Here is a 57,671-nt window from a genome sequence, read left to right on the forward strand (position 1 = left end):
GCGCTTCCTTCGTTTCCGACTCTATCAGATCTTTCCGATCCGATTTCCTCGGTGCTTTCCGGTCCCGGTCGCTTTCGCTTCCGTTCCCTTCTCGCTTTTCGAGCTTATCAGACCCTTTCGGCTCCGATTCACTCTCCGCTTTCCAGTCCTTTTCGGCTTTCACCGTCAAGGCCCTTCGGCGAGGTCAAACAGTATCAGGCTTTTTCGTTCCCTCCGACCGCTCCCTACGCGCAGCGCAGAGTGCGGTCCTCTGAGGTGAGGATCCGGCCTGATGGGTGCTGCCGACCCGCGGTGGAACCGCTCTGGGGTCAGGCAGGAACCCGACAGTACCTCTCCGTGTCACCGGACGCAAACCGTCGCCGGTGGTCCCTAGCCCGCGCCAAACGGTACGTCTCATGGAGAACCGGGACTTCCTATGACATAGGCTGCGGAAACACTATGCCGTCCAGGACAGGCAGGGACGGCGCAACACGCATCTCCGCCCTCGGGAGGCTCCCCATGACCACCGTGACGTCGCCGCTCGCCGGACGCGCCATCGGTCTCGCCAATGTGCCCGACCCCGTCTTCTCCGGCGCGATGGTCGGTCCCGGCACCGCCGTCGACCCCGTGCGCGAGCCCTCCGAGGCCGTCTCGCCCATCGACGGTGTCGTCGTCTCCCTTCACCCGCACGCGTACGTCGTGGTCGACCAGGAGGGTCACGGGGTGCTCGTCCACCTCGGTATCGACACCGTCCAGCTCAACGGGGAGGGCTTCGAGCTCCTCGTGAACAAGGGGGACACCGTGACGCGCGGCCAGGCCGTCGTGCGCTGGAACCCCGTCGCGGTCGAGGAGGCGGGCAAGTCCGCCATCTGTCCGGTCGTGGCCCTGGAGGCCACCACGGACGCGCTCTCCGAGGTCGTCGAGACCGGCGAGGTGAAGTCCGGCGACCAGCTCTTCGCCTGGAGCTGATCGACCGCTCATCCTGAGGGGTGAGCGCGCAGAGGACATTCGAAGCGGCGGCACGGCCGTCGCACGACTCGGAGACGGGTGAGATGGAGACAACGCTGCGAGGCGTCGGGGTCAGCCATGGGGTGGCGATCGGCCAGGTCCGGCATATGGGGACGGCGGTACTGGAGCCGCCGGCCAAGCAGATCCCGGCCGACGAGGCGGAGCGCGAGCAGGGGCGCGCCCGTCAGGCCGTGGAAGCCGTGGCCGCCGACCTGAACGCGCGGGGTCATCTGGCCGGCGGTGAGGCGCAGGCCGTGCTGGAGGCCCAGGCCATGATCGCTCAGGACCCGGAGCTGATCGCCGACGTGGACCGGCGGATCGCGGTCGGCAGTACGGCCGAACGCGGGATCTACGACGCGTTCTCGCACTACCGGGAGCTGCTCGCGGGCGCCGGTGAGTACATGGCGGGCCGGGTCGCCGACCTGGACGACGTGCGGAACCGGATCGTGGCGCGGCTGCTCGGGGTGCCGATGCCCGGGGTGCCGGACAGTGACGAGCCGTACGTCCTGATCGCGCGCGATCTGGCGCCGGCGGACACCGCGCTGCTCGATCCCTCGCTCGTGCTCGGGTTCGTGACCGAGGAGGGCGGGCCGACCAGCCACAGCGCGATCCTGGCGCGGGCTCTCGGGGTGCCGGCCGTGGTCGCGCTGCCGGGCGCGGTCGATCTGCCGGAGGGCACGGTCGTCGCGGTGGACGGTTCCACCGGCGAGATCTTCGTGCATCCGAGCGACGAGAAGCGGGCGGCGATGACGCGGGCCGCCGAGCAGCGCAAGGCCGCGCTCGCCGCGTCGACGGGTCCCGGGGCGACCTCGGACGGGCACAAGGTGCCGCTGCTCGCGAACGTGGGTGGTCCGGCGGACGTTCCGGCGGCGGTCGAGGCCGGGGCCGAGGGCGTCGGTCTGTTCCGTACCGAGTTCCTGTTCCTGGACGACAGCGCGAAGGCGCCGTCCGAGGAGAAGCAGATCGAGGCGTATCGCAAGGTACTGGATGCCTTCCCCGAGGGGCGGGTGGTCGTACGGGTGCTGGACGCGGGCGCGGACAAGCCGCTGGACTTCCTGACGCCGGCCGACGAGCCGAACCCGGCGCTGGGCGTGCGGGGTCTGCGGACGCTGCTCGACCATCCCGAGGTGCTGCGGACCCAGCTGACGGCGCTGGCGAAGGCCGCCGCCGGGCTGCCGGTGTATCTGGAGGTCATGGCGCCGATGGTGGCCGACCGTACGGACGCGAAGGCGTTCGCCGACGCGTGCCGTGAGGCGGGGCTGCGGGCGAAGTTCGGCGCGATGGTGGAGATTCCGTCCGCCGCGCTGCGGGCGCGGTCGATCCTTCAGGAGGTCGAGTTCCTGTCGCTGGGCACGAACGACCTGGCGCAGTACACCTTCGCCGCCGACCGTCAGGTGGGTGCGGTGTCGCGGCTGCAGGATCCGTGGCAGCCCGCGCTGCTCGACCTGGTGGCGCTGTCCGCGGAGGCCGCCAAGGCCGAGGGCAAGAGCTGTGGGGTGTGCGGTGAGGCGGCGTCGGATCCGCTGCTCGCCTGTGTGCTGACGGGTCTCGGGGTGACCTCCCTGTCGATGGGCGCCGCGTCGATCCCGTATGTGCGGGCGACGCTGGCGAAGTACACGCTGGCGCAGTGCGAGCGGGCCGCCGCCGCGGCGCGGGCGGCAGACACCGCGCACGACGCCCGGGTGGCCGCGCAGGCGGTGCTGTCCGGGGAGTGATCCCGGGCGGAGCGCAGGACTGAACGACGAGGCCGAAGGGGCTTCCCGCCGTGGACGGCGGGAAGCCCCTTCGGTGTCAGTGGGGGTGCGCGTGGGGGTGGTCGTCCGGGTCGAGGGGGAAGCCCGCGCGGTAGTCGGCGTGGGACTCGGGGGCGATGGGCTCGCCGGTGAGGGCGTCCGTGCAGTAGGCGTCGAAGACCTCGGCCTCGGTGAGGGGGTCGAGCCGGCCGTCGCGCAGACGCCAGCCGTGCAGCCGGTCGGGGGCGCCGGGCGTGGCGGTGCGCAGGACGAGGCCGCCGGGGGTGCCTCGGGCGATGCCGGCGGCGAGGACCGAGGTGAATTCGGCGGCCTCGGTGCGGTCGAGGAGAGCGGGGCCGGTGTCGTCGCGGGTGGCGTGCAGGACGGCGACGAGCTGGTCGTCCTCGGCGGGGACGCTGCACACGAGGTGGTGGGTGCCGGGGCCGGCCGCGTCGAGGAGGCGCAGGAGCAGCCGGCCGGCCCGGTCGTAGGAGGCGCGGCCGATGTCCTGGCCGCAGTCGGCGCAGGTGCCCGCCTCGCCGAGCAGCGTCGTGGCGTACTCCCAGGTGGCGTGGCGGACGGCGATGTCGATCAGGAGGGGGACGAGGGTGTCGAGGGGTTGTCCGGTGTAGGTGACGCCGGCTCCGGTGGCGGCGGTGTCGGCGGCGTAGCGGGCGCGGCTGGTGGGGTGGTCGGGATCGAGGCCGGTCGCGGCGCAGTAGTCGGCGTACTCCTCGGGGTCGAAGAGGACGACGGTGGTGTGCCCGCCGGTGGTGGCGAGGGACTTCAGGAGTGCTTCGGCATGGGCGAGGTACCCGGGGTGGTCGTCGAAGGGGAAGGTCGTGTACCGGCGCATGGCGGCGAAGTCCTCTCCGTCCGCGAGGAGGGCGAGGGTGCTCGTGGTGTCGCGGCGCAGGGCGCGCCGGAGTGTCGCGGTGGTGTGGGTGCCGGTGTGGTTCCGACGGGTCATGTCTCCCCCTGAGCGCTGTCGATTCAGTGCTCACTCACCGTAACCTTCGCCACTGACAGTGACGGTGCGGGCGGGTCGACGGCGTCGACGCGGTCGCGGATCAGCCGGTACTGGGCCGCTCCCGCCGCGATGAGGGCGAGGCCGAGGACCGGCCAGGCGAGGGCGCCGACGCTCATCACCCCGGTGACGACCAGGGGGCCCGCGAAGCGCTGGCCGGACTGGGCGAGGCCGTGGACGCCGACGTAGGCGCCCTGGGCCTCGGCGGGCGCGAGGGCGACGGAGAGTTCCCAGGAGGAGGTGGCGTGGATGATCTCGGCGAAGGTCAAGGCCGTGACCGCTACGGAGAGGGCCGTGATGGCGACGGCGGGTCCGCCGGTGGCGGAGGCGGCGAGCGCGAGGGTGCCGAGGAGGAAGAGGCCGGTCAGGGGGATGACGAGGCGTCGGGCGGCGCGGGTGGTGGCGCCGAAGCGGGCGAGCGGGACCTGGAAGAGGACGACGAGGACGGTGTTGAGGACGAGGAGGAGCGGGGCGAGTCCGACGGGCGCGGTGGTGGCGTGGATGAGCCAGAGCGGGATGGCGACCTGGAGGATCGTGTCGTCGAGGTAGAGGGCGGCGTCGGTGGCGACGTAGCCGAGGAAGGTGCGGTCGCGCCAGGGGTTGGCGGGCTTCGTCACCGGGGTGTCGCCGCCGGAGCCGGTGGAGCCGGCCGAGCCGTCGGGACTGTCGGGGCTCTTGGGGCTCTTGGGGCTCTTGGAACCGGTCGAGCCGGTCGAGCCGGTGACGACGCGGGCCGGGGCGGGGGGTTCGGCGCAGCGCAGGGTGAGGGCGGCGATGACGGCGTAGCTGACGACGTTGCCGATGAGGAGGAGTCCGTAGACGCGGGTGCTGCCGGTGGCGAGCGCGGCGGCGGCGCCGAGGCCGCCGATGGACCAGCCGATGTTGACGGTGGTGCGCTGGATGGCCTGGTAGCGGACCCGCTCGGAGCCGGCGAGGCGGGCGGCGAAGAGCTTGACGAGGACGCTGCCGGCGCGGTCCGGGAGGGCGCCGAGGGCGGAGAAGAGGGTGAGGAGGAGGAAGTCGTCGGTGGTGAGGAGGGCCAGCAGGGCGACGGCGCGCAGGAGTTGTGCGGCGGCGATGAGGCGGACGAGGGGGAAGCGGTCGGCGAGGCGGCCGGCCAGCGGGGCGCCGGCGACTCCGACGCCTCCGGAGATCGTCATGAGGAGGCCGACCTGGCCGAGCCCGAGGCCGGAGACGTAGGTGAAGTAGAGGGCGGTGCAGCCGGCCCAGAGGCCGGTGCCGGTCTTGTCGACGATGCTGACGACGAGCATGCGGCGGCCATCGCGGCCGCCGGGTACGCGGTCGAGAGCGGTGCGGTGCCATGCGGTCGGGCGGCTCACTCGGTTCCCCCTTGACACGAGTTATGTATTGATACAGAGTTCAGTACGTGGCAACACAATATGCGATCACAGGGACGACGGCCAAGGGGATCGCCGCGTCCATCGAGCGCGGCGTGGCCGAGGGCGCGCTCGCACCGGGAGACGCGCTGCCTCCCGTACGGCGGCTCGCCGACGAACTCGGCGTCAGTCCGGGCACGGTGGCGACGGCGTACAAGGAACTGCGCGGGCGTGGACTGGTCGTCACCCGCGGCCGGGGCGGCACGGTGGTGGCGGAGGCGCCCTCGGTGGCGTCCCGGCGGCCGCTGCGCGTACCGCCCGGCCTGGTGGACCTGGCCAGCGGCCTGCCCGATCCCGCCTTCCTGCCGGTGCTGCGCCCGCCCGCCGAGTGGCGCCCGGTCTTCGGCTCGCACCGGGCCGAGCCCCGGCTCACCCGGCTGGAGGAGCTGACCCGGGACTGGTTCGCACGGGACGGCGTCCCGGCGGAGCGGGTCACCTTCGCGCACGGGGCGCTCGACTGCATCGCCCGGCTGCTCTCCGTCGAGCTGCGCCCCGGGGACGCGGTGGCGGTGGAGGACCCCGGGTTCCACCATCTCCTGGACCTCGTACCGGCCTTGGGGCTGCGGACGGTCCCGGTCGCCGTGGACGGGGAGGGCATCACCCCCGACGCGCTGCGGACGGCGCTGCGGGCCGGGGTACGGGCCCTGGTGTGCACCCCGCGCGCGCAGAACCCGACCGGGGCGGCCTTCTCCCCCGCGCGACGCGACGAACTGGTGGCGCTGCTGCGGGAGTTCCCCGAGGTCCTGGTCGTCGAGGACGATTACACCGTGGAGATCGAGGGGCCGGCGGCGGCCACCCTCGCCTCGGCCGGTCTGGAACGCTGGGCGCAGGTGCGCACCGTCTCCAAGCGGCTGGGGGTCGACCTGCGGTGGGCGGGGGTGGCCGGTGATCCGGTGACCATCGCCCGGCACGACGGGCGGATGCTGATGACCTCCGGCTGGGTCAGCCACATCCTCCAGGAGACGGTGGCCGGGCTGCTCGCCGATCCGGACGTGGCGCGGCTGGTGGCGGCGGGCGAGGCCGCGTACACGGAGCGACGGGATGCCCTGACCGGCGCGCTGGACGCGTACGGCATCCGCTCAGCCGGCGGGAGCGGCGTCAATGTGTGGGTGCCGGTGCGCGACGAATCGGCGGTCGTGAACGGGCTGCGGACGCACGGCTGGTGGGTGGCGGCCGGCGCGCGGTTCCGGATCGCCGCGCCCACCGGCGTACGGATCACGACGGCGACCCTGCTGCCGGACGACGCCCGGCGGCTGGCGGCGGACTTCGCGGAGGTGCTGGGGGACGCGCAGGCGACGTACGGGGGCTGACGCCCGGACGGCCCGGACGGCGGCGGACGACATCGGCGGCCTGGTCAGCACCGAGGGCCCGCGCGGATCGCGCGGGCCCTCGGTGCGTACGGACGCCGGGTCAGCCGGTCTTGCGGGTGCGGGCCAGCTCCTCGTAGAAGTCCAGCAGGCCGAGGTTGTCGACCGAGCCCGGGTTGACGGCCTTGGCCATCGGGGTGCCCTGGAGGAGGCGCTTGACCGGGACCTCGATGCGCTTGCCCGTGAGGGTGTGCGGGATGCCGGGGACCTCGATGACGGTGTCGGGGACGTGGCGCGGGGAGAGCTCGGCGCGGATGGTGGTCTTGATCCGGCCGATCAGTTCCTCGTCGAGGGTGGCGCCTTCGGCGAGGTGGACGAAGAGCGGCATCCAGTAGCCGCCGTTCGGCTCCTCCAGGCCGATGACGAGGGACTCGCGGATCTCGGGAAGGCGCTCGACCGCCTCGTAGATATCGGCGCTTCCCATCCGGACGCCCTGGCGGTTCAGGGTGGAGTCGGAGCGGCCGTGGATGACGACCGAGCCGCGCTCGGTGAGGGTGATCCAGTCGCCGTGCCGCCACACGCCGGGGAACATCTCGAAGTAGCTGTCGTGGTAGCGGCTGCCGTCCGGGTCGTTCCAGAAGCGGATCGGCATGGAGGGCATCGGCCGGGTGACGACCAGTTCGCCGACCTCGCCGACGAGCGGCTTGCCCGACGGGTCCCAGGATTCCAGGGCGGTGCCGAGGCCGGCCGCCTGCAGTTCGCCGATGTGGACCGGGAGGGTGGGGACGGCTCCGGCGAAGCAGGAGCAGACGTCGGTACCGCCGCTGACGGAGGCGATCCACAGATCGGCGCGGACCTCGTCGTGCAGCCAGCGGAAGCCGTCGGGCGGCAGCGGGGAGCCGGTGGTGGCGACGCACTTGACGCGGGAGAGGTCGAAGTCCCGGCCCGGGTGCACCTCGGCCTTGGCGCAGGCCATGACGTACGCGGCGGAGGTGCCGTACAGGGTGGCGCCGGTGCGCTCGGCGACGCGCCACTGGGCGCCGGTGTCGGGGTAGCCGGGGCTGCCGTCGTACACCACCACGGTGGTACCGGTGAGCAGGCCGGAGACGAGGAAGTTCCACATCATCCAGCCGGTCGAGGTGTACCAGAAGAACACGTCGTCCGGGCCGAGGTCGCAGTGCAGGCCGAGCTGCTTGAGGTGCTCGATCAGGATGCCGCCCTGGGACTGCACGATGGCCTTGGGCAGACCGGTGGTGCCGGAGGAGTACAGCACCCACAGCGGGTGGGAGAAGGGGACCTGCTCGTAGACCGGCTCGGTGTCCGCGGCGGTCAGCGCGGACCACTCCAGGGTGCCCTCCGGGGCCGGGGTGCCGAGCAGCGGGATGTGGACGACGGCGCGCAGCGTGGGGAGTTCGGCACGCAGTTCGGCGACGGTGTCGCGGCGGTCGTGCTCCTTGCCGCCGTAGCGGTAGCCGTCGACGGTGAACAGGACGACGGGCTCGACCTGCTGGAAGCGGTCGAGGACGCTGCGGGCGCCGAAGTCGGGGGCGCAGGAGGTCCAGACGGCGCCGACGGCGGCGGCGGCGAGGAAGGCGGTGATCGCCTCGGGGATGTTGGGCAGGTAGCCGCTGACCCGGTCGCCGGGCCGGACGCCGAGACGGCGCAGTTCGGCGGCGAGGGAGCCGACCTGGCGGCGCAGTTCGGCCCAGGTGATCGGGGTCGGCTCCTGTGTCTCGTCCACATGAAGCAGTGCGGTGTCGTGAGGGCGCTCCTCGGCGGCGCGCAGCGCGTGCTCGGCGTAGTTGAGGGTGGCGCCCGGGAACCAGTCGGCGCCCGGCATGGCGTCGTCGCCGAGGACCCGCTCGTACGGGGTCGCGAAGCGGACGTCGAACCACTCGGCGACGGCCGCCCAGAAGGCTTCGAGGTCGTCGACGGACCAGCGGTGCAGGGCCGCGTAGCCGCCGTCGGCCGGGGCCCCGTGGCGCTCGGCCGCCCAGGCCTGGAAGCGGGTGACGGCGGCCGCGGCGACGCGGTCCTCGTCCGGCTGCCAAAGCGGCTCGGTCTGCGCTGATGTCATCGGTCGACTCCCTGGAGCTGTACACGGGCTAGGCGTGTGCCCCGCGCACATGCTGCGGTGTGCGCGCGACGCGGCTGACAGGACGATGCCATGGGATGCCCGTTCGCACCAGGGTTCGCCGCCCATGGTCCGGTAGGTGAATATGTGCTCTGACCATGGGTGAACGGCAGTTGAACGATGCTCACCTGCCGCTTCGGGGATGGCAGGGTGAGCCGCATGAACGGTCGTGAGCGGGTGCGCTCGGTGAAGGTGCTGGGGTCGGCGCAGGCGCTGCGCGCGGTGGGGGCGGCGTGGCGACGGCGCCGCACCGACGCGCGGGCGCTGCCGCCGCGGGGGCCGGAGCGGGCCCGGACCCCGGGGCCGGTGTGGGCGGCGATCCCCCGGCCCGGCGGCGGGATCGTCCGTTTCGACCGGGCCGAACTGCGGGTGTCGGTGGCGGCGGCCGGCATCGTCTTCTGGTCCTGGGACGGGGCGGCGGAGCTGCCGTCGTACGCGCTGGCGGGCGAGCCGCCCGCGCCGGATCCGCGGGCCGTCCTGGAGCCGGACACCGACGGCGGCTGGCGGGTGGTGTCCAAGCGGGTGACGGTCGCGGTGTCCCGGCACGGGGCGGTGGAGGTGCGCACGCCGGGTGGCGTGGTGCTGCGCCGGGATCTGCCGCCGCGCTGGTGGGAGCCGGTGTCGGAGGGGGCGGGGAAGGCAGGAAAGGCGGGGAAGGCCGGGAGGTACGGGGAGACCGGAAGACCTAACGGGGCCGGGAGGTCCGAGGAGGCCGGGGGTGTCTCGCCGGGCGGGGTGGCTGCGGGGGGAACGGCATCGGACGGGACCGTCTCGGACGGGGTCACTCCGGACCGGGCCGCTTCCGGTGGTGCGGCTCCGGACGGGGCTGCTTCCAGGGGCTCGGCACGCTGGGTGCAGCGCAGCGAGGTGCCTGCGGACGCGCGGTTCTTCGGGCTCGGCGGCCGGGCCTCGGGGCCTCGGCTGCGGGACGGGACGTACCGGCTGTGGAACACCGACCCCGGCCCCTTCTCTCCCGCTGACGACCCGCTGTACATCACCATGCCGGTCCAGCTGGTGGTCGCGGACGCGGGGACGCATCTGGCCTTCTACGACAGCTCCTGGGACGGCCGGGTGGTCCTCGCCGAGGGCGCGGAGGGCGCCGGGTCCGGGCACGACCGGCCCGGCACCAGCGAACTGCGCGTGGACGGCGGCCCGTTGCGCTGCTGGGTCCTGGTCGGCACCCCCGCGCGCGTCCTGCACGGCTGGTCCGCGCTCACCGGCGCGCCCGCGCTGCCGCCGTCCTGGGCGCTGGGCCCGCAGCACGCGCGCTGGGGCTTCGGCAGCGAGCGGGAGGTCCGGCGGGTGGTGGACGGCTACCGGGACCGGGGGCTCGCGCTGTCCGCGCTGCACCTGGACATCGACCACTACGACGGCCACCGGGTCTTCACGGTGGACCGGGAGCGCTTCCCTGATCTGCCGGGGCTCGCGGCCGAGCTGCGCGAGCGCGGGGTGCGTCTGGTGTCGATCGTCGACCCGGCGGTGAAGGCGGAGCCGGGCGATCCGGTGTACGAGAGCGGGCGGGCGGCCGGTGCGTTCGTACGGGACGGGCGGGGCAGGGAGGTCCGCGGGGTGGTGTGGCCGGGGACGTGCGTCTATCCGGACTTCACCGATCCGGAGGCCCGGACGTGGTGGGGCGCGCTGTACGAGGAGCGGCTGGCGCAGGGCTTCTCCGGCATATGGCACGACATGAACGAGCCGGTGTCGTTCACCGCGTTCGGGGACCGGACGCTGCCGCGCTCGGCCCGGCACCGGCTGGAGGGGCGGGGCGGGGACCACCGCGAGGCGCACAACGTGTACGGGCTTGCCATGGCCCAAGCCGGATACGAGGGGCTGTGCCGGCTGCGGCCGAAGGAACGGCCGTTCCTCTTCTCGCGCTCCGGGTGGGCGGGGATGCAGCGGTACGGGGGGACCTGGTCGGGCGATGTGGCGACCGGCTGGCCGGGGCTGCGGGCCTCGCTGGCGCTGGTCCTGGGCCTCGGGCTGTGCGGGGTGCCGTACTCGGGGCCGGACATCGGCGGCTTCGACGGCAGTCCGTCACCGGAACTGTTCCTGCGCTGGTACCAACTGGGGGCGTGGCTGCCGCTGTTCCGGACGCACGCGGCGATCGACGCGGGGCGGCGCGAGCCGTGGGAGTTCGGTCCCGAGGTCCTGGAACACGCGCGCGTGGCGCTGGCGGAGCGGGAGCGGCTGCTGCCGTACTTCGTCACCCTCGCGCGGCTCGCCCGGACGACCGGCGCCCCCTATGTGCGGCCGGTGTGGTGGGGGACGCCCCAGGACCGGGCGCTGCGGGACTGCGAGGACGCCTTTCTGCTCGGGGACGCGCTGCTGGTCGCACCGGTGCTGACGGCGGGCGTGGACCGGCGGACGGTACGGCTGCCGCGCGGGCGCTGGTACGACACGGCGACCGGGCGGGCGTACGAGGGCCCGGGGCAGGTGCTGCTCGACGCGCCGCTGTCACGGGTGCCGGTGCTGGCCCGGGCGGGCGCGGTGATCCCGGTCCGGGGCGGGAACGGGGAATCCGAGGACGGGAAGGCCGGAGAGGACGGTGCCGGGCCGGTCCTGGAGGTGTGGGCGCCCGCGGCAGGGCGGACGGGCGGCGGCCTGGTGGTGCGGGACGCCGGGGACGGCTGGGCGCCGGAGCGGATCGAGCGGTACCGGTCGCGGCTGGTGGACGGGCGGGTCGTGGTGGAGCGGATGGCGGAGGACGGGGCGGTGGAGCCGGACCTGCGGGTGCGGGTGCGCGGGCTCGAAGCCGACGGAGACGGCGGAGGCGGCTGAGGGACGGAGGCGGTCGGGGGTTACGGCCAGGAGGACGCGGCGGGGCCGGGGCAGCGCGCCCCGGCCGTACGTCCCCGCGCGGGCGCGCGTCAGCCGTACGTCCCCGCGAAGAACCGCCGTACCGCCTCCGTGTGCAGCGGGAACGCCAGCTCCTCCGGCCCGTACAGCAGATGGTGCCCGCTGGTCTCGTCGGTCGGGGCCGACGGCGGGAGGGCGGCGGCCGGGCGGGGCGGCAGCAGGCCGAAGAGGAGCAGATGGCCGCCCGGGGAGCTGAGAACGTCGGCGAGCCGTACGTCTTTGGCGGTGGCCTCGATGCCGGTCTCCTCGCGCAGTTCGCGGACGACGGCCTCGTGCCAGTCCTCGCCGAAGTCGATGAAGCCGCCGGGCAGGGCGACGCGGCCGGTCTGGGGCGCGATGGCGCGGGTGATGACGACGAGGGCGGTGCGCCGGTGTGCGTCGGTCACCGGCAGCAGGGCGACGGCGACCGGAGTCGGGTTGCGGTAGGCGGTCGTGCCGCAGGCGGCACAGCGTCGGGGCCAGCCGGAGGCCACGGCGTAACGGGTGCCGCAGGCGGAGCAGTGGCTGTGCGGCGCGGGATGCGGGATGTCGGTCACGCGTCGACCGTAGGGGATCGGCCTTCCCCGCCGCTGCCGGAACTGATAGATGGTGCACATGACAGGACTGACAAGGCCGACCGGGCCCGCGACCCCCTCCCCGCTCGTCTCCGCCGTCCGCTCCCTCGGCGCGCTGGCCACCGCCGCCCTGCTCGCGGTGACCGCCGCCGCGCCGTCGGCGAGCGCCGCCCCGGAGCCCAAGGCCCCGGCGGAGTTCGTGGCCCTGGACCGGGTGGACCGGACCATCCTTCAGGAGATCCGTTACGCCACGCCGCACAACTTCGTGGGCGAGCCGGTGGACGGCTACCGACAGCCGATGTGTCTGCTGACCCGGCCGGCCGCCGAGGCGCTGCACCGGGCGCAGTCGAAGCTGGTGGCCCGCGGATACACGCTGAAGGTGTACGACTGCTACCGGCCGCAGCGGGCCGTGGACCACTTCGTGCGCTGGGCCGAGGACCTGGGCGACGAGCGGATGAAGCGGGAGTTCTATCCGCTGGTCGACAAGACGCGGCTGTTCGAGGACGGGTACATCGCGGAGAAGTCGGGGCACAGCCGGGGTTCGACGGTGGATGTGACGGTCGTACGGCTGCCCGCAGCCCCCACGCGCGCGTACGAGCCGGGCGAGCCGCAGGTGGAGTGCTTCCGGCCGCAGGCGGAGCGCTTCCCCGACAACTCCCTCGACATGGGGACGGCCTTCGACTGCTTCGACACGCTCTCGCACACCGACGATCCTCGGATCACGGGCGCGCAGCGGGCCAACCGGGATCTGCTGCGCGACGCGCTCGCCCCCGAGGGCTTCGTCAATCTGCCCGAGGAGTGGTGGCACTTCACGTTCAAGCCGGAGCCGTTCCCGGCCACCTTCTTCGACTTCCCGGTGGCGCGCCGGTCGGTGGGCGGGCACTGACGTCTCCCCCGGGGCCCCTCTGCCGAGTACCGCACCCTTCCCCGGCCGGAGCGGGCGTGCCATCCTCGGGTCATCTGACGCTTCGTCAGGTGACCCGGGGTGTGGAGGGGGTCGCGGATGGCACGCACACGCAGGCCGGTGGTGCCCGGCTGGTTCACGGACGACACCGCTCCCGACGGGGAGTTCCGGCTGCTGGGGACCCGCTGCACGGCGTGCACGGCGGTCTTCTTCCCCCGCGAGGACGACGGCTGCCGCGATCCGGACTGCCCGGGCGGGGGCGAGCTCGCCGAGACGCCGCTGTCCCGGCGCGGCCGCGTCTGGTCGTACACCGACGGCCGCTACCGGCCGCCCGCGCCGTATGTCTCGGACCCCGGCCGGGCCTGGGAGCCGTACACCCTGATCGCGGTGGAGCTGGCCGCCGAGGGCATCGTGGTGCTCGGGCAGGCGGCGCCCGGCGTACGGCCCGCCGATCTGGCCGTCGGGGCCGAGGCCGAGCTGGTGCCGGGCGTCCTCCACGAGGACGACGAGCACATCTGGACCACCTGGCACTGGCGGCCGGTCGCGGCGGCGACGGACGCCGAGGGGGCGCCGGGTACCGGGCCGTCCCCGTATCCCCAGGGGCCGGCGGCCGCGCGCGGGTCGGTGGACGGGCAGGGGCCGGTGGACGGGCAGGGGCCGGCATGACGGCCGACATCGCCGTCCTCGGCGCCGGGATGCATCCGTGGGGCAAGTGGGGCCGGAGCTTCACCGCGTACGGGGTGGCCGCCGCGCGGGCCGCGCTCGCCGACGCCGGCCTCGGCTGGCGGGACATCCCCTCGATCGTCGGCGCCGCCACCGTCCGGGGCGGCTACCCGGGCTACGTGGCCGGGGCCTCCTTCGCCCGGGCGCTCGGCTGGCAGGGTGCGCGAGTGACCAGCGTCTACGCGGCCTGTGCCTCGGGGGCGCAGGCGATCGCCGCCGCCCGCGCGCAGATCCTCGCGGGGCTCGCCGACGTGGTCCTCGTGGTGGGCGCCGACGCGGCGCCGAAAGGGTTCTTCGCCCCGGCGGGCGGCGAGCGCCCGGACGACCCCGACTGGTTGCGCTTCCGGGTGCTGGGAGCGACCAACCCGGCGTACTTCGGGCTGTACGCGCGCCGCCGGATGGCGCTGTACGGGGACACGCCCGAGGAGTTCGCCCTGGTGAAGGTGAAGAACGCGGCGGCGGGAGCGCTCAATCCGCTGGCCCGCTACCGCAAGCCGGTGAGCGCGCGGGAGGTGGCCGCCTCGCCCGTGGTCGCCGATCCGCTGCGGCTGCTCGACATCTGCGCGACCTCCGACGGGGGCGCGGCGCTCGTGCTGTCGAGTCCGGACTTCGCCCGGCGGCACGGGCATCCGGACCCGGTACGGATCCGGGCGGTGTCGACCGTCACCCCGGAGTATCCGCGCACGGTGCTGGATCTGCCGGACATCGCCACCGACCCGGCCCCGGCTCCCTCGGCGGGACCGGCCGCGACCGGCTCCCCCGCCGGGCGGCCCTCCCCTTCGTTCCGGGCGGCGATCGCGCGGGCCGCGTACGAGGAGGCGGGGCTCGGCCCGGAGGATCTGTCCCTGGCCGAGGTGTACGACCTGTCCACGGCGCTGGAGCTGGAGTGGTACGAGGATCTCGGGCTGTGCGCGGCGGGCGGGGGCGCGGCGCTGGTACGGGACGGGGTGACCGCGCTGGGCGGGCGCCTCCCGGTCAATCCGAGCGGCGGCCTCGCGTCGTTCGGCGAGGCCGTGCCGGCCCAGGCCCTCGCCCAGGTCTGCGAACTGACCTGGCAGCTGCGGGGCGTGGCCGGGGACCGGCAGGTGCCGGGGGCGCGGGCCGGGATCACCGCCAACCAGGGCCTGTTCGGACACGGTTCGGCGGTCGTGGCGGTCCGCTGAGGACCGGAACCGGGCCGGGGTCCTGGCCGGAATCCCGGCCCGGCCCCGGGCCGCGAGCACCCGTACGCCCCCGTGCGGGTGTGCACGGGGGCGTACGGACCGGCGGTACGGGGACGTACGTACCGGCCGGGCCGGTCAGCGGCCTGCCGGGGTGCCCGCCGTGGCGGGCGGCGGGTGCTCGGCCAGGACCAGGGCGTGCTGGACGACGGCCACCAGGACGTTCTTGACCGACTCGCGGTCGCGCGCGTCGCACATCACCAGCTCGACCTCGGGGTCGAGGTCGAGCGCGCCGCGCACCGTCTCCGCCGGGAAACGGCGCGCGCCCTCGAAGCAGTTGACGGCGACCGTGAAGGGGATGCCGCGCCGCTCGAAGTAGTCGATGGCGGCGAAGCTGTCCTCCAGACGCCGGGTGTCGGCGAGCACGACCGCGCCGAGCGCGCCCTGGGCCAGCTCGTCCCACAGGAACCAGAAACGGTCCTGCCCCGGCGTGCCGAACAGATAGAGGACCAGGTCGTCGCGCAGCGTGATCCGGCCGAAGTCCATGGCGACCGTGGTGGTCGTCTTGGTCTCGACGCCGTGCAGATCGTCGACGGGCCGGCCCGCCTCGCTGAGCATCTCCTCGGTCCGCAGGGGCCTGATCTCGCTGACCGACCCGACCATGGTGGTCTTGCCGACGCCGAAACCCCCCGCCACCAGGATTTTCAGCGTCACCGGCTCGACCGGCGGCTGCCTGTGGCCGGCTCCGGTTCTAGAGCGCCCGAAGGCCATTGATCACCTCACGAAGGATGCTCACATCCGGCAGCTCGGCCGGCGGAACGGGGCGGGTCACGTGCACGAGTTCGTCGTCCACGAGGTCGCCGATCAGGACCCGTACCACCCCGACGGGGAGGTCGAGCCCTGCGGCGAGTTCGGCGATCGACTGCGGCTGCTCGGAGCAGCGTTCGACGATCTCGACATGCTCGGGGGACAGCGTCTGATCACGGCCGGGGTCCTCGGCGGCCGGTTCCGGGACCACGATCGCGATCAGGTCGAGCCGGTGCCGGCTCGCGGCGCTGGTGCGGCCGCGGGTCATGGCGTACGGGCGGACCACCGGCCCCGCGTCGTCGTCGTACCAGTGGCCGGCCGCGTCCCGCTCGGACTGGTCTGCGTCGCTCATGCCGTCCCCCTCACTCATCCTCCGGTGGGCAGCCCGGACCGGGGCGCCGTGGCGAGGTGCGCGCCGACCCGCTTGACCATGAGGGTCATCTCGTAGGCGACCTGGCCGACGTCCGAATCGGCGTCGGCGAGCACGGCCAGGCAGCTGCCGTCGCCGGCGGCGGTGACGAACAGAAAGGCGTCCTCCAGTTCGACGACCGTCTGGCGGACCTTGCCGGCCTCGAAGTGCCGGCCCACGCCCTTGGCCAGGCTGTGGAAGCCCGAGGCCACGGCGGCCAGGTGCTCGCCGTCCTCGCGGGTCAGGTCCTGCGAGGCTCCGGTGGCCAGGCCGTCGCTGGAGAGCACCAGGGCCTTGCGTATGGAGGCGACGCGCTGGACCAGTTCATCGAGGAGCCAGTTCAGCTCTCCGTTGCCCTGGGCGGCGCTGTGGGTTGCTGCGGCGTTCGGTGCGGTCATCGACCGTCCCCCTCGGGTGTCGTTCCTGGTGCTGTCGTTCCGGGTCCTGCTGTTCCGGGTCCTGCGGCTCCGGGTCCTGCGGCTCCGGGGCGTACCGCCCGGAGGTCCGTCGTACCGGAGTCCGTCGACGGACTTCCGGGGTCCGCCGTACCGGAGTCCGTCGTACCGGAGTCCGCCGCCTCGGCGTTCTGCCGGCGGCCGCGCTGCCAGCCGCGCTGCATCGAGGCCATACGGCTGCGCACCTCCTCGGCGTCCCGCTCGAAGGAGTCGGCCTCGGCGGCGGCGCCGGCGGCCGTACGGTCCTCGTCGCGGGTGCCGTGCGCCCGCAGCTGCGGGGCGAGGCTGGCCTGGCGCACCCGGCGGGGCAGCCCGTCGAACGAGGGCGGCTCCTCCTCCTGGCGCGGTACGGGGACGAGGGTGGGCGCGGGCCGGACGCGAGCCAGTTCCATGGTGTCCCCGTCTCCCGGTCCGTGGCCGTGTCCCTGGTCGCGGCCCTGGCTCCGGCCGTGACCCTGACCGTGGCCGTCCGCGTCCGTGTGCTCGGAGTCGTCGCCCGCGGCGTTGTGGCCGGCCGGACCCGGATGGGCGCGGCCCGGCTCGTCGAGGCGCCGGCCGTGGTCGACGACGAGCGTCGGCGTACGGCGGCGGGGCAGCCGGGCGACGCCGTCGGCGGAGTCCTGGCCGGCCTGACCGGCCGTACCGGCCCCTCCGGCCGGGTCGTCGGTGCCTCGGCGGCGGTGCTCCCGGGCCCGGAACAGTCCGCCCCGCTCACTGTCGCTGTCGAGCAGGTCGGCCGCGCCGCCGAGCAGTTCGTCGAGGGAGTCGCCGTCCACCGGCGGTTCGAGTTCGACGGGGCCGTCCAGGACCGGGCTCGTGGCGGGTTCCGGGGCCGGGTCGGGGACCTTGGCGAGCGCGGGCCGGCGGCGGGGCAGTCCGGCCGGGCCGGCCGTCCGCGCGTGGTCGCCGCCCTCGACCGAGGCGCCGTCACGGCCGTCCGTCCGGCGGGCCGCGCCGTCGCGGTCCAGGCGGAAGCCCGCGCCCTGCGTCTCGGGGGCGTCGGTGAGCAGCGTGGCCGGGATGAAGACGACCGCGGTGGTCCCGCCGTACGGCGAGGTCTGGAGCGAGACCCGCACGTTCTGGCGCTGGGCGAGGCGGCTGACCACGAACAGGCCGAGGCGGTCGGTGTCGGACAGTTCGAACTCGGGGGTCTCGGCGAGCCGGAGGTTGGCTTCGAGGAGTGCCTCGGGGTTCATGCCGAGGCCCCGGTCGTGGATCTCCAGGGTGAACCCGTTGGCGACCCGCTCGCCGAGCACCTGGACGGCGGTGTGCGGGGGCGAGAACACGGTGGCGTTCTCGAGGAGTTCGGCGACGAGGTGGGTGAGGTCGGCGACGGCGGGGCCGCCGACGCCGAGCCGGGGCAGCCGGCGGACCTCGATGCGCTCGTAGTCCTCGACCTCGGCGACGGCGGCGCGTACGACGTCCATCAGCTGGACGGGCTTGCGCCACTGCCGGGACGGGGCCGCGCCGGAGAGGATCACGAGGCCCTCGGCGTGCCGGCGCATACGGGTGGTCAGGTGGTCGAGCCGGAACAGGTCGGCGAGTTCGTCGGTGTCCTCGGTGCGCCGTTCCATGGTGTCGAGGAGGGTGAGCTGACGGTGCAGCAGCACCTGGTTGCGGCGGGCGAGGTTGACGAAGACCTCGGACACGCCGCGCCGCAGCTCCGCCTGCTTGACGGCGGCCTCGACGGCGGCGCGCTGGAGGGTGTTGAGGGCCTGGCCGACCTGGCCGACCTCGTCCTCGCCGTACGTCAGGCGGGGCACCTCGGTCAGGGTGTCGACGTCCTCGCCGGCGGCGAGGCGGCGCATCACGCTGGGCAGCCGGACGCCGGAGACCTCCTGGGCCTCCTTGCGCAGCCGCCGCAGGTCGCGGACGAGGCCGCGGCCGATGCGGACGGAGACGACGATGGAGACGAGGAGGGCGACGAAGCCGAGGACTCCGGCGATGCCGGCCTTGAGCAGCACGCTGTACGCGGCGGGCTGGAGGCGTTCTTCGAGGCGCTCGCCGGCCGCGTAGTTCTCCTGGGCCAGGGCGTCGAGGACCGGGGCGGCCTGTTCCTGCCAGCGCTGGGCCGTGACGGCGGGGCGGCCGCTGGTGGCGCCCGCGGTGATCAGGGCCTCCTCCGACTTGCGCAGGGGCGCGGTCTCGGCGCCGGTCCAGTAGCGCTCGTAGCGGTCGCGTTCGGAGGAGGGCAGGACCTCCAGGTTGGCCTCGTAGTAGGCCTTGCGGGTGGCGACGACATCGGTGAGGGCGCGGATCTCCTCGGGGGTGATCCGTTCGGCGATGAGCATGGAGGCGACCAGCGCGTCCTCGCGGGCGACGATCTCGCGGGCGCGGGTGATGCCGACGAGGGCGCGGCCCTGCTTGTCCATCTCCACGTTCTCCAGGGCGTGGAGGGACATGAGGAAGCCGTAACAGGGATCGACCAGGCGGTTGTAGAAGTCGAGCGCCTGCATCCTGCCGATGTTGCGCGTCTCCACGGAGCGGCGCAGCGAGTCGAGGCCGTCGAGCGCGTCGAGGAGCACGGTGAGCCGCTGGGCGGTGGCGGGCTGCATGTCGCCGCTCACGCCGGGGTCGGCGGCGTTGCGCCGGATCAGGGCGATCTGCCGGTCGGTGGCCTCGCGTTCCGCGCGCAGCCGGGTCATGGCCTCGGCGGCGCGGGGGTCGGCCAGGTACACGAGGGATTCGCGGCGTTCCTTCTGGAGGACGCGCGAGGTGTCCTCGATCGGGTAGCCGATCTTGTCCATGATGTAGCCGGTGTCGAGGAGGGTACGGGCCTCACGGCCGGTCAGGACCGTGGCGAAACCCCACAGTCCGGTGAGGGAGACGAGCGGTACGAGGAGCAACGCCACGATCTTCCTGCGGATGGATTTCCCGCGAAAGCGCATGGCCTCCCCCAGCTCGGCCTCCGCGGCCGCGGAGGCTCCTCACGTCGTCCACGCCCCGGTGTCGTCAACACGCGGCGTCAACCTTCGGCTTCAACAAACGGCGGCGCGAGCCTACTACTGCATCACAGCCAACCCGAAGGCACGGCAGGTCTATTTTCAGCCGGTCGGAAGAGTGTTGATCATGAGTTGTCCCGGTATTCGGGGAGTTGAGTTGCGCCAATGTGGCACAGGACACCCGCTGGTCAGGGCTTTCCCGGCGCCGGACGGATGGCTGGAACTACTTGTTCCGCTCGCGCTCGAACCACCCCCCGACGAAACCTTTTCCCTCTCTCGTACGTCATTCTGTACCGGGGAGGCCCGTGTCCGCGTAAAGCGACTCAATACGGGCAGCCACCCGGAAGACATCGGTGGTGGGGAGTGAGCGCGCTATGGAACACGAGGCGCAGCCGGCAAAGCAGTTGTGGGTGGACGACCGGCGGGGCCGGCGCCGGATGCCGGATCCGGTGCGGTCGGCGGCGGTACGGGCGGTACTGATCGTCTCGGTGACACTGATCGTTTCGATGGTCGCGTTCCTGTGTTCGGTCGCGGGATCGTGGCCGGCGTTCCCGATGACGCTCGCGGCGATAGCGGCCACCGTGGTGGCGACCTGGTCGGTGCTCGACGTGTGGATCACCCGCCAGGTGTGGCACCAGCGCCACGGGGTCGTCTCCGAGCCGAGCAGCGCGGCGCGGGCCCTGCGGCGCGAGCGGCTCCGCGAGGAGCGGGCCGAGTCGGCGGAGTCCGCGAAGTCGGCGAGGTCCGCGGGGACGGCCGGGCACACGGGGCCGGCCGCCGGGCACGGGGAGCCGGGGACGCCGCTCACCGAGGCCGCCTGAGCGGCGCGCCCCGAGCCGCGTCCCCTCGGGCGCCTCGCGGGGTGGGACACGGGGTCGGGCGAGGGGCGGGCCGGCGAGAGGCGGGCCGGGCCGCTCGTACGGCGGGCGCCGGGCGGTGAGGTCCGGGGGCGAGGTTCCGGGGCGTCCGGTCCCGTACCGCCCCGGGCGCGTTCGCACATCCAGCCCTCCCCGCGTGCGGTGCGTCGTCCGGTCGGATTGTGTGAGGGTCGGCAACACTCTGTGACTGCCGTGGGCCGGGGAACGGTCGCACGGTACCGAGGAGGTACGACCCTGATGAGGTTCGGCTTGGCATCGCGTCTCGCGGCGACCGTGACCGCGGCGGCGACGATCATGGCGGTGGGTTCGGCGGCCTCCGCCGCGCCCGCGGGCCGGGACGGGGCACCGTTCCTCGGACCGCTGCACACCGTCACGACCATCGCGTCGACGGTCCCGGACAACGGCGACCTGAACCCGTACGGCACCGCCCTGATCGAGCGGAGCACCGGTGACCTCCACCGCGGCAGCGTCCTGGTCAGCAATTTCAACAACTCCGCCAACCAGCAGGGCACCGGGACCACGCTCGTCCAGGTCGACCCCGACGGTTCGGCCGAGCTGTTCGCCCGGATCGACCCGGCCCATCTGCCCGGACCGTGCCCCGGGGGCGTAGGGCTGACCACCGCGCTGTCGGTCCTTCCCGGCGGCTGGGTGGTGGTCGGCAGTCTGCCCACGACGGACGGCACCTCCGCCACGGCGCGGGCCGGGTGTCTGCTCGTCCTCGACAGCCACGGAGAGGTCCGGGAGACGATCAGCGGCCACGGCATCAACGGCCCCTGGGACATGACCGCGCGCAGCTGCGGCGACACGACCGACCTGTTCGTCACCAATGTGCTCAACGGCACCGTCGCCGCCGGCGGCGACATCGTGCGGCGCGGCACCGTTCTGCGCATCACCCTGCGCGACCGTGGCGACCGGCCGCCGGCCCGGGTCTCCACCACCGAGATCGGTTCGGGATTCGCCGAGAAGACCGACCCGGCGGCGCTCGTCATCGGGCCGACCGGGGTCGGGCTGCGGGGCTCCACGCTCTACGTGGCGGACACCGTCGACAACCAGGTGACCGCGATCCCCGACGCCCTGACCCGGCGCGGCAGCGCCGGCACCGGCCGGGTGGTCACCTCGGGCGGGAACCTCAACGGTCCGCTCGGCCTCGCGATCAGCCCGCGGGGCAGCGTCCTCACCGTCAACAGCGGCGACGGCAACATCGTGGAGACCACGCCGGGCGGCGACCAGGTGGCCGTGCGCACCCTCGACGACAGCGGCACCCCGCCGGGGGCGGGCGCGCTGTTCGGGCTCGCGGTCGCCGAGAAGCCCGGCCGGGTCTACTTCGTGGACGACGCGTCCAACACGCTGAACCTGCTCGGCAGGCCGTGAACCCGGCAGTCCGTCACCCCGGCGGACCGTCACCCCGGCGGACCGTCACCTCGCCCACCCGTTCGCCGTGGCCGGACGGGTGGGCGGGTCACGGACCGGGCCCTACCGCTGCTCCAGGTAGGCGAGGACCGCGCGGACGCGGCGGTTGGAGTCCTGGTCCTCGGTGATGCCGAGCTTGCCGAACAGGGACGTCGTGTACTTGCCGATGGCTCCCTCGCTGAGGAAGAGACGGCGGCCGATGGCCTGGTTGGACAGGCCCTCGGCCATCAGCGCGAGAACCTCGCGCTCGCGCTCGCTCAGCCGTTCGAGGCCCCGGGCCCGGGCCGGGGAGCCGGCCGACAGCAGCTTCGCGATCACCGACGGGTCCAGTGCGGTCCCGCCGCCCGCGACGCGTTCCATCGCGCCGATGAACTGGTCGGCGTCGAACACGCTCTCCTTGAGCAGATAGCCGACACCGCCGGAGCCGTCGGCCAGCAACTCGCGGGCGTACAGCCGCTCGACGTGCTGGGAGAGGATCAGAACCGGCAGGCCGGGGAGTTCGGCGCGGGCGGCGAGGGCCGCCCGCAAGCCCTCGTCGGTGTGGTCCGGCGGCATACGGACGTCGACGACGGAGACGTCCGGACGCCAGGTCCGCAGCGCGTCGAGGGTCTCGGGCCCGGTGGCCGCGGTCGCGACCACCTCGTGCCCGTACGCCTCGATCAGACGGACCATGCCGTCCCGCAGGAGGTAGAGGTCTTCGGCTACGAGTACGCGCATGGCACCGTGATTCCGGCTCGGGTGGGACCGCCGGGCGGGCTGGCGATCTCCAGGGTTCCGTCGAAGGCGGCGAGGCGGCGGCGGAGCCCGTCCAGCCCGCCGCCGGGTGGCACGACGGCCCCGCCCCGGCCGTCGTCGGACACCTCCGCGACCACGTCGAAGCCGCCCGGGGTGGGCGCGGGGGCGAGGGCGAGAGTGACGCACGCGTGCGTGGCGCGGGCGTGTTTCACGGTGTTCGTCAGCAGTTCGGCGACGCCGAAGTAGACGGCGGATTCGACCGGCGGTTCCAGGCGGGGCGAGCCCGCGGCCCCGTCGGGGACACCGGGCCCGACCCGGACGTCGACGTCCAGCGGGAGGTCCAGGGCGAGGGCGCGGACCGCGTCGGCGAGTCCCCGCTCGGTGAGGACCGGCGGGCTGATCCCCCGGACGAGTTCGCGCAGTTCGGCGAGCGAGCCGGCGGCTCCGGCCCGGGCGTCCCGCATCAGTTCCTTCGCCCGGCCGGGGTCGGCGTCCATCAGCCGTTCGGCGGTCGCGAGCGAGAGCCCGAGCGCGACGAGCCGGGCCTGGGCGCCGTCGTGCAGATCCCGCTCGATCCGGCGGATCTCGGCGGCCTGGGCGATCGTCATATCGGCGTTCCGTACGGCCAGCTCGCCGACCCGGTCGGCCAGGGCCATCGCCCGCGACGGGCCGAGGAAGCGGACCGCGACCCGTCGGACGGGCCGCCAGGCGTACGGGGCCGAGCCGACGGCCACCAGCAGGCCGAGCGCTCCGGCGAGGCGGGCGGCGGCCCCAGGCCGGGTCAGGTACAGCGCGGCCACGGCGAGTCCGGCCGGCGGGACGGCCGCGACCAGGCCCGCCGTGACCGGCGCGATCGCCGTGAACCGCAGGTCGCGCCAGGTGGCCGGGTCGCTCCAGCGGATCCGCCACCGCTGGTCCAGCAGCGCGTCGCGGCGGGTGCGCTCGTACGAGAAGCCGTTCCACCAGTAGCCGGTGGCCATCCGGACGACGGGCCCGCCCTGCCGGTGGCCGGCGGGGACGACGGTGCCGGTCCAGCGCGCGACGAGGGCGCGGACCGCCCCGCAGACCGGGCGGGACAGCGCGAGCGTGCCCGCGGTCACCAGGACCAGGGGCAGCAGCCAGGACCAGGGGTTGGCCGCGCCCCAGTGGACGCCCAACAGGGCGGCGGCCGTCCACACGGCGGGGACCACCAGGGTCACGGCCGCCACGGCGCAGGCCCGTACGAAGCCGACGGCCGCGCGGGCCGCCCATGTTCCCAGCTGTCCCATGACTCCCCCGTGTTCCCCGTGTCCCGTGCTTCCCGTGCTTCCCGTGCGCCTGCCGGTGCGCGCGGCGCCTCCCGATACGCGCCGGTGCCTGCCGACCGGTTCCGGGCCCGATCCCGGCCCGGAACCCGGTTCCGTAACGCCGCCTTCCGACGCCCCACTATGCACCGGACGCGCCCCGCCACCGCCGCCTCGCCGCGAGGAGTGGGGCTTCCCCCACCCGCCCGTGGGGCCGGACCGATATCGCGCCCGCCCGGCCGTCCGTAGCGTCACCGGACATGGAAACCACCCAGCACGGCACGTCCGGCACCACCCGCCTCCCCCTCCCCGCCTCGCGCGCCCAGGCCGCCCTGACCTCGGCACGGCGTTGCGTCGTTCTCTTCGGCGCGCTCGGCTGCGTCGCTCTGGCGGGGGTCGCGGCGGTGGCGGGCACCGGGCATCCGGTGAACACCTTCATGTGGGTCAGGGCGGTCCTGCTCCCGCTGGTCGCCCTGGTGGTCCACCGGACGGCCGCGGCCGCCGCGCGCGGCTCCCACCGGGCCTTCGACCGGCTGCGGACGCTCAGTGCCGTCCTGCCGGTCGCCATCGTGGGCGTCGATCTGATCCCCGGGGTCTGCCCGCCCTGGTACGCGGCGGCGCAGACGGTCTGCGTCCTGCCGGTCGCGGCCGTGGCGTACCTGACCCGGCGCCCGGCGCTGCGCGCCGCCTTCCCCGCCCCGGGGAAGGGCTGACGGGCCGCCGGAGAAACCCCCGCCGACCCGTCAGACCACAGCCCGTCAGCCCGTCAGCCCGTCAGCCCGTCAGCCCGTCAGCCATCGGCCGCCCGTCAGCCCGCCGGCCCGTAAGCCCGCGGCCTGTCCGCCCGCGCCTAGGGCGTGTTTCGAAAGTAGCTCCGTCCGCCCGGAGGGCGGGGCCTGCGGCGTCTGGTGCACTGCGCTCGCTTCGCTCGCTCCGTCTCGGCGCTTGATTCATCCTCCGGATGCCGAGCAGCAATCGCAAGGCGGAGGATCATCCTCGTACTGGACGTACTTGGATGACTCCGACAACGCAGCGTGGGGGCACCTCCCGTGCCCGAAGGGCTACGGGGGAGGGCGTGCCAGGCGTCGCGGGCCAGGAGGGACTTTCGAAACACGCCCTAACCCGCTACGCGTCCGCCGGAGCGACAGCCTCCACCGTGCTGCGGCGGAACATCCGGGTCGCCGTGATCTCGCCGTGGATGGTCTCGCCGCCCTCGGTGTTCACCTGCGGCAGACCCGGGCGCAGGTGCTCCTCCACGCTGATGTACTTCAGGCCCGCGCGCAGGTCGGCGTCGTTGCGCAGCCGGATGACCAGCGGGAACTCGGCGAGCGCCGTGGTGTCGAACAGGCCGGTGGTGTAGAGCAGCTGGACGCCCAGCGCGTCCGACACGGCCCGCTGGAGCTCCAGCAGATACGTGGCGTTGGCGCGGCCGATGGGGTTGTCGAGGAACAGCGTGCCCGCGTGCCGGTGCTTGTCACGGCCCCGGTCGTTGGAGCGCAGCGCGGCCATCGTGCAGTACAGGGCGATGGCGGCGGTCAGCAGCTGGCCGCCGGAGAAGACGTCGCCCATCTGTCCGACGGGGACCCGCTCGGCGCGCAGCACCGCGTCCGGCTTGAGGATCTCGACCGCGATACCGCGCGGTTCGAGCGCCGCCTGGACACCGCGCAGCAGCAGCGACATGCCGTCGCGGCGCAGATCGGAGTTCTTCTTCACGGCCGCGCGGGTGGCCTCGTCGACCACCTCGCCGAGCCGCTCGGTGAGGGTGGCGGCGTCGGGCTCCTCGAAGCGGATCCGCAGGAACTCCTGGCCCGACCACTCGCCGAGGCCCTCGGGCAGCTGGGACAGCCGCTGCGCCGAGCGCAGCGTGGCGAGCGAGGACTCCACGAGGCCGCGCAGCCGGTCCACGATCGAGTCGCGGTTGCGCTCCAGCTGGGCCAGTTCGTCGGTGAGCACCCGCAGCCGGGGCGCGAACGCCTCGGCCCACTTCGCCGCGTGCTCGGGCAGCGCGGCGGCGGGCAGTTCCCGGATCTGCTGGCGGGCCGGGGTGCGGACCTGCTCGTAGCGGGTGGAGTTGGCGTGCCGGACGAGGATGTCGCCGGCCTCGCGGACGGCGGCGTCGGCGGCCGACAGGTCGGCGGCGCAGCCGCGCAGCGAACGGCGGGCCTCGGCGGCGGCGGTACGGGCCTCGGCGAGCGGGCCGGGGTACGGCTCCGGCTGCTCCTGCTCGGCGCCGGTGTTGTCGGGGTTGTCGCGGAGCAGGTCGCGCAGCAGGGCGGTGGTCTCGTCGAAGCCGCCGGCCGCGTCCTCGGCGGCCCGGTGGCCCTGGAGCAGCCCGGCGTGGGCGGCGCGCGCGGCCTCCAGCGCGTCGGTGCGGGCGGCGAGTTCGCCGGTGGCGGTACGGAGCAGGCTCTGGGCGTGCTCCGCGTCGCCCGGGATCAGTTCCTCGGACAGCTCGGTGTGGGCCTCGCCGTCCTCGGGGGCCAGCCGTTCGGCCTCGCCGCGCAGCCGGCCCAGCTTCTCGCTGGCCTCGGAGGTGCGCGACTCCAGCTTGTGGACCAGTTCCTCGGCGCGGGCGGCGGCGGCCTGGCGGGACGGGCCGTCGGCGCCGTCGGTGGATTCGAGGAGCTGCTCGGCGCGGGTGCGGACCTTGTTGGTGAGCCGGTTCAGTTCGGCGAGGGCGGCGGACTCGTCGCTCTCGGCGCGGGCCTGCTCGGCGCGCAGATCGGCGCCGACGCCGACCTTCTCGTACACCTGGGAGGCGGCCCGGTAGGCCTCGCGGAGGACGGAGAGCGCGGCGCGCGGCGCGCCCGGCTCCTCCTCCGGGAGGTTCTCGGGGGCGCCGGCGATCTCGGCGCGCTCGGCGCGCAGGGCGCGGGCGGTGCGGTGGGCGTCGTCGGCGGCGCGCTGGGCGGCGCGGCGGTCCTCGTCGGCGGCCCGGGCGCGCTCCAGGCAGACCTGGGCGCGGGCCTCGTACTCGGTGGCGTCGTCGGCGAGTTCGCGCAGCTTGGCCTGCCAGGCGGAGCGCTCGCGCAGCCGGAAGGCGAGTCCGGCGAGGGCGTCGGCGGCGCGGCGGGCGCGCTGGGCGGCCTCCTGGCGCTCGTCGCGCACCGTGCGCGCCTCGGCGGCGGTCTCCTCGGCCTCGGTGCGTGCCGTACGGGCCTCGGCGAGGGCGGCGGTCGCGGTCTCGGCGGCGGTACGGGCCGCGGCGGCGGCCGACGCCAGCTCGGCGAGCATGCCGGGCGGGCAGTCGGCGCGCCAGGCGCCGATGCGGGCGGCGAGGGAGCGGTCGCCGGTGAGCCGGCCGGCGAGGGTACGGATCTCCTCGTCGCGGGCGACGGCGCGGGCGCGCAGGGCCTGGCGCTCCTCGTCGGCGGCGTGCTCGTCGTGCATGGCCGGGTTCGGCGGCACGAGGAAGACGTCGGTGTCCTGCTCCGCGTCGGGCGCGGGCACGGGGGCGAGGAGGGCGGCGGCGGTGCCGACGGCCACGGTGGAGCGGGGCAGCAGGGCGGCGCCGCCGAGCGCCTCGCGGGCGCGGCGGTACGAGTCGGGGTCGGTGATCACGACACCGTCGACCAGCTCGGGGCGGGCGGCGAGGACGGCGGCGTGGTCGGCCGGGGCGACGGACTGGGCGAGGTAGCGCCAGCCGGGGAGGGCGGGGATGCCCTGCTCGCCGAGGAACTCGACGGTGGCCAGGACGTCCGGGCCGGGCGGCAGCAGACCGCCGTCGCCGAGGGCGCCGAGGATGCGGTTGTCGTCGGCGGCGGCCGTGCGCAGGTCGAAGAGCTGGCGCTCGGCGGAGGCGATGGACTGGTCGAGCAGGGCGCGCAGTTCGTCGGCGGTCCGGTCGAACTCGGTGACGGTCAGGGCGCCGTCACCGGCCTCGGCGGCCTCCCCCGTGGTGTCCTGGGTGGCGGCGCCGTCGCCGGCGCGCTGGCCCGGGAGCGGGGAGCCCGCGGCGGCGGGGGCGCCGGGTAGCCCGAGCAGCTCGGCCAGGCGCGGCTCGGCGGCCAGCGCCTCGGCGGCGCGGCGCTCGGCGTCGTAGGCGTGACGCGCGGAGTCGGCGGCGTCGGCGGCGCGGGCGGCGGCGAGTTCGGCGCGGGACTCGGCGGCGGCGGTCTCGCGGGCCCGCTCGATCGCGGTGCGGGCGGCCTCGCGGGCCGTGTCCCAGGCGGCGACGGCTGTCTTCTCGGCGTCGGCGGCGGCGAGCGCGGCGCGGGCCGGGTCGGCGTCGGGCGCGGTGTCGTCGAGCCAGCCGGCCCGGACGGCCTCGGCCGTCTCCTGCTCGACCTCTGCGAGGCGCTGGCGCAGGTGGCCGGCCTCGCTGCGGGCGCGCTGGGCCTCGGTGGCGGCGGAGGTGGCGTCGCGGTGCGCGGTCTCGCCGGCCTCCTGCAGGGCGGCGGAGCGCTCCTCCTCCTCGGCCGCGTCGCGCTCGCCGGCCTCGGCGGCGGAGGCGAGGGCCCGTACCAGGTCGGCGGCGGCCTCGGCGCGGGCGGCGAGGGCCGGGGCGGCGTCCCGCTCCGCCTCGCGGATGGCGGCGGCCACGCGCGCGGAGCGGTCGCTCGCGGCGCGGTGGCGCAGCACGGACTCGGCGGCCTGCCAGGCGGCGTGCAGGGTGCGGGCGTCGATGAGTTCGCGGCGCTGGGCGGCGGCGCCCTTCTCGGCGGCGGCGAGCGCCAGCGAGGCGTGCCGGTAGGCGAGTTCGGCAGCCACGAGGGAGGCACGGCCGCGGGCGGTCTCGGCCTCGGAGACGGCGTGGGCGGCGGAGGTGACCTGCTGGGCGAGTTCGGCGGCGCGGGCGCGTTCCCCGGCGGCGCGGGCGGAGAGCCGGCGGGCCAGGGAGCGGGTGCGGCGCTCGGCGCCGGCGTGGATGTCGCGGGCCCGGGCGCGGGTCTCGGCGGCCTCCACGATCCGGGTGAGCAGGTCGACGGAGCCGGCGGTGAAGTCGCGTTCGGCGGTGAGTTCGGCGCGTCGGCCGAGCTTGTTGCCGAAGCCGCTGACCAGGTCGGCGAGGCCGTCGGTGTCCCGGGTGTCGGTGACGGCGCGCAGCAGCAGGTCGGTGAAGTCGGAGTCCTTCTTGACCGCGAAGAGGCCGGCGGCCTCGCCCTCGTCGGCGTTCATCTCGCGCTGGTAGCGGAAGAGCTCGGGGTCGAGGCCCAGTTCGCCGAGGTGCTCGTTCCAGCGGTCGTGGATCTCCTCCCAGGCGACCTCCAGGTGCGGGTACGCCTTGCCGGCCTCGGTGAGGGCGTCGCGGAAGCCCTTCATGGTGCGGCGGCGGCCGGTGGCGCCGGAGGCGCCCTCGACGGGCGGGCGGACGGCGGTGGCCTCGGCGACGGGCAGGTTGTCGAGGCTGAGGCCGGGGCCCGGGCGGAAGGAGTACCAGGCCTCGGCGAACTTGCGCGGGTCGTTGGAGACCTGACGGCCGCGCCACTCGCTGACCTTGCCGACGACGACGAGCTCGCCGGTGAGGGTGTGCTGCCACTCCAGGGCGACGTGGCCGCAGTCGTCGGCGAGCAGGAACTTGCGGAGCACACCGGAGCTGGCGCCGCCGAGGGTGTTGCGGTGGCCGGGGAGCATGACCGAGAAGATCAGCTTGAGGAGGACGGACTTGCCGCCGCCGTTCTCCAGGAAGAGCACGCCGGCGGGGGCGGGGCGGCGCGGCGGGCCGACCGGTTCCTCCTCGAAGAACTCCGCCTGCGTGGGCGCGGGACGGGGCACGGGTGCGCCGACTCCGCGCAGGTCCAAAACGGTGTCGGCGTAGCGGGCACCGGCCGGGCCGATGGAGTAGAGGCGGACCCGGGACAGCTCGTACATGTGCGGCGGACTCTCGTCGTGTCGTGCGGGGATCGGGCGGCGGGGCGGGGTTCAGGCGGTCGTGGTGGCCGCGCGAAGCGGAAGGGGCGGGGCTGGCGGGGCGGTGGTCCGGGCGGGCGGGGTGGGCCCGGCCGGACCGGGGGCGGGGTGCTCCGGACCGGCCTCGCGGTCGGTCCGGCCCCGCCCGGGTGGCTCAGGCGTGGAAGGGCAGGCCGGCGTCGGCGGCCAGTTCCAGGTCGTCGCCCTCGGGCGGCGGCAGGAGGGTGGCGGAGCCGTCGCTGACGGAGACGACGCCGAGTTCGAGCAGTTCGGCGAGCGCGGCGCTGCCCGCCATGTCGCGGACCTGGAGCTGGTAGCGGGCGGTGGTGCGGTAGGCGCCGCCGGACTCGTCGCCGGTGCGCTGGAGGAAACCGGAGTCGGTGAGGAAGGCGACGGCCTTGCCGACGATGCCGGTGGTGGAGCCGGCGAGCCGGCGGGCGTCCTTGGTGGCGCCGGTGGCGCTGCGCCGGGCGTAGATCCGCCAGGCGGCCTCCAGGCCGGGGGCGTCGGTGGCCGGGTCGGTGTTCTCGCCGTCCTGATCGGCGCGCTCCTCCAGCCGCCGGCAGGCCTGGCGGACGAAGGCGTCGACGCCGTTGACGGTGAGCCGGCCGATGTAGCCGTCGTCGGCCAGGTCCTCCGGGCGGGGGAAGGCCATGGCAGCCACGGCGAGGTGGGCGAGGCCGTGCAGGAAGCGGTCGGCGGCGTCGGTGGCGGCACGACGCGCGTAGTCGCCCATCCGGACGGCGAAGACGGAGTCCTCGGCGGCGGTGACCGCCATGCCGGCGCGCGGGGAGACCTCCAGGACGACGAGCCCGAGGCCGGTCGCGACGGCGTCGGCGAGGCGCGCGAAGGCGGAGTCCTCGCGGTAGCGGCGCAGCAGTTCGGCGTACTCGGCGTCGCGCGCGGGCAGCAGCTTGGGCTGGAGTCCGAACGAGACGAGACGGGCGGCGTCGGCCGCGTCGGCGGGGGTGAGCGCGGTGGGCGCGGCCGGGGTCTCGGGGGCCTCCGGTTCGCTCCACGCCTCGGTGTGCTCGACGTGGTGTTCGCTCACGGCTGGGGCTCCTCGGTACGGCGGTTCGGTGACGCGGGGCCGGGCGGCGGCCCGGCTTGGGGCAGGGGCCCGGGGGCGGACAGGGGGCCGGGGGCGGGGACCGTCCCGGGTTCGGGAAGGGTCCCCGTTCCGGTTCCGGATTCGGTTCCGGGTTCGGTTCCGGGTTCGGGAACGGCTCCGGATGCGGCGACGGTTCCGGGCTCCGGCACGGTCCCGGGTTCGGGCAGCGGCAGGCGTACGGGCGTCACGGCGACCGTCCGTACGGCGGGGCGCGGGGGCTCCGTACCGGTCCCGGCGGCGCGGCTCCCGTCGCGCGGCAGCGGTACGGCCCGGACGTACGCCGCCGGTGCCGTGCGCCCGGTCCGCGCGGGCGCTGTGCCGGCGGTCCGGTGCGGTGACCCGGCGCCGTCCGTCCGCTGGACGACGACATGCGTCACCCGCAGGGCGGGGGCCGGGACGCCGACGGCGGGCGCGGGGGCCTCGGCCGGGGTGTCCGCGCCGGCGCGCGCCGGAACGTCGCCGTCCGGCGGGGGCTCGGGCGACGGCGGTGGCGAGGGCTCGGTCACGAGGCCTCCGTACGGTCGGCTGCCATGCCGACGGCGTCGAGGAGCGCGGTGCCGACGATGAGGTCGGCGCCGCCGAACTCGGGGTCGTCGAGCGGGGTGCCGTCGTCGACGGCGAAGAGCAGCCGCTCCTCGCCCTGCCGGTAGGCGGTGCCGACCGGCGGGCTGGCGGCGTGCACGGCGAGCAGGGCGACGAGGTACGGCAGGTCGGGGTCGCGCCGCCGGGCCTCGGCGAGCAGTCCGGACAGCCGGCGCGGGGCGTCGTGCTCCAGGTCGAGCAGTTCCATGGCGCTCGCCAGCTGCTCCTCGCTGAAGCGGCTGTCGTCGGGGGTGGCGATCAGGTCCGGCTCGGGCATCTCCGCGCCGAGGTGCTGGCGTTCCACGGGCGGGGTGAGGAGCAGGTCGACGAGGTCGCTCATCCGGACGGAGGCGGGGGTGCGCAGTCCGGTGCCGTGGGCGAAGAAGGCGTCGGTGACCCGGGTGGCCTGCTCGGCGGGGAGCGGCAGGAGCGGGGCGACCAGCTGTCCGTACAGATCCAGGCCGGTGTACACGGTGGGCGCGGCGAACGCCTGCCGGTCCTGCTCGGCGCGGAACAGCGGTCCGGCCTCCAGGAGGCGGGACTGGAGCTGGGTGTGACGGCGGATGCAGTCCTTGACGATGTCGACCAGCTCGGCGGCGCGGCGCTTGTGCTCCTGGTCCTCGGCCTCGTCGCGGGCCTTGCGGATGTTGGTGAGGATCGCGTTCTCGTGCCGGTAGCGGTCGGCGACGTGCTCCAGCGCCTCGGCGATCATGTCGGGGACGGAGTTCAGCCAGTCGACCGCGCGGACGTTGCGCCGGGTGGCCTCCAGGGTGCGGCGCAGGGTCTCCGCGTACTGAACGGTCCGGTAGCGGGCCTGTTCGGCGGCGAGCTGGGCGTCGGCGAGCCGGCCCCGGCGGATGAGGATCTCCAGCTTCACCTCGGCGGCGATCTGGGCGCTGGTGACATCGGTGTCGAGGGCGCCGACGAGGACGTTGACGGCCTCGTCGGTGGTGCGCAGGCAGACTCCGCCGCCGTAGCCGGGGACCTCTTCGACGAGCTTGAAGTCGTAGTCGCGACGCGTGTAGATCCCGTCGGCGCCGAAGGTGCCGTAGACGGCGCGGAAGCCTCGGTCGACGCTGCCGACGTTGATCAGGTTCTCCAGGACCCAGCGGGCCACCCGCTCGTGCTCGGCGGCGGGGCGCTCGGGGGCCTGGGCGGCGACGCGGGGCAGCAGCCGGGCGACGACCTGGTCGTGGTCGGCGCCGGTGTCGAAGTCCATGTGGAGGGTGACGAGGTCGATCGCCGCGAGGGCGACCTCGGCCATCGCGTAGACCGAGTACTCGCCCAGCAGATTGGCCTTGCGCACGTCGAGGTCGTGCAGCGGGGCGGTGCAGGCGAGCGCGCGCAGCCGCCGCGCGAGCCCTTCGTCGGCGGCCGGGCCCTGCGCGGGGCGCGGCCCCGCGCTGAGCTGGGGCGGAGCGAGGTCCGTCGAGGCAGGCGAAGTCACGGTGCACAGACTAGGTCCTCGTGGTGACTACGGTCGAAACGGCCTTTGTGCCCCCTGTCCGGGCTGCTGTCCCGAGGCCGGGCGGAGGGGCTTCGCGGGAGGTCGGCGGGGTGCGGGGCGGGGTGGTCCGCACCGGGCTTCGGCGGGGTGTTCGGGTCGGCCTGGGTTGGCCTCGGGGCGTGCGGGCACGCCGGGGGTGGGGCGTGTCTTTCGCCGTATCCCCTGGGTCGGACGTGCCGCCGCCCGCCCCCCCGTCCGGACTACGCCCCCTCCGGGCCGTCCTCCCCCGGCGGCCCGTAGCCGCCCCCGCCCGGGGTGCGGACGACGAGGACGTCCCCGGGGCCGACGTCGGTGGTGTCGACGCCGTCGAGGTGGTCGACGGTGCCGTCGGCGCGTTCCACGGTGTTGGCGCCGAGCGCGCCCGGTTCGCCGCCCGCCATGCCGTACGGCGGAACGCGCCGGTGCCCGGTCAGCAGGGTGACGGTCATGGGCTCCAGGAAGCGGACGCGGCGCTCGACCCCGGCCCCGCCGTGCCAGCGGCCCCGGCCGCCGCTGTCCTCGCGGACGGCGAAGGAGTCGACGCGGACGGGATGGCGCCACTCCAGGATCTCGGGGTCGGTGAGCCGCGAGTTGGTCATGTGCGTCTGGACGGCGTCGGCGCCGTCGAAGCCGTCGCCCGCGCCCGAGCCGCTGGCGACGGTCTCGTAGTACTGCACGCGGTCGTTGCCGAAGGTGACGTTGTTCATGGTGCCGGAGCCCTCCGCCTGGACGCCGAGGGCGGCGTAGAGGGCTCCGGTGACCGCCTGGGAGGTCTCCACGTTCCCGGCGACGGTGGCGGCGGGCGGCTCGGGCGCGAGCATGCAGCCGGGCGGCACCCGGACGTCGAGGGGTTCCAGGCAGCCGCTGTTGAGCGGGATGTCGTCGGCGACGAGGGTGCGGAAGACGTACAGGACGGCGGCCATGACGACGGCGGTGGGCGCGTTGGTGTTGCCGGGCCGCTGGGGCGAGGTGCCGGCGAAGTCGAGGACGGCCGAGCGGTCTTCCCGGTCCACGCGGACGGCGACCTGGATGACGGCGCCGTCGTCGGTCTCGTAGCGGCAGGAGCCGTCGTTCAGTCCTGCGACGATCCGGCGGACGGATTCCTCGGCGTGGGCGCGGACGTGCCGCATGTAGGCGTGGACGACGTCGAGGCCGAACTGGTCGACGGTCTTGCGCAGTTCCTCGACGCCCTTCTCGTTGGCGGCGATCTGGGCGCGCAGGTCGGCCAGGTTGGTGTCGGGGTCGCGCGAGGGGTACGGGCCGGCGGCGAGCAGGGCCCGGGTCTCGGCCTCGCGCAGTCTTCCGTCGCGGACGAGGAGCCAGTTGTCGAAGAGGACGCCTTCCTCCTCGATGGTGCGGCTGAAGGCGGGCATGGAGCCGGGGGTGATGCCGCCGATCTCGGCGTGGTGGCCCCGGGAGGCGACGAGGAAGCGGAGTTCGGTGCCGGTGTCGTCGAAGACGGGGGTGACGACGGTGACGTCCGGCAGGTGGGTGCCGCCGTGGTACGGGTCGTTGATGGCGTACACGTCCCCGGGGCGCAGGTCGCCCCGGTCGCGGCGCAACACCTCCTTGATGGACTCGCCCATGGAGCCGAGGTGGACGGGGATGTGGGGGGCGTTGGCGATGAGGTTGCCGTCGGGGTCGAAGAGCGCGCAGGAGAAGTCGAGGCGTTCCTTGATGTTGACGGAGCGGGCGGTGTTCTCCAGGCGGACGCCCATCTGTTCGGCGATCGCCATGAAGAGGTTGTTGAAGACCTCCAGGAGGACGGGGTCGACATCGGTGCCGGCGGCCGTGCGGGCGGGGCGGGGGGTGACCCGGCGCAGCAGCAGATGGCCGCCGTCGGTGGCGGTGGCCGCCCAGCCGGGGTCGACCACGGTGGTCGCGTCGGCCTCGGCGAGCACGGCGGGGCCGGGGACGGTGTCGCCGGGGCGCAGGTCCTCGCGCCGGTGGAGGGGGGTGTCGGCGCTCTTCCCGTCGCTGTACACGGGGACGACGGCGCGTGGTACGAGGGCGCCTCGGCGGGTGCTCGCCGGGACGACGACGGGGCCGTGCGGGCCGGCCGTGCCGACGGCCTCGACGGTGACGGCCTCGACGACGAGGGGCGCGTCGGTGGTGAAGCCGTACCGCCGCCGGTGCAGCGCGGTGAACGCGGCGGTCATCTCCTCGGCGGACCCGAGGGGCACCGGGAGGCCCGCGTCGGTGCCCGCGTAACGCAGCAGTACGCGCGCGTGGGTGGTGATCGCCTCCTCGGGGAGTCCGTCGGCGCGCAGGTCGGCGCGGGTGCGGTCGGCGAGTTCGGCGCAGAGCCGGCGCACCCGGTCCGCGGTGCCGGTGCCGGTGTCAGAGTCGGTGCCGGTGCCGGTGCCGGAGTCGGAGTCGGTGCCTGCGAGTTCGGCCTCGACGGATCGCTCGCGCAGGGCGGTGGCGTCGGCGAGCCCGATGCCGTACGCGGACAGGACACCGGCGAGGGGCGGGACGACCACGGTGTCGACGCCGAGCGCGTCGGCGACGGCGCAGGCGTGCTGGCCGCCGGCGCCGCCGAAGCTGGTGAGGGCGTAGCGGGTGATGTCGTGGCCGCGCTGGACGGAGATCTTCTTGACGGCGTTGGCCATGTTGAGGACGGCGATCTCCAGGAAGCCGGCGGCGACGTCCTCGGGGGTGCGGCCGCCGCCGGTCTCGGCGGCGAGCGCGGTGAACTTCTCGCGGACCACCGCGGCGTCCAGCGGCTGGTCGCCGTGTTCGCCGAACACGGCCGGGAAGTGGTCCGGCTGGATCCGGCCGAGCATGACATTGGCGTCGGTGACGGTCAGCGGGCCGCCTCGGCGGTAGCAGGCGGGGCCGGGGACGGCGCCCGCGGAGTCGGGGCCGACGCGGTAGCGGCTGCCGTCGTAGTGGAGGACGGAGCCGCCGCCGGCGGCGACGGTGTGGATGCTGGTCATCGGGGCGCGCATCCGGACTCCGGCGACCTGGGTGCCCAGTTCGCGTTCGAGCTCTCCGGCGTAGTGGGAGACGTCGGTGGAGGTGCCGCCCATGTCGAAGCCGATCACCCGGTCGAAGCCGGCCTGTCCGGCGGTACGGGCCATGCCGACGACGCCGCCGGCCGGGCCGGACAGGACGGCGTCCTTGCCCCGGAAGTGGGCGGCCTCCCGCAGGCCGCCGTTGGACTGCATGAACATCAGGCGGATGCCGGCGAGTTCGCGGGCGACCTCGTCGACGTAGCGGCGCAGGATCGGCGAGAGGTAGGCGTCGACGACGGTGGTGTCGCCGCGCGGGACGAGTTTGATCAGCGGGCTGACCTCGTGGGAGCAGCTGACCTGGGTGAAGCCGGCGGTGCGGGCGAGGGAGGCGACGCGGGTCTCGTGGGCGGGGTTGCGGTAGCCGTGCATCAGGACGACGGCGGCGGAGCGCAGTCCGGCCCGGTGGGCGTCGGCGAGGGCGGCGGCGACGGTGTCCTCGTCGAGCGGGTCGACGACCTCGCCGTGGGCGTCCAGCCGTTCGGGGACCTCGATCACGCGCGCGTAGACCGCTTCGGGCAGCACGATGTGGCGGTCGAAGAGCCGGGGGCGGTTCTGGTACGCGATGCGCAGCGCGTCCCGGAAGCCGGCCGTGACGAGGAGGACGGTGGGTTCGCCTCGGCGTTCCAGGAGGGCGTTGGTGGCGACGGTGGTGCCCATCTTGACGACGGCGATCCGGTCGGCGGGCACGGGCTCGCCGGGGGCGAGGCCGAGCAGGAGCCGGATTCCGGCGACGGCGGCGTCCTGGTCGCGGGCGGGGTCGTGGGAGAGCAGCTTGCGGGTGACGAGCCGTCCGTCGGGGCGCCGTCCCACGACGTCGGTGAAGGTGCCGCCGCGGTCGATCCAGAACTCCCAGCGTCCGGTCATGCCCTCATTGTGGCCTCGGCCGGGCTTGAGGGTCTTGGTTTTCGGCGTACCCGGGCGCCGCGCGGGCGGATCCGGCACGCCGGCGGATCCCGACACGCGTAGCCGGACACGCGTAGCCGGACACGCGTAGCCGGACACGCGTAGCCGGACACGCGTAGCCGGACACGCGTAGCCGGACACGCGTACGGGGCGGCCCGGTGGGGCCGCCCCGTACGGCGGGAGCGGTGGCCGGGCCCGTAGGCGCCCGGACCCGCCCGAGGTGCTCAGACCTGGAGGTCGAGGTCCGGACCGATGCGGTTGCGTACGGCCGTCTGGACCTCGGCCTCCTCGGCCGGGTCGGCGGCGAGGCGGCGCAGCCGCTCGGCGACGCGCGCGTCGCCGGTCTCGGCGTGCAGGGCCGCCAGCTCGCGGGTGGTCTCCTCGCAGTCCCACAGACACTCGACGGCGAAGCCGGTCGCGAAGCTCGGGTCGGTGGCGGCGAGGGCCGTCGCGACCCGGCCGCGCAGCTGGGAGGAGGACGTCTCGCGGTAGACGTGCCGCAGGACGGGCGCGGCGCAGCCGATGCCGAGGCGTCCGGCGCCGTCCACGAGCGGATAGAGCGCGGGCGCGTCGGGGCCCTGGGTCCGCACCGTCTCGCGCAGGGCACCGAGGACGAGGGGGGAGTCCTGGGTGCCGCCGCGGCAGGCGAGCGTCCCGGCGGCGGCGGCGCCGAGCGCGTCGGGGCGATGGATCCACCGGCGGGCGCGGTCCACGGCCGCCTCGCCGGGCATCCGCCCGTACGCGGTGACGGCGGTCTCGGCGACGGTGCGCGAACCGTCGGCGACGGCCCGTTCGACGAGGTCGAGGACATCGGGGTCCTGGGCCTGGGCGAGGTAGTGCAGGGCGGCGCGGCGGGCGCCGTCGGGACCGCCGGCGGCGGCACCGAGCAAGGTGACCCGGTCCTCGGGCGCGGCGACGGCGACCAGGCAGCGGGCGGCGGGCCCGCTCAGGTCCGTACCCCGCTCGTGGCCCTCCTGGGCCCAGTCGAGGACGGCGCGCACGCTCCAGCCGGGCCGGGGTCCGGTGGGGCGCAGCTGGCGCTGCCACCGGTCGAAGGAGCCCCGCTCGCCGGCGGCCCGCAGGCGGGCGCCGACGGACGCGCGGGGATCCTCGGCCCACAGCCGCCAGGGCCGGGGCTCGTAGGCGTCGCGGACGGTCGCGGCCAGGTCGGCCTCGCCCTCGGGGGTGGCCGGGAAGCGGGCGAGGACCGGGCCGGCGAGGGTGCGCAGGCCCGTGTCGTCGTCGCGCAGCGCCAGCTCGTCGAGGGCCCAGGCCCAGTTGGCCCCGGTGGCCGCGTATCGGCGCAGCAGCAGCAGCGCGTCGCGGCGTCCGTAGGAGGCGAGGTGGCCGAGGACGGCGAGGGCGAGCCCGGTCCTGGACTCCTCGGTGTCGAGCCGGTCCTCGACGTCGAAGAGGTGCGCCTCGATCTCCTCCAGACCGCCGTGCAGGTCCAGATAGAGCCGTGCGTAGTAGAGGGAGCGGTTCTCGACCCGCCAGTCCTGGCGGGGGTCGAGAAGGACGCAGTGGTTCAGGGCCGCGAGGGCTTCGTCGCGTGGTGCGGCGAGCGCGTGGAGGGTGCCGTCGCCGCGGCCCCTCTGCAGCAGACCGAGCAGGGTGCCGCTCGGCGCTATGACTGGATCGAACATGGAAGACGCCTCATATCAAGCTGTCGACACGACCGGGGGGAATCCGTGATGAACCGGGACAGGCTGTTCGCCTAGGCCGCGCGGCAACATGTCGGGCCGCCCGTCGTCCTGCGCTTGTCAGTGACCATCTTCCTCTGCCTCTCGTCGGTGGCCCCCTGCGGGCCCGACGTCATGATGACCCACCCATTTCGCCACCGCGACCACATTTACCGCGCCGTCTCACCTGGGGTTCAACCGTTGTTCACCCGGATCCGGAGGGTTCCGGGAGTTCGATCTTGTCGAACACCCGTGCGGCCACAGAAGCGGACGGAGTTCCGGATTCCGCACCCGCCGCGCCGATCGGCAGGGCGCACCCCGCGCCGGGCCGGGCCCCGGGGCCCGAAGGCCCGCATCCACCCCTCACGCACCACACCTCCCACGCCTCTCGAACGGCCCGTGTGCGACGGGCGCCGCCGCACGAGTAAACCGACAGAGTACTGCCCACCGGGCATTCCAGGGCGGCATGTGCACAGCAATAAGGGTCCCTGGCTCCACCTACCTCATCCGGCGCATTCCGCCACCGCAGAGGCCCCCGCCGTGCGCCGGGCCGGTGAAATCGCGAGCGATTCACCCATTGGAACCTTTAGTCACATAGATACCTGCCGTGAATCTGGAAGGACTGATGGTGACTGTCCCCTCAACCACGGAGAGCACCTCATGATCCTTTCCATCTCGGGCGTGGTCCTGCTCGGCATCATCTGCTTCCTCTTCTTCAAGAAGGACGGGCTCAAGGCGTCGCACGCGCTCGTCTGCTCACTCTTCGGCTTCTACCTCGCGGGCACCGCGATCGCCCCGAGCATCACGGCCGGCGGCCAGAGCCTGGCGAGCCTCCTGGGCGGGATCAAGTTCTGACGCCCCCGCGTCCCCCTCCCCTGGCCACTGGCCCCCGGCCCCCGGCCCCCGATCCCCGATCCCCGGCTTCGCGGCGCTTCCGGCCCTCCCGGCCCGCTCTCCCGGGCCTCCCCGTCTCTCCCCGCGTCCCTCGTCCCCCGCTCCCCGACTCGCATCCAGGAGTACGACGTGTCCCGGCGACCACTCCCCCGCATCCTCAGTAGCGGCACCGCCCAGATCGCCCGCGGCCGAGAACTCGCGCGCACGGCCGCCGACGGCGCCACCGACGTGCTCCACCCGCTGATCACCGTCTCGCGCGGCCTCGGGAAGCTGGCCGCCGCCGCGCGCGCCCGGTGGGCCGCGACGCCCAGGGAACGGCGCGGTCCCACGCTGTTCCTGGGCGCCGCCTGCGTCCTGGTCGTCGCCCTCCTGCCGTACGGACCGCTGATCGCGCTCGTCGGCCTGATGGGCGCGGCCGCCTGGAAGGGCCGGGAGCGCCCGGTGGCGCGAACCGGTCCCGACCCGGTGGAGACCACCCGGCTCAAGGGGCTCTACGAGGCCCTGGTGCCCTATCTGTCGCTTCCCGAGGATCCCGCGCCGCTCTACGCCCACGGCGGCGACTGGACCGCCGTCTTCGGGGACCAGGCCTTCGACGAGGACGGCCGGCTCACCCGGCTGCGCCTGGCCTACCCCCCGTACTTCATGGACGGCGAACCCGCCGCACGCGCGCGCGTGGAGCAGGTGCTGCACGCCAAGTCGGGGCGGGGCCGCGAATACCTCTTCGACTGGGACGAGGAGGGCAACCGGCTCACCCTGCGGGTGCTGCCCGCGCTGCCCACCGCCATCGCCGCGCAGCGTTTCGTCACCGTCCCCGGCGAGACGGTGCTCGGCTTCACCGACGCCGGGGCCGTCCCGCGGACCGTGCCGGTGCGCACCGGCGACGGCGGGACCGAGGACGCCCCGGCGGTGGTCTGGCGCACCGGCCCCCGCTCCCCCGAACCGCATCTGCTGGCGGCCGGCCGGCCCGGCGCGGGCACCACGACCCTGCTGCGCTCGATCGCGCTCCAGGCCCTGCCGCACGGCGACGTGATCGTGATCGAGGGCGAGGGCGAGGGGACCGGCGAGTACGCGTGTCTGACCGGGCGGGACGGGGTCCTCGCCGTCGAGTGCGGGCTCTCCGGCGCGCTGACCTGCCTGGAGTGGGCCGCGCGCGAGACCGAACGGCGGCTGGCGGCCGCGAACCTGGCCCGGCAGGCCGGACAGCCCGCGCCCGCGGACACCCGCCGCCCCCTGTGGATCCTGCTCGACCGGCCCGCCGTGCTCGGCGCGCTGGCCGCCGCGGAGGGCCGCCGGGACCCGCAGGACCTGCTCGAAGTGCCGTTGCGCCACGGCCGCGCCGCGCAGGTCACGGTGGTGGTGGCGGAACGGTTCGACGCCCTGGACACCCTGAGCGGGACGGTACGGAGCCACACGGGCGCGCGGGTCGCGCTCGGCCCCGCCGCCCCCGAGCAGATCGCCGCCGTCCTCGACGCGCCCCCGCACACCACCCCGGTCCCGCATATGCCACCCGGCCGGGGATACGCCCGCCTGGGCACCGACCCCGTCCTGCGCCTCCAGGTGCCCGCGACACCCGACCCGTACGACGACGCGACCAGCGACGCGCTCTGCCAGGCGGTCCTGGACCTGCTGCCCCCGCGCCGGCCCGAGCCGGAGCCGGGCCCGAAACCGGGAGTACCGGGAGACCTGGGCCTGGATCCGGACCTGGACGCCGACACCGCGCCGACCCTGCGCAAGAAGCCCCGCCCCGCGACGCTTCCGGCCCCGGCGGAGGGCTGACCCCCGTCCCCGTACCGGCGGACCGTCAGAACACGGCCGCGGACACGGCGCGCCGCAGGGGGCGCACCACCGCGACCGCTCCCGGGCCTTGTCCTACGCCACGAAGGACCGGGGCGACTCCACGCCCGCGCCGCCGCCCGCCCCGACCAGCCGCGCCGCGGCGGCCAGCCGGGCCGCCGCCTCCTCGGCGACCGGCCCGGCGACGGTGAACGGCAGCCGGACGTACCCCTCGAAGGCGCCGTCCACCCCGAAGCGCGGCCCCGAGGGAACCCGGATGCCGACCCGCTCGCCGACCTCGGCGAGCCGCGAGCCGGACAGGCCCCCGGTGCGCACCCAGAGGGTGAGCCCGCCGCTCGGCACCTCGAACTCCCACTCCGGCAGCTCCTTGCGGACGGCCGCCACCAGCGCGTCGCGGTTCTCCCGGGCCTGGTCGCGGCGGAGCGACACGGCCTCCTGCCAGCCGCCGGTGCGCATCAGCCAGTTGACGCCCAGCTGCTCCAGGACGGGCGTACCGAGGTCGGCGTAGGCACGGGCGGCGACCAGGGAGCGGATCACATCGGGCGAGGCCCGGACCCAGCCGATCCGCATGCCCGCCCAGAACGCCTTGCTCGCCGAGCCCACGGTGAGCACGGTGGCACCGGCCGGATCGAAGGCGCAGACCCGGCGGGGCATCTCCAGGCCCTCGTCCAGGTACAGCTCGTTCATCGTCTCGTCGACCACCAGGACCGTGCCGGCGGAGCGGGCGGCCTCCACCAGCTGCCGGCGCTGGTCCTCGTCGGCGAGGGCGCCGGTGGGGTTGTGGAAGTCGGCGACGACGTAGGCGAGACGGGGCGCCGCGTCGCGCAGCACCTGGCGCCAGCGGGGCAGGTCCCAGCCGCCGAGGCCCTCGGCCATGGCGACGGGCACGAGCCGGGCACCGGTCTCCCGCATGAGCTGGAGGATGTTGGCGTACGAGGGGGACTCGACGGCGATCCGCTCGCCGCGCCCGGCGAAGAGATGGCAGATGGCGTCCATGGCCCCCATGGCACCGGTGGTGACCATGATCTGCTCGGGCATGGTCGGGATGCCGCGCTCGGTGTAGCGGTCGGCGAGCATCTGGCGCAGCGCGGGGAGTCCGGCCGGGTAGTCGCCGTGCGTGTGGGCGTACGGCGGCAGCTCCTCCAGGGCGCCCTGGATGGCGCGGGTGAGCCAGGGCTCGGGGGCCGGCAGCGCGGCGCAGCCGAGGTCGATCATGGAGCCGAGGGACTCGGGCGGCAGCGGTTCGAGGCCCCGGGCGGGCAGCGGATTGCCGGCCGGGACGGCGGTCCAGCTGCCGGCGCCGCGCCGGGATTCGAGGAAGCCCTCGGTGCGCAGCGCCTCGTAGGCGGCGGCGACGGTGGTGCGGCTGACGGAGAGGGCGACGGCCAGTTCGCGTTCGGCGGGCAGCCGGGCGGCGACGGGGACGCGGCCCTCCAGGACGAGCAGCCGGATGCCGTCGGCGAGGGCGCGGTAGGCGGGCGGCTTGCGGGTACCGGGAACGGTCGGCCGGGCCCGCTGGGCCTGGATCTGCCGGGCGAGCTGGGCCGGACCCACAGCCGAAGTCCACTGAGCCATGGAAATCAGTCCACCTTCCGCGAATTGGCCATGGTTGGCCGGGGTTCTCCCGCCACAGAGTGGCATGAGCCAGTCCACTCGCACCACCCAGCTCGTCTCAGGGGGGAAGTCCGTGTCCATCGCCTCCGGCCTCCGCGGCCGTCATCTCACCCGCCGGCTCGTCCAGCTGTACGCGGGGCTCGCGCTGTACGGGGTCAGCGCGGCGCTGCTCGTGCGCGGCGGGCTCGGTCTGGAGCCCTGGGGCGTGCTGCACCAGGGGCTCGCCCGGCTGACCGGGCTGAGCATCGGGGTCGTGTCGATCATCGTGGGGGCGGTCGTGCTGCTCCTGTGGATACCGATGCGGCAGCGGCCGGGCCTCGGCACCGTCTCCAATGTCCTCGTCATCGGTCTGGCCATGGACGCGACGCTGGCCCTCGTCCCGGAGACGGGCGGTCTGCCGGTCCGGATCGCGCTGATGCTGCTCGGCATCGTCCTCAACGGCGCGGCCACCGGTCTGTACATCGCGGCCCGCTTCGGGCCCGGCCCGCGCGACGGCCTGATGACCGGGCTGCACCGGCGGACGGGGCGGTCGATCCGGCTGGTGCGGACGGCGATCGAGGTGGCGGTGGTCGCGGCCGGCTTCCTGCTCGGCGGCTCGGTCGGCCTCGGCACGGTGCTGTACGCGCTGGCGATCGGCCCGCTCGCGCAGCTGTTCCTGCGGGCTTTCGCGGTCGCGGAGCCCGTCGTGAAGTCGGTCACGGAGCCGGTCGCGGGGCCGGGCGAGGGGCCGGTCGCGGGGCCGGGGTCCGCCGGCGCCGCGGAGGTGCCGGCCGCCGCGCGGACGCTCTGAACGGAGCCTTCCGAACGGGCCCGGCCGATCCGTCGGGGTGCCAAGGGCGTGTGCCGGATCCCCCGGCGTTCCGGCCCGGTCACCCCGGCGACACCGGCCCGGTCCATACTGCGGCGGTGACTCGTGAACGCCACCCCTTCCTCGATCATCCGGCCCCTCTCCCCTTCGCCCACCGCGGCGGCACGGCGGACGGCCTGGAGAACACGGCGGCCGCCTTCCGGCGCGCCGCCTCGGCCGGTTACCGCTACTTCGAGACGGACGTCCACACCACGGCCGACGGCCGGCTCGTCGCCTTCCACGACGCGACCCTCGACCGGGTCACGGACGCGGCGGGCCGGATCCGCGATCTGCCGTGGTCGGCGGTACGGGAGGCCCGGGTGGCGGGCCGGGAGCCGCTGCCGCTCTTCGCGGACCTGCTGGAGGAGTTCCCCGAGGCCCGCTGGAACGTGGACCTGAAGACCGAGTCGGCGCTGGAGCCGCTGCTCGGCACGATCCGCGCGGCGAACGCCTGGGACCGGGTCTGTGTGAGTTCGTTCACGGAGGCGCGGGTGGCCAGGGCGCAGCGGCTCGCCGGGCCGCGCCTGGCCACCTCGTACGGCGTGACCGGCGTCCTCGGGCTGCGGCTGCGCTCGCTGGGCATACCCGCGGCGCTGCGGTCCGGGGCGGTCGCCGCCCAGGTCCCGGAGCGGCAGGCCGGGGTGCCGGTGGTGGACCGCCGGTTCGTCCGCGCGGCCCACGCGCGGGGGGTCCAGGTGCACGTGTGGACGGTGAACGAGCCGGAGCGGATGCACGCCCTCCTGGATCTTGGCGTGGACGGGATCATGACCGATCATCTTCAGACGCTGCGCGGTGTCCTGACCGACCGCGGTCTGTGGATCTGAGCGCGCGTACCGCCACAGGGGCCAAGGGCATGAACGAGGGGGGCGCGGCGTTGACCGACGTCGACACGACCAAGCGGCCGGACGGCGATCCCGCCGATCCCGCCGGACCGGCCGCTCACACGGATCCGGACGGACCCGCGGATCCGGCCGCGCGCCGCCGCGAGCAGCGGGGCTGGTACTTCTACGACTTCGCCTGCTCCGTCTACTCGACGAGCGTGATCACGGTCTTCCTGGGCCCGTATCTGACCTCGGTCGCCAAGGCGGCGGCCGACCCGGACGGGTTCGTCCACCCGCTGGGCATCCCGGTGCGGGCGGGTTCCCTGTTCGCGTACGCGGTCTCCGCCTCCATCATCATCGCGGTCCTCGTGATGCCGCTGGTGGGCGCGGCGGCCGACCGTACGGGCCGGAAGAAGCCGCTGCTCGCGGCCTCGGCGTACCTGGGCGCGACCGCCACGGCGGGGATGTTCTTCCTGGAGGGCGAGCGGTACCTGCTGGGGGCGTTCCTGCTGATCGTGGCGAACGCCTCGCTGTCGGTGTCGATGGCGCTGTACAACGCGTACCTGCCGCAGATCGCCGGACCCGACGAGCGGGACACGGTCTCCTCGCGCGGCTGGGCGTTCGGCTACGCCTCGGGCGCGCTGGTGCTGGTGCTCAATCTGGTGCTGTACTCCGGCCACGACTCCTTCGGCCTGACCGAGGGCATGGCGGTACGCATATGCCTGTCCTCGGCGGGCCTGTGGTGGGGCGCCTTCAGCCTGATACCGCTGCGCCGGCTGCGCGACCGCCGGATCGCGCGGGCGGCGGGCGGCGGTGCCGATGGTTCCGGCGCGGCCGGGGCGGGTGCCGGGGCCGGCGCGATGGGCGGCGGCTGGCGGCAGCTCGTGTCGACCCTGCGGGACATGCGGCGCCATCCGCTGACGCTGGCCTTCCTGATCGCGTATCTGATCTACAACGACGGCGTGCAGACGGTGATCTCGCAGGCCTCCGTGTTCGGCTCCGAGGAGCTGGGTCTGGAGCAGACGACGCTCATCACGGCGGTGCTCCTGGTGCAGGTGCTCGCGGTGGCGGGGGCGCTCGGAATGGGCCGCCTCGCGCGCGTGTACGGCGCGAAGCGCACGATTCTCGGGTCGCTGGTGGTGTGGACGGCGATCCTGGTGGCCGGATACTTCCTGCCCGCCGGGGCCCCGGCGTACTTCTACTGCCTGGCGGCGGCGATCGGCCTGGTGATGGGCGGCAGCCAGGCGCTGTCGCGGTCCCTGTTCTCGCATCTGGTGCCGCGCGGCAAGGAGGCGGAGTACTTCTCGGCGTACGAGATGAGCGATCGCGGACTGAGCTGGCTGGGTCCGTTGGTGTTCGGTCTCGCGTATCAGCTGACCGGGAGCTACCGGGATGCCATCATCTCTCTGGTGATCTTCTTCGGCGTCGGTTCCGTGCTCCTCGCGCGGGTGCCGATGCGGCGCGCGGTGGAGGCCGCGGGGAACCCCGTACCGGCCCGGATTTAGACGTGGAAGTGAATGGGCGGTAGTGTACGCCTTTGGCCTGCCAGGCGGACCGTTACTGCGTACTCACTTGGTGAAGACGTTGAGTGACATCTCCTGCCAGATGTGACAAAACGGGCACTGGTGGGTACAAACAGGGGCGGCACGACGGGCGACGCATGACCCGGAACGGGAATCTTTACCGCCGACCGGACGTTGACCGGATGACGACGACAGCGACACCTGTCCTGTGGGCGACAAGCCCGGGAGGCACGATTCATGAGTGAGCGAGCTCTTCGCGGCACGCGCCTCGTGGTGACCAGCTACGAGACCGACCGCGGCATCGATCTGGCCCCGCGCCAGGCGGTGGAGTACGCATGCGAGAAGGGGCATCGTTTCGAGATGCCCTTCTCGGTCGAGGCGGAGATTCCGCCGGAGTGGGAGTGCAAGGTCTGCGGGATCCAGGCACTCCTGGTAGACGGGGACGGCCCCGAGGAAAAGAAGGGCAAGCCGGCGCGTACGCACTGGGACATGCTCATGGAGCGGCGCACCCGTGAGGAGCTGGAGGAAGTGCTGGCCGAACGGCTGGCGGTCCTTCGTTCCGGCGCCATGAACATCGCGGTGCACCCGCGCGACAGCCGGAAGTCCGCCTGACGGACCCACGGTTGCGAGAGATACGCCGCGGGGCCCGGTACACATCGTGTACCGGGCCCCGCGGCGTATCCCGTATATCCGGACGGAGCAGATCCGGAAAGTCCGAAGGGGCGCGGGCCGTGGCCCGCGCCCCTTCGGACGGAATACTCGGTCGGGATCCCGCGGCCGGGGCCCCTCGGTCCGTGTGGAGGACCGGGCGGCACCAGGCCGGAGCCAGGGGTCGGCGTCAGGGCATCAGGGGCGGGCGGGGATCCTGGGGCTCACGCGGCCCCTGAGGCCCGTCCTGCCGGATGACCTCGCCCTGCACCACCTTGCCGTCCGGACGGCGCATACGGGCCTGCTGGAAGGCGTCCTGGAGGCTTCCGGGGGCGGCGGCGCTCATCCGGCGCTCCACGGTCTTCTCCGCGTACCGCCCGACGGCCGTACGGACCTGCGGGATCAGCAGCAGCAGACCGACCGCGTCGGAGACCAGGCCGGGGATCATCAGGAGCAGGCCGCCGAGCATCAGGAAGCCGTTGCGGTCCTCCGCTCCGGCCCGGTCGGCCTCCGTGGGCATCTCACCGCGCTGGACGGCCTCCTGGGCGCGCTGGAAGGTGCCGGTGAGGTTCGCGAAGGCGCGCCGGCCGGCCCGTTTGATCACCGTGGCGCCGAGCACGGCGCCGCCGACGAGCAGCAGCAGGACGGTGACACCGCCCGCCGCGCCGGCCACGACGGTGAGCAGCCAGATCTCCAGGACCAGCCAGGCGGCGAAGCCCAGCGGCAGGAAGGTGCGGGCACGGGAGCGTCGGGGGGTGGAAGAGGGCGATGCGCCGGTCGTCATGGTTTCCAGTGTGCCTGGCGGCCCGTGGGAACGTCGTAAAGGAAGATCGTCCACGCGCGCGAAAAGCGCCCGGCGCTCCGCGCGTCCGGGCCGGTCAGGGCGGGTAGGGGCGATCGGAACGGCCGAGACGGCCGGGCCGGTCGGGGCCGCCGGAACGGCCGGGACCACCGGAATGGTCGGGACCGCGGAGCGGCGGCCGGGACGGCGGAACGGTCAGGACTGCTTGCGGCCGAGCAGTTCGCCGGCCTTGCGCGCACGAGCGGACAGACCCCAGCCGGTGACCCGCCACAGCGCCTCGACGAGGATGTCCTTGCTCATCTTGGAGTCGCCGATCTCCCGCTCGACGAAGGTGATGGGCACCTCGACGACATGGAAGCCGGCGGCGACGGCACGGCGGGCCAGGTCGACCTGGAAGCAGTAGCCGGCCGAGGCGACGTCGTCGAGGCCGAGGCCCTCCAGGGTGCCGCGGCGGAAGGCGCGGTAGCCGCCGGTGACGTCGCGGATCGGGACGTCGAGCATGAGCCGGGAGTAGAGGCTGCCGCCGCGCGAGATGAACTCGCGGGACTTCGGCCAGTTCACGATCCGGCCGCCGGGCACCCAGCGGGAGCCGAGCACCAGGTCCGCGCCCTTGAGGGCAGTGAGCAGCCGGGGCAGCTCCTCGGGCTGGTGGGAGCCGTCGGCGTCCATCTCGACGAGGACGTCGTAGCCGTGCTCCATGCCCCAGCGGAAGCCGGCCAGATAGGCGGCGCCGAGGCCCTCCTTGCCCTTGCGGTGCAGGACCTGGACGTGGTCGTCGTCGGCGGCGAGCTCGTCGGCGATCTTCCCGGTGCCGTCGGGGCTGTTGTCGTCGGCGACGAGCACGTACGCCTCGGGCACCGCCTCCCGTACGCGCGAGACGATCGGCTCGATGTTCTCCGCCTCGTTGTAGGTCGGGATGATCACCAAGACCTTGCCGAGCGGGCCGTAACGCCTCTGGCCACCGTCGTTCACTGCTGTCCCTTCGGGATACCTGCGAGAGCCCCCACCATAGCGAGCCTCGCACCGGGGGTACGTACGGGACCGGGGACCGGTGCCCCCGGCCGGCCCGGAACCCCGCCGTCCGGGGCCCGCCCGGGTCGGAGAAACCTTCCTTCGCGCCGGGGCGGGGCTCCCACCGCGCCCCGGCGCTCCCTGCCCGGGCCCGATCGGCGCGCGGCGGCGAGGGGGCGGAGAGCCGAGGGCCGGGGGCCGGCAGGGGGTGGAGGCGTTCGGAACGCCTCTATGCCACTCGTTTATGTCACTCGTTCGGCCGTACGAAAACAGTCTGCCCGGACACGACGGTCTCCAGACAGACCGGGAGCGCGGCCCCGGGGGTCAGATCCGGCAGGCCGGGCGTCCCCGAGCGCGGGTCGGTGGACCAGCGCGCCACCCGGTCGTCCGGCGCCTGGACGACCAGCTCGCCCGCGCGCCAGACCGCGTAGTCGGCGGGGGCGCCGGGCACCAGGGTGCCGGCGTCGTCGCGGCCGACCGCGCGCCAGCCGCCGCGGGTGTGCGCGGTGAACGCGGCCCGCACCGAGACCCGGTGCTCGGGCGTCCGGTGGAAGGCGGCGGCGCGCACGGTCCCCCACGGGTCGAGCGGCGTGACCGGGCTGTCCGAGCCGAAGGCCAGCGGCACACCGGCGCGCAGCAGAGCGGCGTACGGGTTGAGGGCGCGGGCCCGCTCGGCGCCGAGGCGGTCGGCGTACATGCCGTCCGCACCGCCCCAGTACGCGTCGAAGGCCGGCTGCACGGAGGCGGTCAGACCGAGCTCGGCGAAGGCGGCGACCGACTCGGGAGTGAGCATCTCGGCGTGCTCGACGCGGTGCCGGGCGGCGCGGATCCGGGCCAGGCCCAGCTTCTCGGCGGCGGCCCGGACGCCCTCGACGACGGCGTCGACGGCAGCGTCGCCGATGGCGTGGAAGCCGCCCTGGAGGCCGGCCTCGGTGCAGGCGACGATATGAGAGGTGACGGCCGCCGCGTCGAGGTGGGCCACGCCCGTGCCGGAGTGGTCGGCGTACGGCTCGTGCACACAGGCGGTGTGCGAGCCGAGCGAGCCGTCGGCGAACAGGTCGCCGGCCGCGCCGAGGGCGCCGAGCTCACGGGCCCGGTCGATGTCGAGGTCGGCCCAGTAGCCGACGATCCGGGGGCCGGGCTCGCTGCGGGCCAGGTCGAGCAGTCCGGTGAAGTCGTCCTCGGAGGAGATGTCCGGGCCGCCGCACTCGTGGAGGGTGCCGATGCCGAGCGAGGCGGCGTGGTGCCGGGCGGCGCGCTGCGCCTCGGTCCGCTGGCGCGGGGAGAGCGCGGCGTAGGCGGCGGCGCGTACGGCGTGGTGGGCGGCGCCGGTGAGGGGCTGCTGCCCGTCGTGGAAGCCGTCGAGTGCGCGGACGCCGGGCACCAGGTCGAGCAGGGCGGTGGTGACGACGGCCGAGTGGACGTCGATCCGGGTGAGGTAGAGCGGACGGCCGCCGGCGAGCGCGTCCAGTTCGGTCCGGGTCAGCGGGCGGCGCTCGGGCCAGCGGGCCGCGTCCCAGCCGTGTCCGATGAGGATGCGGTCCTCGGGGCGCGCCTCGGCGTAGGCCCGGATCCGCTCCGCGGCGTCGGCGAGCGAGGCGGCGGACGACAGGTCGAGGCCGGTGAGGGCGAGGCCGGTCGCGGTGGTGTGCACATGGGCGTCCACGAACGCGGGGGTGACGAGCGCGCCTTCGAGGTCGACCACCTCGTCCACGCCCGCGGCGAAGGCGTCGGCGGCGCCCTCGGAGCCCACCCAGGCGACGTGCCCGCGCTCCACCACCATGGCGGTGGCGAAGGGATCGGCGGGGCTGTGGACTTCTCCACCGCGCAGCAGCACGGTGCGGTCTTCGTACACGCTCATGCGACCAGGCTAGGACCTGCCGGGACCCGGTTTGTCCCCCGGGCCCCGCATCGGGGCGCTCCGGCGGTCCGGGTGATCTTGGAACGGCCGCTTCCGGGCCCGGCCAGGACCGCCGGGAGGGTCCCGGACGAGCGTCCTGGCGACCCGGGCGGCAGCCCGTTGCGTGCGCCCTGGCGGCGGTCCCGGGACGGCCCTGGCGAGAGGGCTAGTGCCGCGACCGGCAATGTTTGCCCGGGAAGGAGCGTCGTACGGTGCACTGCACTCGCTTCGCTCGCTCCGTCTCGGCGCTTGATTCCTTCTTCGGATGCCGAGCAGCCATCGCAAGGCGGCCGGAAGTCCTTGTAGCGGAGCTACCAGGGCTTTTGGCCAACGCCGCGAGGGTGCGTGCCGGGCGGCGCGACAGGGCAAAGCTTGCCGGGAGGGGCACTAGATACGGGGCGGTCTGGCCTCGTACGGAGTGGACAGGACCACGGTGGTACGGCTGGCCACATGCGCCTGCGAGCGAATGCGGCCGAGCAGGTGTTCCAGTTCCAGCGGGGTGGCGACACGCACCTTGAGGATGTAGTTCTCCTCCCCCGCGACGCTGTGGCACGCCTCGATCTCGGCGATGTCGGCGAGCCGGTCGGGGGTGTCGTCGGGGGCGCTGGGGTCGAAGGGTTTCACCGAGATGAACGCGGTGAGCGGCAGGCCGACGGCCTCCGGGTCGACGACGGCGGCATAGCCGCGGATGACTCCGCGCTGCTCCAGCCGGCGGACGCGCTGATGCACAGCCGAGGTGGACAGGCCGGTGGCCTTGCCCAGGTCGGTGTAGCTCATGCGCCCGTCCTTGACGAGCAACTCGACGATCTGGCGATCCAGCTCCTCCATGCGGTGACCCTAGTGCCCAGGAAGGGGAGCGGAACAGTCGGGGAGGGCCTCTTTGCTCCGGTTCGGGCCACCCTGAGGCACCTGTGACGTTCATGTGACGAACGCCACAGGTTTTGCGGGGCCTTGGGCGGGGGCTCACGGTTATGCGGCGGGCCGCATGGGAATTGCTTGCTGTGGTCACGGCCGCAGATCCGGCCGGCCTGTTCGAGGGGGAGATTCTCCATGCAGGAGTCCGTTGATTCCGTCGACTCGTCCGACGAGCGCGACGCGTACGACACCTTTGAGATGTACCGGGTGATCTGCCCGGACTGCGTGCAGCCGATCGCGCTGCTCGCGGACGAGGACGTCCTGCCGGAGCACGCGCTCTGCCCGTCCCCGTGGAACCCCTTCGTCCTCACCGTCTGCTCCGGGACGGGGCGGCCCGCCGCCGATGCCCGGCCGGCGGACGAGACGCTGGAGGTCCAGGAGCAGGACACCGCGCTGCTGCTGACGCTGCCCCAGGGGCTCGACTGGCGGATGCAGCCGTTCTCGCACGTGGGCGGGCCGGGCTCGCGCCCGATCAAGCCGGCCCAGCTGCGCCGCGCGGCCTGAGGCGGCGCGGGGCCTGAGGCGGCGCGGGGCGCGGCTCAGGTCCGGGTGAGCGCCGGCCTGAGGCCGTACATGCCCGGGACAGCGCCGGCCCGAGTCGGTGCCGACTGAGCCGGTGCCGGTCCGAGGGACCGCCGGGGGGCGGTTCCACGTCGGGCGACCGGGCCTGGGTGCCGCGCGGGCGTGGTGGTCCCGGTGAGCGCAGTAGCCGCGACGGCGTGGCCGGTGCCGGGACGGCGCGAGGCCGGCGGCCTCGGGCGTTCCGGCCCGCCGCATCCCCTTCGTACGCTCCTTGTCGCCCTGTCAGCCTTGTCGGCCTTGTCGGCCTTGTCAGCCCTGTCAGCGGGATTCCGGTCCGGCGAGGTGGCGGGCGATGACCACGCGCTGGATCTGATTGGTGCCCTCGACGATCTGGAGCATCTTCGCCTCGCGCAGAAAGCGTTCGACGGGGAAGTCCGCGGTGTAGCCGTAACCGCCGAGCACCTGCACCGCGTCCGTGGTGACCCGCATCGCCGCGTCCGAGCAGAAGAGCTTCGCCATGGCCGCCTGCTTCGTGAACGGCCGTCCCTCGTCCCGCAGTCGCGCCGCCTCCAGGTACAGGGCCCGCCCGGCCTCGATCCGGGTCGCCATGTCGGCGAGCAGGAACCGCAGGCCCTGGAAGTCGGCGATCGGCCGGCCGAACTGACGCCGCTCCCTGGCATATGCCACAGCCGTGTCCAGTGCCACCTGCGCGAGCCCCACCGAGCAGGCCGCGATCCCGAGCCGCCCGGAGTCGAGGGCGGCCAGCGCGATGGCGAAACCCTGCCCCTCCGCGCCGATCCGGCGCGCGTCGGGGAGCCGTACGCCGTCCAGGTGCACCTGGGCGGTCGGCGAACCGCGCATGCCCATCTTCCGCTCGGGAGCGGCGGCGCTCAGGCCCGGCGCGTCGCCCGGCACCAGGAACGCGGTGATCCCCTTCGGGCCGTCCTCGCCGGTGCGGGCCAGCACCGTGTAGAAGTCGGCGATCCCGCCGTGGGTGATCCATGCCTTGGTGCCGTCGAGGACCCATTGCTCGCCGTCCCGGACGGCCCGGGTGCGCAGGGCGGCCGCGTCGGAGCCGGAGGAGGGTTCGGACAGGCAGTACGCGCCGAGCAGCCCGCCGCCCAGCATCGCCGGCAGATGCGCGGCCCGCTGTTCCTCGCTGCCGAACTCGGCGAGCGCGTGGCAGGACAGGCTGTGCACGCTCATGCCGAGGGCGACGGTGAGCCGGGCGGCGGCCAGTTCCTCCAGGACCTGGAGGTACACGGTGTAGGGCTGGTCGCCGCCGCCGTACACGGAGTCGTACGGGAGGCCGAGCAGGTTGGAGGCGGACAGCAGGGTGAACAGCTCGCGGGGGAAGCGTCCCTCGGCCTCCTCCTCGGCGGCGCGGGGCGCGATCTCGCGCGCGGCGATCTCGCGTACCAGCGCGAGCAGTTCCCGGGCCTCCTCGGTGGGCAGCCGGCGTTCCACGAACCGCCTCTGGGCGTGGTCGGGCATGGCGGGCGCTCCTTCCCCGCCGGGCCCGGGCGGCCCGGCACAGCGCCGATGCTGCCCCGGGGCGGGCCGTGCGGACGGGCGGCAGGCGGCCGGAGGGGCGGAGTGTGCCCGTTCGGCGGGGCCGGACTCCTCGGCCGGGCGGTCCGGCAACACCCGGGAGGTGCTCCGTACCACTCGCGGAATGCAAACACGTCGCTCCGGAAATCCGTGGGCCGCGCTTCATGAGCGCAAAATGCCCCCTCTCGGGTTCTCAAGATCCACATCTCGTGTTTTCCAGGACCCTCGGGCAAGATCCATAAGCGGGGTGGCCCACAACCGGTACAACCCGGGCGCCGCGAAATCGCGGCGCGTCCCACACCGGCGGCCAGAGTCGGAATCAGCCAATGTGGCGAACACGCTTCCCCCAGCCGCGTCGCTCCCGTTCCACGAGATCACCGGTCACGTGATCGGACATTCCGATTTCAGGTGAATTGCCGTCACGACCTATTTTTTGCCATGTCTTTGATCAGTCCTTAACGCATGGTGCCCCTGTGCCTAGAGTGAACGCGCGCTCAGGGGGTCAGGTCATCGCCCGGTCCCCGTGTGTCGCCGGGACGAGCGTTGCTGACGCGGTACCACACGCGGCAGCCTTCCTCCCGCCGCGCCGGCACGAGGAGGGACGGGAGGTCATAGCTGCGCCGTAGGCAGCGGCCGTTACGGCCGAGCTGTCTCGGCCACCCCGTCCGCAGCACGCCACGCCGAGCCGACGTCATTCCGCGGATCCGGAGTCATTCCACTGAGCCGGAGCCCGAGTTCCCTTGTCGGCCTGTTCTCCGCGATTCCACGGGAGCCGCGTGCCGCCCGGAAGCAGCCTCAAGAGAAATCCGGCCGATCCCCCTTGTCCCTACAGCGGCCCTCTCCGCCCCATGACGCACGCGCCTTCGCGTCGAGCGGGCGGAGACTCCGCCGTGCCCGCGCACATTCCATCGCCCCGCATACAAGGAGTCGACGTTTTGAGACGGGTCAGCAGATACACGTACGCACGCATTCCGATAACGTGCGCCATTGCCACCGCGATGGCGTTCGGCACGGCGATACAGGCGCAGGCCGTCGCACAGCGGACGCCGACGCCGCCCCCGAACGCCGCCGAAGGCTGGTCGGGCCCGGCCACGCCCGGCGTGAAGGCGGACGAGAACGGCAACAAGGACCGCGTTCCCGCCAAGGAGCGCGGCAAGGTGCTCGGCAGCGACTACGCCACGTCCGTCGACACCGCGTGGACCACCATCGGCGACGCCACCGGCTTCCACCTCATGACCGCCGACGAGGCCGACGGCTACCGCTGGAAGACCGCGGCGACCCTCCTCGAACCCGGGTTCTCCGAGACCGACACCTGGATCGGCAACGCCTGTGTCACCGCGTCCGGCGACCGTGCCCTCGTCGCCTACGCGCCGCGCACCTTCACCAACAAGCCCGACCTCATGGCCCGGGGCGCTTTCACGGCCGCCGTCGACCTGAACTCGGGGAAGGTCACCAAGCTTCCGTTCCAGGCGAGCCTCGCCTACTTCTCGCCCGGCTGCGGCGACGGCGAGCAGGCGGTCCTGTCGCAGTTCACCGACGAGAACACGTCCGCCCGGAACGAGACCCGTCTGATCACCGTCGACGCCCGTACGGGCAAGACGACGACGAAGACCACGGTGCGGGGCCAGGTCACCTCCGCGGTCCCGACCCGCGACGGCATCGTCGCCGCGCAGGGCAACGCCATCGTCCGGATCACCCCGAGCGGTACGTCCGAGCTGGTCACACGTACCGACGACACGCCCTTCAGCCTGTCCGTCACCAAGGACGGCGGCATCGCCTTCCTTGACCGTACGCACCCCGCCCCGGCCGCGAAGGGCGTGCCGGCCGGCGCGAAGCCCGCCGAGGCCGCGTCCGCCGGCAGCACCTCCGAGGTCAAGTACCTGACCGCCGCCCAGCTCAAGGGCAAGGCCGTCAAGGCCCGGACGGTCGCCGAGGGCGACCTGACGGGTATGGACCTGACCCGGGCCGCCGACGGAACCGCGATCGTCACCGGCGTGGCGAAGAACGTCGGCACCCTGCCCGCGAACGTGCGCAACCCGGGCGGGATCGACAAGGAGGCCACCGCCTCCACCACGGCACGCGCCATGGTCGACGCCTCCTGGGCCGACGGCAAGGACACCCGGATCCGCCCCTCCGAATACGAGACGGCGCGCACGGTCCGGATCGAGATGAGGCACCTGCCCACCGGCAGCGAGCCCGTACTCGAGGCCAACCCGTCCGCGTCCCCGGTCGGATCCGACCCGGCGGCAGGCGCGGGCCTCTCCCCGGCCCTCGGCCTCCCGCCCGCCGCCGGCGGTGTCACCGTGGGCGGCGACAAGGTGCAGTCGCTCAACATCTCCGAGCCGGAGTCCGAGCGCACCTGCGCCGTGGAGCGGGGCAACCCGCAGAAGCAGGCATTCCAGCCGAAGCCGCGGCAGATCGAGTGGGCCGTCGACCGGGCCATCGAAGGCACTCTGGACACGCACGTGTACCGGTCGGCCAACTGGAAGAACATGGGCATGGGCGCCTACGCGCCGCAGTCCCTCGTCGGCGGCCTCACCTCGCTCACCGGCGGCGGACGCATCCCGGCACAGGTGTTCCTCGGCATCACCGCCCAGGAGTCCAACATGTGGCAGGCCACCCGCTTCGCCGCCCCGGGCACCACCGCCAACAGCCTCATCGGCAACTACTACGGACTCATCCGCGACGAGCACGGTCAGGTCGCCGACCCGTGGGCCATCAACTGGGCCGAGGCGGACTGCGGTTACGGCATCACGCAGGTCACCGACGGCATGCGGCTGCCCGGCAAGCCGTACCCGAACGGCGAGGTCCGGCCGTCCAAGCCGCGTGCCTACCAGGAGGCCGTCGCGCTGGACTACACCGCGAACGTCGCGGCCGGCGTGAACATCCTCGCCGAGAAGTGGAACCAGACCCGCGGCGCCGGCCTCACCGTCAACAACGGCGACCCCAAGAGCATCGAGAACTGGTTCTTCGCCCTGTGGGCCTACAACTCCGGCTTCTACCCCCAGGCGGACGCGGGCAAGAACGGGGGCAAGTGGGGCGTGGGCTGGGCCAACAACCCGGCCAACCCGACCTACAAGCCCAACCGCACCCCGTTCCTGGAGAACGCCGTCGGCGGTGACGACTACTCGCACGCCGCCAAGCCGCAGTACTGGCCGTACCCGGAGAAGGTCATCGGCTGGGCCGCGCGTCCGCTGGAGGCCCTGGAGTCGCCGGGCACCCTCGTCCACGGCTACCGGGCCGCCTGGTGGACCGATCCCCTCTTCCGCACCACGGCGAAGCCGCCGGTCAACCTGTTCTGCAACGGCTCCAACGAGTGCGACCCGGGCAAGATCAAGGACGGCGCCACGAACGACTCGCCCGCGACGGGCCCGTGCCAGCGCACGGACTACCGGTGCTGGTGGGCCACCAAGGTGGAGTGGAAGAACTGCGCCGCCGGCGCCTGCGGCTACGAGCTGTTCCGCTTCGACAACACCTACGCGGAGGAGGCGGACGGCAACTCCCACCCGCCCCGGTGCAGCTCCGGTCTTCCGATCGGCACGCCCATCGTCGACAACCTGAACACCGGTCAGCCGATCGCGGGAGCCGACTTCAGGCGCTGCACGGACACCGCGCAGTCGTCCGGGTCGTTCAAATTCGACTTCGCCTCGCCCTCGGCGAAGATGGACACCCACCAGCTCGGCGTGGGCTACGGAAACCACATCTGGTTCGCCACCACGCACAAGGCCGGCTCCGCGGAGGCGCCGCGGCTGAAGGTCACCGGCACCTGGACCGGTCCCGGTACCGTCAAGGGCTGGACCCGCGTCCTGGTCCACATGCCCAACGTGGCCGCACGGTCCCAGCAGGCCAAGTACACGGTCTCGGGAACCGACTCCGAATCCCCGCACCGGGTCGCCCCGCAGCGCATCCGCAGCAACGAATGGCGGTCGCTCGGCGTCTTCAACTTCACCGGCACCCCGTCGGTGGCCCTGTCCAACATCACCGAGGAGAACATCGGAGTCGACATCGCCTGGGACTCCGTCGCGTTCCAGCACCTCGACGCCAAGCCCACGCAGGTGGTCGGCATGGGCGACTCCTTCGCCTCCGGTGAGGGCGCCGACACCGAGAACGGCAAGGACTACTTCCGGGAGACGGACTACAAGGAGAGCATCGGCAACGACGAGGTGGTCAACAAGTGCCACCGCTCCAAGCAGGCCTGGGTCCGGCAGGCGACCCTGCCCGGCAAGTCCCAGTCCATCGGCGCCATCTCCGACGCGTACGGCGATGTCGACCTGAGCTTCATCGCCTGCTCCGGCGCCCGGACCTTCAACGTCAAGTCGGGCGGCAAGAACCAGGACAACTCGCTGCCGCAGATGGATCTCGGCTATCTCGACCAGAACACGAGCATCGTGACGATCGCCATCGGCGGCAACGACTCGCTGTTCACGGACGTGATCACGGAATGCATCTACGCGGCGGGCCTGAAGCTCTGCCAGAACGCCGAGATCGAGAAGCGGA

At 73.9% G+C, this 57,671-nt stretch carries 39 protein-coding genes and 1 pseudogene (1 of these 40 running past the window's edge); 18 read left to right on the plus strand and 22 right to left on the minus strand.

Annotated elements, in window-relative coordinates:
- Positions 1–498 precede the first annotated feature (498 nt).
- Positions 499–948 (plus strand): PTS glucose transporter subunit IIA, encoded by a 450-nt coding sequence (locus ABZ990_RS18985; RefSeq protein WP_361232396.1) that lies wholly within the window; start codon positions 499–501, stop codon positions 946–948.
- An 83-nt stretch (positions 949–1,031) separates the two neighbouring features.
- Entirely contained in the window at positions 1,032–2,702 is a 1,671-nt protein-coding gene (gene ptsP / locus ABZ990_RS18990; RefSeq protein ID WP_361232399.1) for a phosphoenolpyruvate--protein phosphotransferase, read from the plus strand.
- A gap of 76 nt (positions 2,703–2,778) precedes the next feature.
- Here ptsP and ABZ990_RS18995 read toward each other — a convergent pair whose 3' ends face one another.
- Together ABZ990_RS18995 and ABZ990_RS19000 are read right to left on the minus strand one after the other, a co-directional pair.
- On the minus strand, positions 2,779–3,690 hold the full coding sequence (locus ABZ990_RS18995) for a hypothetical protein (RefSeq protein ID WP_361232400.1): 912 nt from the start codon (positions 3,688–3,690) through the stop codon (positions 2,779–2,781).
- A gap of 23 nt (positions 3,691–3,713) precedes the next feature.
- On the minus strand, positions 3,714–5,087 hold the full coding sequence (locus ABZ990_RS19000) for an MFS transporter (RefSeq protein WP_361232403.1): 1,374 nt from the start codon (positions 5,085–5,087) through the stop codon (positions 3,714–3,716).
- A gap of 47 nt (positions 5,088–5,134) precedes the next feature.
- On the opposite strand from ABZ990_RS19000, the gene ABZ990_RS19005 reads away from it, so the two are divergent.
- Positions 5,135–6,454: an aminotransferase class I/II-fold pyridoxal phosphate-dependent enzyme gene (locus tag ABZ990_RS19005; RefSeq protein ID WP_361232406.1), complete on the plus strand. Its 1,320-nt coding sequence runs from the start codon at positions 5,135–5,137 to the stop codon at positions 6,452–6,454.
- A 100-nt stretch (positions 6,455–6,554) separates the two neighbouring features.
- On the opposite strand, the gene ABZ990_RS19010 is transcribed toward ABZ990_RS19005, so the two are convergent.
- A complete protein-coding gene (locus ABZ990_RS19010) occupies positions 6,555–8,528 on the minus strand; it encodes an acetoacetate--CoA ligase (protein ID WP_361232409.1) in 1,974 nt (657 codons plus the stop codon).
- 216 nt (positions 8,529–8,744) lie between these two features.
- Between ABZ990_RS19010 and ABZ990_RS19015 the strand changes: the two genes are divergently transcribed.
- Positions 8,745–11,363 (plus strand): glycoside hydrolase family 31 protein, encoded by a 2,619-nt coding sequence (locus ABZ990_RS19015; RefSeq protein ID WP_361232412.1) that lies wholly within the window; start codon positions 8,745–8,747, stop codon positions 11,361–11,363.
- Between the two features lie 89 nt (positions 11,364–11,452).
- Here ABZ990_RS19015 and ABZ990_RS19020 read toward each other — a convergent pair whose 3' ends face one another.
- Entirely contained in the window at positions 11,453–11,977 is a 525-nt protein-coding gene (locus ABZ990_RS19020) for an NUDIX domain-containing protein (RefSeq protein WP_361232415.1), read from the minus strand.
- Positions 11,978–12,035: 58 nt separating this feature from the next.
- On the opposite strand from ABZ990_RS19020, the gene ABZ990_RS19025 reads away from it, so the two are divergent.
- The 3 genes and pseudogenes from ABZ990_RS19025 (at position 12,036) to ABZ990_RS19035 (ending at position 14,785) form a co-directional block, all read left to right on the plus strand.
- Positions 12,036–12,881: a M15 family metallopeptidase gene (locus tag ABZ990_RS19025; RefSeq protein ID WP_361232418.1), complete on the plus strand. Its 846-nt coding sequence runs from the start codon at positions 12,036–12,038 to the stop codon at positions 12,879–12,881.
- Between the two features lie 117 nt (positions 12,882–12,998).
- A pseudogene (locus ABZ990_RS19030) lies at positions 12,999–13,442 on the plus strand (zinc ribbon domain-containing protein); the annotation flags it as partial.
- A 119-nt stretch (positions 13,443–13,561) separates the two neighbouring features.
- Positions 13,562–14,785 (plus strand): lipid-transfer protein, encoded by a 1,224-nt coding sequence (locus ABZ990_RS19035; RefSeq protein WP_361232421.1) that lies wholly within the window; start codon positions 13,562–13,564, stop codon positions 14,783–14,785.
- Positions 14,786–14,920: 135 nt separating this feature from the next.
- Here the strand turns inward: ABZ990_RS19035 and ABZ990_RS19040 are convergent, their stop codons facing one another.
- The 4 genes from ABZ990_RS19040 to ABZ990_RS19055 are packed head-to-tail and all read right to left on the minus strand — an operon-like array spanning position 14,921 to position 19,341.
- Positions 14,921–15,553, minus strand: coding sequence for an ATP/GTP-binding protein (locus ABZ990_RS19040; RefSeq protein ID WP_361232424.1), 633 nt, complete (start codon positions 15,551–15,553; stop codon positions 14,921–14,923).
- Positions 15,534–15,941, minus strand: coding sequence for a DUF742 domain-containing protein (locus ABZ990_RS19045; protein WP_361232427.1), 408 nt, complete (start codon positions 15,939–15,941; stop codon positions 15,534–15,536). Before ABZ990_RS19045 ends, ABZ990_RS19040 begins: the two co-directional genes overlap by 20 nt.
- Positions 15,942–15,955: 14 nt before the next feature.
- On the minus strand, positions 15,956–16,396 hold the full coding sequence (locus ABZ990_RS19050; RefSeq protein WP_361232429.1) for a roadblock/LC7 domain-containing protein: 441 nt from the start codon (positions 16,394–16,396) through the stop codon (positions 15,956–15,958).
- Positions 16,393–19,341: a nitrate- and nitrite sensing domain-containing protein gene (locus tag ABZ990_RS19055; protein ID WP_361232432.1), complete on the minus strand. Its 2,949-nt coding sequence runs from the start codon at positions 19,339–19,341 to the stop codon at positions 16,393–16,395. Before ABZ990_RS19055 ends, ABZ990_RS19050 begins: the two co-directional genes overlap by 4 nt.
- A 428-nt stretch (positions 19,342–19,769) precedes the next feature.
- Between ABZ990_RS19055 and ABZ990_RS19060 the strand changes: the two genes are divergently transcribed.
- Both ABZ990_RS19060 and ABZ990_RS19065 read left to right on the plus strand, forming a co-directional pair.
- A complete protein-coding gene (locus ABZ990_RS19060) occupies positions 19,770–20,216 on the plus strand; it encodes a hypothetical protein (RefSeq protein WP_361232436.1) in 447 nt (148 codons plus the stop codon).
- A gap of 306 nt (positions 20,217–20,522) precedes the next feature.
- On the plus strand, positions 20,523–21,644 hold the full coding sequence (locus ABZ990_RS19065; protein WP_361232438.1) for a hypothetical protein: 1,122 nt from the start codon (positions 20,523–20,525) through the stop codon (positions 21,642–21,644).
- 102 nt (positions 21,645–21,746) lie between these two features.
- Here ABZ990_RS19065 and ABZ990_RS19070 read toward each other — a convergent pair whose 3' ends face one another.
- Positions 21,747–22,400 (minus strand): response regulator transcription factor, encoded by a 654-nt coding sequence (locus ABZ990_RS19070; protein WP_361232440.1) that lies wholly within the window; start codon positions 22,398–22,400, stop codon positions 21,747–21,749.
- Positions 22,385–23,686 (minus strand): histidine kinase, encoded by a 1,302-nt coding sequence (locus ABZ990_RS19075; RefSeq protein WP_361232443.1) that lies wholly within the window; start codon positions 23,684–23,686, stop codon positions 22,385–22,387. Before ABZ990_RS19075 ends, ABZ990_RS19070 begins: the two co-directional genes overlap by 16 nt.
- Positions 23,687–23,961: 275 nt before the next feature.
- On the opposite strand from ABZ990_RS19075, the gene ABZ990_RS19080 reads away from it, so the two are divergent.
- Entirely contained in the window at positions 23,962–24,414 is a 453-nt protein-coding gene (locus ABZ990_RS19080) for a hypothetical protein (protein ID WP_361232446.1), read from the plus strand.
- Between the two features lie 412 nt (positions 24,415–24,826).
- On the opposite strand, the gene ABZ990_RS19085 is transcribed toward ABZ990_RS19080, so the two are convergent.
- From ABZ990_RS19085 to ABZ990_RS19110, 6 genes are all read right to left on the minus strand, one after another.
- Positions 24,827–29,512: a hypothetical protein gene (locus ABZ990_RS19085; RefSeq protein ID WP_361232449.1), complete on the minus strand. Its 4,686-nt coding sequence runs from the start codon at positions 29,510–29,512 to the stop codon at positions 24,827–24,829.
- A 193-nt stretch (positions 29,513–29,705) separates the two neighbouring features.
- On the minus strand, positions 29,706–30,602 hold the full coding sequence (locus tag ABZ990_RS19090) for a hypothetical protein (RefSeq protein ID WP_361232452.1): 897 nt from the start codon (positions 30,600–30,602) through the stop codon (positions 29,706–29,708).
- A complete protein-coding gene (locus ABZ990_RS19095; RefSeq protein ID WP_361232455.1) occupies positions 30,599–31,168 on the minus strand; it encodes a hypothetical protein in 570 nt (189 codons plus the stop codon). The genes ABZ990_RS19090 and ABZ990_RS19095 overlap by 4 nt, the downstream gene beginning before the upstream one ends.
- Complete coding sequence (locus tag ABZ990_RS19100; protein WP_361232457.1) at positions 31,165–32,691, minus strand: hypothetical protein; 1,527 nt, start codon at positions 32,689–32,691, stop codon at positions 31,165–31,167. Before ABZ990_RS19100 ends, ABZ990_RS19095 begins: the two co-directional genes overlap by 4 nt.
- Positions 32,692–32,951: 260 nt before the next feature.
- Entirely contained in the window at positions 32,952–36,611 is a 3,660-nt protein-coding gene (locus ABZ990_RS19105) for a hydantoinase B/oxoprolinase family protein (protein ID WP_361232460.1), read from the minus strand.
- A 263-nt stretch (positions 36,612–36,874) separates the two neighbouring features.
- Positions 36,875–38,296, minus strand: coding sequence for a HEAT repeat domain-containing protein (locus ABZ990_RS19110; protein WP_361232463.1), 1,422 nt, complete (start codon positions 38,294–38,296; stop codon positions 36,875–36,877).
- Positions 38,297–38,992: 696 nt separating this feature from the next.
- Between ABZ990_RS19110 and ABZ990_RS19115 the strand changes: the two genes are divergently transcribed.
- Both ABZ990_RS19115 and ABZ990_RS19120 read left to right on the plus strand, forming a co-directional pair.
- Positions 38,993–39,187, plus strand: coding sequence for a hypothetical protein (locus ABZ990_RS19115; RefSeq protein WP_361232465.1), 195 nt, complete (start codon positions 38,993–38,995; stop codon positions 39,185–39,187).
- Positions 39,188–39,355: 168 nt separating this feature from the next.
- Positions 39,356–41,002: a hypothetical protein gene (locus ABZ990_RS19120; protein ID WP_361232468.1), complete on the plus strand. Its 1,647-nt coding sequence runs from the start codon at positions 39,356–39,358 to the stop codon at positions 41,000–41,002.
- 93 nt (positions 41,003–41,095) lie between these two features.
- On the opposite strand, the gene ABZ990_RS19125 is transcribed toward ABZ990_RS19120, so the two are convergent.
- Positions 41,096–42,595, minus strand: a complete 1,500-nt coding sequence (locus tag ABZ990_RS19125) for a PLP-dependent aminotransferase family protein (RefSeq protein WP_361232470.1) — start codon at positions 42,593–42,595, stop codon at positions 41,096–41,098.
- A gap of 64 nt (positions 42,596–42,659) precedes the next feature.
- Here ABZ990_RS19125 and ABZ990_RS19130 point away from each other — a divergent pair, with 64 nt between their 5' ends.
- From ABZ990_RS19130 to ABZ990_RS19145, 4 genes are all read left to right on the plus strand, one after another.
- Positions 42,660–43,424: a hypothetical protein gene (locus tag ABZ990_RS19130; protein ID WP_361232473.1), complete on the plus strand. Its 765-nt coding sequence runs from the start codon at positions 42,660–42,662 to the stop codon at positions 43,422–43,424.
- 116 nt (positions 43,425–43,540) lie between these two features.
- Complete coding sequence (locus ABZ990_RS19135; protein ID WP_361232475.1) at positions 43,541–44,305, plus strand: glycerophosphodiester phosphodiesterase; 765 nt, start codon at positions 43,541–43,543, stop codon at positions 44,303–44,305.
- Between the two features lie 29 nt (positions 44,306–44,334).
- On the plus strand, positions 44,335–45,807 hold the full coding sequence (locus tag ABZ990_RS19140; RefSeq protein ID WP_361232478.1) for an MFS transporter: 1,473 nt from the start codon (positions 44,335–44,337) through the stop codon (positions 45,805–45,807).
- Between the two features lie 255 nt (positions 45,808–46,062).
- Positions 46,063–46,437 carry an RNA polymerase-binding protein RbpA gene (locus ABZ990_RS19145; protein ID WP_015032218.1) on the plus strand — a complete coding sequence of 125 codons (375 nt, stop codon included), beginning with the start codon at positions 46,063–46,065 and terminating at the stop codon, positions 46,435–46,437.
- 226 nt (positions 46,438–46,663) lie between these two features.
- Here the strand turns inward: ABZ990_RS19145 and fxsA are convergent, their stop codons facing one another.
- The 4 genes from fxsA to ABZ990_RS19165 all read right to left on the minus strand — a co-directional run bounded on the left by fxsA (position 46,664) and on the right by ABZ990_RS19165 (position 51,014).
- On the minus strand, positions 46,664–47,257 hold the full coding sequence (gene fxsA / locus ABZ990_RS19150) for an FxsA family membrane protein (protein ID WP_361232480.1): 594 nt from the start codon (positions 47,255–47,257) through the stop codon (positions 46,664–46,666).
- Between the two features lie 213 nt (positions 47,258–47,470).
- Positions 47,471–48,247: a polyprenol monophosphomannose synthase gene (locus tag ABZ990_RS19155; RefSeq protein ID WP_361232482.1), complete on the minus strand. Its 777-nt coding sequence runs from the start codon at positions 48,245–48,247 to the stop codon at positions 47,471–47,473.
- A gap of 286 nt (positions 48,248–48,533) precedes the next feature.
- On the minus strand, positions 48,534–50,147 hold the full coding sequence (locus ABZ990_RS19160) for an amidohydrolase (RefSeq protein ID WP_361232485.1): 1,614 nt from the start codon (positions 50,145–50,147) through the stop codon (positions 48,534–48,536).
- A gap of 426 nt (positions 50,148–50,573) precedes the next feature.
- Positions 50,574–51,014 (minus strand): Lrp/AsnC family transcriptional regulator, encoded by a 441-nt coding sequence (locus ABZ990_RS19165; protein WP_361232488.1) that lies wholly within the window; start codon positions 51,012–51,014, stop codon positions 50,574–50,576.
- Between the two features lie 222 nt (positions 51,015–51,236).
- Between ABZ990_RS19165 and ABZ990_RS19170 the strand changes: the two genes are divergently transcribed.
- Positions 51,237–51,605, plus strand: a complete 369-nt coding sequence (locus tag ABZ990_RS19170) for a hypothetical protein (protein WP_361232491.1) — start codon at positions 51,237–51,239, stop codon at positions 51,603–51,605.
- A 336-nt stretch (positions 51,606–51,941) separates the two neighbouring features.
- On the opposite strand, the gene ABZ990_RS19175 is transcribed toward ABZ990_RS19170, so the two are convergent.
- A complete protein-coding gene (locus ABZ990_RS19175; protein WP_361232494.1) occupies positions 51,942–53,117 on the minus strand; it encodes an acyl-CoA dehydrogenase family protein in 1,176 nt (391 codons plus the stop codon).
- 1,055 nt (positions 53,118–54,172) lie between these two features.
- Here ABZ990_RS19175 and ABZ990_RS19180 point away from each other — a divergent pair.
- Positions 54,173–57,671 carry the 5' portion of a GDSL-type esterase/lipase family protein gene (locus ABZ990_RS19180; protein ID WP_361232496.1) on the plus strand. 473 nt of this gene lie beyond the right edge of the window, so the window shows 3,499 of its 3,972 coding nt (coding positions 1–3,499); its start codon is at positions 54,173–54,175; its stop codon lies off the right edge, out of view.

The sequence above is a fragment of the Streptomyces sp. NPDC046203 genome (genome assembly GCF_040646255.1).
Classification (GTDB): Bacteria; Actinomycetota; Actinomycetes; order Streptomycetales; family Streptomycetaceae; genus Streptomyces.

What these genes read in the sequence shown, in the direction of transcription:
- ABZ990_RS19165 (WP_361232488.1), bottom strand. Translation starts at nt 51,014, where the DNA reads ATGGAGGAGCTGGATCGCCAGATCGTCGAGTTGCTCGTCAAGGACGGG.
- ABZ990_RS19025 (WP_361232418.1), top strand. Translation starts at nt 12,036, where the DNA reads ATGACAGGACTGACAAGGCCGACCGGGCCCGCGACCCCCTCCCCGCTC.
- ABZ990_RS19145 (WP_015032218.1), top strand. Translation starts at nt 46,063, where the DNA reads ATGAGTGAGCGAGCTCTTCGCGGCACGCGCCTCGTGGTGACCAGCTAC.
- ABZ990_RS19110 (WP_361232463.1), bottom strand. Translation starts at nt 38,296, where the DNA reads ATGTTCGATCCAGTCATAGCGCCGAGCGGCACCCTGCTCGGTCTGCTG.
- ABZ990_RS19125 (WP_361232470.1), bottom strand. Translation starts at nt 42,595, where the DNA reads ATGGCTCAGTGGACTTCGGCTGTGGGTCCGGCCCAGCTCGCCCGGCAG.
- ABZ990_RS19075 (WP_361232443.1), bottom strand. Translation starts at nt 23,686, where the DNA reads ATGGGACAGCTGGGAACATGGGCGGCCCGCGCGGCCGTCGGCTTCGTA.
- ABZ990_RS19050 (WP_361232429.1), bottom strand. Translation starts at nt 16,396, where the DNA reads ATGACCGCACCGAACGCCGCAGCAACCCACAGCGCCGCCCAGGGCAAC.
- ABZ990_RS19060 (WP_361232436.1), top strand. Translation starts at nt 19,770, where the DNA reads ATGGAACACGAGGCGCAGCCGGCAAAGCAGTTGTGGGTGGACGACCGG.
- fxsA (WP_361232480.1), bottom strand. Translation starts at nt 47,257, where the DNA reads ATGACGACCGGCGCATCGCCCTCTTCCACCCCCCGACGCTCCCGTGCC.
- ABZ990_RS19080 (WP_361232446.1), top strand. Translation starts at nt 23,962, where the DNA reads ATGGAAACCACCCAGCACGGCACGTCCGGCACCACCCGCCTCCCCCTC.
- ABZ990_RS19130 (WP_361232473.1), top strand. Translation starts at nt 42,660, where the DNA reads ATGAGCCAGTCCACTCGCACCACCCAGCTCGTCTCAGGGGGGAAGTCC.
- ABZ990_RS19170 (WP_361232491.1), top strand. Translation starts at nt 51,237, where the DNA reads ATGCAGGAGTCCGTTGATTCCGTCGACTCGTCCGACGAGCGCGACGCG.
- ABZ990_RS19085 (WP_361232449.1), bottom strand. Translation starts at nt 29,512, where the DNA reads ATGTACGAGCTGTCCCGGGTCCGCCTCTACTCCATCGGCCCGGCCGGT.
- ABZ990_RS19055 (WP_361232432.1), bottom strand. Translation starts at nt 19,341, where the DNA reads ATGCGCTTTCGCGGGAAATCCATCCGCAGGAAGATCGTGGCGTTGCTC.
- ABZ990_RS19140 (WP_361232478.1), top strand. Translation starts at nt 44,335, where the DNA reads ATGAACGAGGGGGGCGCGGCGTTGACCGACGTCGACACGACCAAGCGG.
- ABZ990_RS19175 (WP_361232494.1), bottom strand. Translation starts at nt 53,117, where the DNA reads ATGCCCGACCACGCCCAGAGGCGGTTCGTGGAACGCCGGCTGCCCACC.
- ABZ990_RS18995 (WP_361232400.1), bottom strand. Translation starts at nt 3,690, where the DNA reads ATGACCCGTCGGAACCACACCGGCACCCACACCACCGCGACACTCCGG.
- ptsP (WP_361232399.1), top strand. Translation starts at nt 1,032, where the DNA reads ATGGAGACAACGCTGCGAGGCGTCGGGGTCAGCCATGGGGTGGCGATC.
- ABZ990_RS19160 (WP_361232485.1), bottom strand. Translation starts at nt 50,147, where the DNA reads ATGAGCGTGTACGAAGACCGCACCGTGCTGCTGCGCGGTGGAGAAGTC.
- ABZ990_RS19105 (WP_361232460.1), bottom strand. Translation starts at nt 36,611, where the DNA reads ATGACCGGACGCTGGGAGTTCTGGATCGACCGCGGCGGCACCTTCACC.
- ABZ990_RS19070 (WP_361232440.1), bottom strand. Translation starts at nt 22,400, where the DNA reads ATGCGCGTACTCGTAGCCGAAGACCTCTACCTCCTGCGGGACGGCATG.
- ABZ990_RS19040 (WP_361232424.1), bottom strand. Translation starts at nt 15,553, where the DNA reads ATGGCCTTCGGGCGCTCTAGAACCGGAGCCGGCCACAGGCAGCCGCCG.
- ABZ990_RS19035 (WP_361232421.1), top strand. Translation starts at nt 13,562, where the DNA reads ATGACGGCCGACATCGCCGTCCTCGGCGCCGGGATGCATCCGTGGGGC.
- ABZ990_RS18985 (WP_361232396.1), top strand. Translation starts at nt 499, where the DNA reads ATGACCACCGTGACGTCGCCGCTCGCCGGACGCGCCATCGGTCTCGCC.
- ABZ990_RS19045 (WP_361232427.1), bottom strand. Translation starts at nt 15,941, where the DNA reads ATGAGCGACGCAGACCAGTCCGAGCGGGACGCGGCCGGCCACTGGTAC.
- ABZ990_RS19115 (WP_361232465.1), top strand. Translation starts at nt 38,993, where the DNA reads ATGATCCTTTCCATCTCGGGCGTGGTCCTGCTCGGCATCATCTGCTTC.
- ABZ990_RS19010 (WP_361232409.1), bottom strand. Translation starts at nt 8,528, where the DNA reads ATGACATCAGCGCAGACCGAGCCGCTTTGGCAGCCGGACGAGGACCGC.
- ABZ990_RS19015 (WP_361232412.1), top strand. Translation starts at nt 8,745, where the DNA reads ATGAACGGTCGTGAGCGGGTGCGCTCGGTGAAGGTGCTGGGGTCGGCG.